A 57,671-nucleotide genomic window follows, 5' to 3' on the forward strand; every position below is an offset into this window, starting at 1 on the left:
TCTTATGAGTATGTGAGCGGCCTGCTGGGAGAGTTCACACTGAATAAAAGGAGCAGCGGTAAGACCTACGGGTCGCATGGGTCCACCAGCAGCAATGTGGATTCCCTCGGTCGGAAGCTCATGACCGAGGATGAGCTTCGGAAAATGGACAAAGAAAAATGCATTGTCCTCCTAGCAGGGGAGAACCCGGTAATGGATAAGAAATACCAGACAGGAAAATGTGAGCGTTACAAACAGGCGGTTGAGCTGGGCTGCTATGATCTCCCTGCCCGTGCCGTCAGGAACGGGATGCACTTTCAGGACCTGGAACAGGTATCCCTGGAACCCCTTGAAGAGGAGGAAATCGACTATTACCGGAAACAAAAAGAATCCGGCGCGAGTCCGCAATATATCATCCTGGATGAAGACAGTTTTCTGCAGATGCATTTCGATGAGGAGCCCATGGACGAGGAAGAGATCCGGGAGCTCATGGAGCAAAGCCAGGAACGGATCCGGGAGATCGAAGAAGAACAAGGCGGTGCCACACTTGATCTATCCGTTGGCACTGCATATGACTGGATCAACCGGTATCCCCTTGATCCGGAGCAGATGGAGGAGATCATCCAGGCCCTGGAGGATGGGATGACCGATGCGGAGATCAGGACATTTTATGACCCGGATCTGACAGCGAAGCAGATGAATCAGATGCGGAGACTGCTCATGCTCAGCAGAAAGGAGACAGCAAGGTGAATATCGAAGAGTGGAAAGAACAATATGGCGTAGTAGAGGAGCCGGGGGTGATCGATATGGATGACCTGGAGGAAATGGCGGAGATCAAGGATGAATCTGTAGATGAAGAATGGAGGAGAGCCGATGGCGACAGCATTTGAAAAGGTGATGGAAAGCCGGAAAGAGCTTGTAGAGAAAGTCATCCAGCTGATGGAGGAAGGATACCATAATAACCGCCCAGCCTGGGACCGTCTCGCATTTTACCCGCACAATCCGGAATCCGGATCCGTCTATAAAGGCGGTAACAGGCTGCGCCTGATGGTGGCCGGTATGGAAGCCGGCTATGCGGATCCCCGCTGGATGACCTTCAAGCAGATGGAGAAAGCAGGATACCACCTGAAAACAGGGCAGCACGGCGTGATGTGTGAGAAATGGATCTTTCAGGAGAAAAAGAAAGTAGAGCAGGAGGACGGGAAACAGAAAACGATAGAGGTAGAACTGAAAAAGCCAAAAGTGGCTTTTTTTTATGTTTACAATGCGGAACAGGTGCAGGATTATCCGGAACTGAAAAAGAATGATCTGGATCTGGACCTTGCAAAACTGGCAGATGACCTGATCAGGAGCAGTGAATGCCCGGTATATGAGCTTGCACAGGACAATGCGTTTTACCATAAGGGCCAGGACCACATCGTGCTGCCGTTGAGGGGCATGTTCAAGGATGCGGGATCCTTTATCGCTACCCTGATCCACGAAATGGGACACAGCACAGGCCATGCGTCACGCCTGAACCGGACCTTTGGAACGCGTTTTGGTGATCCGGACTATGCGAAGGAGGAACTGCGGGCAGAGCTGGGTGCCCTTTTTACAGAGACAGACCTGGGCGTGGACCCGTCCGCAGAAGTGCTGGAGGACCACAGTGACTATTTAAAGTCCTGGATCGGAGCGCTGCGTGATGATCCCAATGAACTGTTCCGGGCCTGTGCAGATGCGGAGAAGATATCGGAACGCATAAAGAGCTGCCTGGAAATAGTTTTGGAAAAAGAGATACAGGAAGAAAACCAGCTGGAAATGCAGGAGCAGACGGCAGAGGATCCGGAAACATTGCCGGCAGTGGATCCAGCCGGACCGGAGCAGCCGGCTAAAGACAGCCAGCCTTCAAGCGAAGACACTTATTCTATCTATCAGCTGAGAATGGATGAAAAGCTGAGTGATTACTTATTTACACCCTATTCTGAGCTGCAGCGAAATGGGAAAAATGTGGAGAGTGATAATTATGAACAGGTCTACTCTGGGGAACTAAAAGAAGGGGAGACATTAGAAGATCTGTATATCCGCTTTAACCTGGACCATCCGATGGATTTTAAGGGGCACAGCCTTTCTGTATCGGATGTAGTGGTCATACACCAGGAAGGGCAGGAGACAGCGTATTATGTGGACAGCGTGGGCTTTGCGGATATCACCCATGAATTCCTGCCCAGTCCTGAATGGGATGCCGCTTATTGCCTGGATAATGATCAATACCTTTATATCCAGGTCTGTGACACGGGATATGATTATACACTGTTTGATCATATGGGTGAGCTGATAGATGGCGGACAATTGGATGCTCCAGCACTTTCTATGGAGGAGGCCTGTAAAGAGATCTGTGAGATGCAGGACTTGTCCCCGGGGCTGATAGAAAAGGTCCCAGTGAATATGATCGAAGGATTCCAGGAAGATGCAGCTCTCCATATACCATCATCCATAGAAGCAGAGAAACTGCCGGCACAGGAAAAGGATGTGCGGAGGATTAAGATGTGATCAGGGAACTGCTGTGAAGATGAGCTTGCATTCCAACAAGCCGAGTAGTAAAATGGATTTGTACCTAGAAGTGGGTGATCGAAGGTATGACATGGTAGGCCGGTGTTATTTACATCGGCCTATTTTCGGTTTGTCTAAGATGCAGGCTGAAATGAAATGCCAATGTTTTGGCGTATTTGGGATTCAAGTAGTTCCATTAATTCATGATTTCCTTCAAAATATAGTATTGCATCTTCCCGTCCCTGGCCGATAACAGAATCTTGATAATAATACCAAGAGCCGCTCTTTCTGATTATATTTTGAGCTTCTGCAAAGTCAAGGACTTCACCAGCGTGGCAGATCCCTTTTCCATAAAATATATCCATTTCTGCAGTTGAGAATGGAGGGGCAACTTTATTCTTTACTATCTTTACTTTGACATGATTCCCAATTACACAATTATTCCGTTTGATGGTGTCAACTTTTCGTACATCCATACGGACGGAAGCGTAGAATTTTAAAGCGCGGCCTCCAGTTGTGACCTCTCCCATAGAATAACTTCCAATCTTCTCACGTAATTGGTTGATGAAGATAACAGTGCAGTGATTATTACTGATATATGCAGTGAGTTTTCTTAATGCTTGAGACATAAGCCGAGCTTGTAATCCTACATGACTATCACCCATTTCACCGTTAATTTCAGCTTTTGGAACTAATGCAGCTACAGAATCTATAACAATAAGGTCAACGGAACCAGAACGGACCATTACTTCTGTAATTTCTAAGGCCTGTTCTCCGTCGTCAGGTTGCGAAACATAAAGGTAATTAATGTCTACACCAATGTTTTGGGCATAAGCAGGATCCAATGCATGTTCTGCATCAATAAATGCAGCAACGCCTCCATGTCTCTGGATTTCAGCAATAATATGTAATGCAACAGTAGTTTTACCACTGGATTCGGGCCCGTAAATTTCGATGATACGTCCTTGGGGAATCCCTCCAACACCTAAAGCAGTATCTATACTTAATGAGCCTGTAGAAATAGTTTTAATATCCATACCATTTGATTGTCCGAGCCTTTGAATAGCGCCTTTGCCATAATTTTTTTCTATTTCTGTTATAGCGTTTTCAAGAGCAGTTTGTTTTTTATCATCCATTTCTAGTACCTCCAAATCGAATGTATGTTCTTAATATGAGTATACAAAACATATGTTCGTTTGTCAAGGTGTCATATCTTGATAATTTATTTGAGAAACATTCTGTATTTAAATTCGAGTCAAGTAAGTTTGCATGTACCCATGATATCATATTATTTATGTGTATAATAAAGGTAATTGTCAAGTTGTGAATGACTGCATAATGACTGTACAAAGAAAGAAATTAGAGAATACTATTTGGAAATAGATGAAGAAACGATAATTTATGTTTGTGTTTCTTCTTATATAAAAGGAATTAAACCTCTATAAAGTTCATGTGCTAGAATTAAAATACACTTAAATAATCTGATTTATATAAGGACCCCGGAAATGCCTTTGTTTCAGGCATTTTCGGGGTTTTTTGTCTTGAATTTATAATAATCATGGAGTTATAGGCCGTCTGCTTTACCAGAGCAGGGCGGCTTTTTTTATGCGCGTAAGTGAGAGTCGATGCAATTCAAAATCCAGGCGGGAAACCATACCCACTCTACCGGCATTCTGATATCATTTCCAGAAGAAATCAGAAAGAGATACATGCGGCAGCAAACACTGCAGACTGGGAGGTGGTTCGAGTGAAGATTTTTGTATGGAAGTATAGTTCTTTATATATATGAGATATACTTAAGCTGTTAAAATAACGTGAAGAAAAGAATTTGGGAGGCACGGCTATGAAAAAGAAAAACGGAAGATGGATGCTACTGGCAGGAGCAGCGGTAATTATGGCTGCTGCTGTCGCATTTGCAGGATGTGGGAAAAGTGATAAATCTGTAAAAATTGAGAAAAGCCAGAAAGAAACAGCGGAAGAGAAAACAGTTGTGCAGGAAAATGAGGGGGCAGAAGAAGAACGGGATACTGAGACGGAAAAAACCACTAAGAATGCTGTTCTTGAACTGCCGCAGGATGGAAAGCGTTTTCCGGTGGGAAACCGCAAAACCATGACAAGGATAGCAGTTGTGAAAAACGGGGAGAAAGTGTTTGAAATCAGTAAAGAAGCATCAGAAAATCAGGTGGATTTCAGTGAGTGGCAGGTGACTGCACCATATCACACAAAGCAGCTTGTCAATGTTTCCGACATTTATACATTTTTAGATAATTATGCAGCATGGGGTTATCTGGAAAAGGCAGAGGAAGAAAGATTCATTGATTCAGGCGATTGGGTGGAAGAAGAATTTTCGGATACAGGGAGCGTGAAGATTCAGATAGGGGAAGAGGATGAGGAAGGTAATTCTTATGTCCGTGCGGATTATTCCGGGAATGTATACAAGGTTGATAAAGAGATGCTGGAAGTGCTGACCGGTGTTGAACCATATGATTTCATTATGGGAATCGCAAATCTCGTCTATCTGACAACTATAGATACACTTGAAATAGACACGGGAGACACAAAGGCTGTCTTTGAGATAAAGACAGACAGCAGCAATGACCAGGAATTTATGAAAGAAGGAAAAAAAGCAGACAAAGATCAATTTACAAAGCTATATTCCTCATTGATCTCTGTCCTGATCACAAAAGAAGCGGACCGGGAACAGGCAGAGAAGGTCCTGAATTCAGAAAAACCTGTTTTATCACTGAAATACAAACGGAATCAGGAAGGTCTGATTGATATTGAGATTGCCTACTATCCATATGATGATGAAAATTACCTGCTCAGCAGGGACAAAAAAGCAGAATTTCTGGTTTCGAGGGAACAGGTAAATCAGATCATAAACCAGGCAGAAATAATATGCAGATAGGAGTAAGATGAAAAAAAAGAAAGGTCAGAAACGGGCATTCGGCAAATATCTGTTTCGGTGGCTGCTTGTTCTGGTTCTGGGATTTGCAGCTATCAGCGTTGCTTTTAATATCTATATTTACCAAACAGAAAAAGATCACTATACAAATTTAAACAAAAAAGAAAAAAAGGACAGGATTGAATATCTGGCAAGAAATATGAACGAGTCCTTTACAAAATTGAAGAGAATGTCGGAGATGGTAATAGGGGATGATGTGGTTCTGGAACTCTATTGCAAGTATGACATGGTGAACAGCTTTGAAAGGGGAAAACTTTGTGATGCCATAAAAGAACGGTGTATGGAACTGGATAATATGAATGAACTTACGCTGTCCAGCACACTGTATTTTCCGGATAAAAATCTGAAAATAGACCGTTTTGGTTACCATGATGATGATTCAGAAGAGTTTCGCCAGTTTATTACAGAGCGTCAGACAGGAAAGGTATTTTTAGTGACAGATGACAGAGCTTATATGGTGGAAGTTCTGAAGAAAGATTATATTGAAGATTATTGGGAACAGGGGAATGTGCTCGGAGTCTTTGTAATGGAAGTGGATACGAAACGAATCATGAAGGAACTGAATTTTGCAAAAATGTCACCCCAGGATATTCTTCTGATGACAAACATGGACTGTTCCGAACTATATTTTACAGACGGAACAGAAAAGCTGCCGCCGCTTACGGAACTTCAAGACAGCAGGAACATGGCAATAGGAGATAATCAGTACTTTGTGGATTCCTATGAGGAGGAGGGAAGCTTTTTCAGGATATATTATCTTCAGGACCAGAGTTTGCTGCAGCTTTTGCAGAAAAATATGAAGAACAGTATTCTGGTATTTATCGGAATCAGTATTCTGAATATTGTACTTGTTATGCTGCTGGGTTTTCGTTATATTCTCCACCCGCTGGAGGTACTGCTTGTGAAAGCGTTCGGGGAGATTGAAAAATCAAATCTGTCCTACCGTATTCCGCTTACCAACAAGGACGGTGTGTTTTCGGATCTTTACAGGAAGTTTAATTATATGGCGGAACGCATAGACAGTCTGGTTTCAAAAGAACTGAAACAGCAGATTCTTGTCAATAAGGCTAATTTCAAGCATCTTCAGGCACAGATTAATCCTCATTTTATGTACAACAGTTACTTTCTGCTTTATCGTATGATTAAGAGCGGTGACCGAGAGAGCAGCCTATACCTGTGTGAAAACCCCGGGCACTTTTTTAAATATATTAACAGAGATTCGGGAGATGATAAAAGACTGTCTGATGAGGTTAGTCATGCGAGAGCCTATGCAGTGATACAGGGTTATCGTTACAGGGGACTCATCAGCATTGATTTTCAGGAACTCCCTGAAAAATATAATTATATCATGGTTCCGAGACTTGTGATACAGCCTCTGTTTGAAAATGTATTTAAGTATGTGATTGACGAAATGGATGACGATGAGAAAATCATCCTGCGGGTGGGATACCATGAAGAAGGGGAACATCTGGTGATCTCTGTGGAAAATTCCGGAAATATACATGAAGAAGAGCTTTGCCGCATCAGGCAAAAGCTTCAGGAGCCGGAAAAAGAAGAAAATATTACAGCATTAGTGAATATTAATCTGCGGTTAAACGCGTACTTTAAGGAGGATCAGTCCGTCCGTGTTTTAAAATCAAATCTTGGAGGACTGAAGGTGGAAATCAGAGTCAGATTATGAGGGAAAAGATGAGGGAAAAGGAAACGCAAAACAGAAAATACAAGCTTCTGGTGGTAGATGACGAGCCATTCATATCCGACAGCATGAAAGAACTGTTTGAAACGGAGCTGGGAGATATTTTTGAAGTGTTCAACTGCTATCATCCCAAGAAGGCACTTCAGATTTTTGAGTACAGACTTCCGAATCTGGTGGTCAGTGATGTTAAAATGCCGAAAATGACAGGGATTGAGATGGCAGAAAAAATGAGAAAAATAAAGCCGGACGTGCATGTTTTGTTTTTGTCCGGATATGATGAATTTGAACTTGTATATTCGGCCATCAAACAGAATGCAGACGATTATATTCTGAAAACAGAAGGAGATGCTACTATTCTTGCGGCAGTCAGGAAAATGGCAGAACTGATTAGACATGAAAATCTGTTTATGGAGGAATACGAAAGCTCGCAGAATAAAATCACATATATGGAACCTGTGTTTAAACAGCAGGCTTTGGTTCATATACTGGATGGAAGTATTGTGTCCACAGAGGATTTTGACAAAGTGATGGCGGATTTGGAGAATCCGCTGCCTGTAAAAGGGCAGCTTCTTCTGCTCATCGGAAGCCTGAAGGAAAAGGTATCCCAGAAGCTGCAGGAAAATATTCTGGAAACAGTTGAACAAATGCTGTACAAGGCATGGGATGAGAAAAAAATCGGATATATCCATAAAGTTATGTACAGGGATTCTTTTGTCTGGATGCTGGAAACAGGGGAAGAAGAACTTTCGGGACTTCTGTTTGTGACAGTTCTTGATATACAGAAGATAATACAGCAGAAGCTCAGTCTTCAGATGCGGTTTGTAATTGCAGAAAACGGAGTTTTGTGGAAAGAATTGAATCGGAAGTATAATGATCTCTGGTATGAAATGCAGGGGCAGGTACTCAATGAAGACAATAGTGTTGTAATGGAGAACAGGAAGGAAGATGCTGCTGAAAAGTTCAATGGAGAGAGTGTGGAGGTTGAACGGATATTTTGTGCCTTGACGGAAAAAATCAGCCTGCTGGAAAAAATACTTTCTCAGGAAAACTTTGAAGATTTCTGCATAGTACAGGAGGAAATTCTTCAGGTACTGGAAAATTCCAGACGTCATTCCATGTATGCATTGGAGCTGTATTATTCTCTGGGAAATATGCTTGTATCGTATATCAACAGAAAAAATATCCGTATGGAGCTTGCATCCAGGATTCAGCTGGTGGAGCTGTTTGACCCGGGGGCATTTGAGACATGGAAAGAAGCAGCGGATTACATTAGGAAGCTTGTACAGGTAATGAAAGAGTTACATGAGATTACAGATCAGAATACCCAGATTACAATTAACGAGAAAATTAAGGCCTATATTCTTTCGCACCTTTCGGAAGAGTTATCTTTGACAGTGATCGGACAGGTAATGGGATTTAATCCGGTTTATTTGTCAAGAGTGTTTAAGCAGTATGAGCATATCAGTATTCGGGATTATATTGAAAAGCAGAGAATAGAGCTTGGAATGCGGCTGATTAAAAATTCACGGTTGAAAATCTATGAAGTGGCTGAAGTCTGCGGCTATCAGAATCCGGCGTATTTTATTAAGATTTTTAAGGAACATTATGGCATAACACCTCAGGAATGCAGGAAAAATAAAATGTAATCATACAAAAATACTAACTTTTTTGTTGTAAAAGTAAAAATTGTTTTATATACGCCTTTCCATGGAATTGATAAACTGTAACAAGAAAAGGAAGGGAGAGCTGCTATGAAAACTGTTACGAAAAAGAGAAAAAAGGGATGGTTTAAGAAGGAACTGCCGTTCCATGTAATGCTGCTGCCGGCGGTTATTATTACCATTATTTTCAAGTATGTGCCGTTTGCAGGAATCAGTATGGCATTTGAAGATTACACACCGCTGCGGGGGCTGTTCGATCAGAAGTGGGTAGGATTTGAAAATTTCAGATATTTGTTTTCACTTCCGGGATTCGGAAGCGTAATCTGGAATACTGTTTTTATTGCAGTTTTGAAAATGGTAGGTAATCTGATTTTTCCTGTCGTAATTGCACTGCTGCTTAACGAAGTGAGGGCAAAAAAATACAAGAAGACTGTACAGACGGTACTTTATCTGCCGCATTTTATCTCATGGGCAGCATTGGCGGGTATTTTTATTGATATTCTTTCACCATCGGGAGGAATGGTCAACAATCTTCTGAACAGTATGGGAGTGAAAGAGGTGTTCTTTCTGGGAAATGCAGACGTATTCCCTTATACTATGGTATTTACTGATGTATGGAAAGAGCTTGGCTGGGGAATGATTGTTTACCTGGCGGCGATCACGGGAATTGACCCGACTTATTATGAGGCTGCAAGAATGGATGGTGCAGGACGGTTTAAACAGATTCTGCATGTTACGATTCCAAGTATTCTGCCGATGATTCTTCTGATGATGGTATTGAGTGTCGGCAATGTGCTTCAGGCGGGATTTGAGCAGGTTTTTAACCTATACAGTCCGCAGGTTTATGCTACCGGAGATATTATAGATACCTACGTATATCGGATCGGTGTGATAGAAGCAAAATTTGATTTGGCAACTGCAGTCGGTTTATTCAAATCAGCAATCTCTTTTGCCCTCATCATGGTGGGATATAAGATGGCAGATAAACTGGCCGGATATAAGGTATTCTAACTAGAGGAGGCTGAAAGAAAAATGAAGATAAAAGAATCACCGTCAAGAAAAGTTTTTATGGTACTGAATTACATATTTCTCGGTATACTGGCAGTGTCCTGCCTTCTGCCGCTGATTAATCTGTTCGCTATTTCCTTCAGTGCAAGGTCTATGGTGGATGCAAATGCGGTTAGCTTCTGGCCGAAAGGTTTTAATACAGCAGCTTATGAGTACATTTTGTCGAACAAGCAGTTTTTTCAGTCCTTCGCGATCACTGTACTCAGGGTAGTCTTTGGATGGGCCATCAATCTGGCATTGATTATCCTTGTGGCTTATCCGCTGTCAAAGGATAACCCCAGAATCTTCAGAAGCAGGAAATATTATACGTGGTTTTTTCTGGTTCCTATGGTTTTTAACGGAGGATTGATTCCTACATATCTCGTAGTAAGCAAGATGCATATGGTGAACTCCTTCTGGGCACTGATTTTGCCGGAAGCACTCCCTATGTTCTGCGTACTGATTATGATGAATTTTTTCCGTGGTATTCCAAAAGCAATTGAGGAGGCTGCCCTGGTGGATGGTGCAAACTGGTTTGTGACTATGTGGAAAATCTATCTGCCGCTGTCAAAAGCTTCCCTGGCAACCGTATCACTGTTTCTGATTGTCAATCACTGGAATGCATGGTTTGATGGATTGATCTATATGAACCTTCCGGAAAAATATCCATTGATGACATATCTGCAGTCAGTTGTGCTCAAATTTGATATTACTAAGATTACATCTGAACAGCTGATGCTCAATCCGCACCTTGTAGATGTGACAGGACGAGGGATCAAGGGTGCACTGATTCTCCTGTGTACAGTGCCGATACTGATGATTTATCCGTTCCTGCAGAAATATTTCGTTGCAGGTGTAGTTATGGGAAGCGTTAAGGAATAAGAAAAAGCGATGTTAAACGGAGAATACGTTTAATATAAAAAAGAAGAGAATAAGGAGGCTTTTTATGAAAAAGAAAAAAATTTTGGCTCTGATGATGGCAGTGTCTATGGCAGGTTCACTTGCTGCTTGCGGAGGAGGAGACTCATCGAAAGGTACTTCAAAGGGAGGTGCTTCAGAAGGCAGTACAGAGGACGGGATGGTCGAGCTGACCTATATGCACAAATTGAATGGTACAGAAAAATATGTCGGAGACGATGATATCAACAACAATGTCTGGACACGCTGCTATCAGGATGATTTGGGAATTAAACTGAATTACACGATTGCCGCTGCAGGAGATGACTATACACAGAAACTTACGATGGCAATCGCATCCAATGAGCTTCCGGATTTAATGGATCTTCCGCCTGAGGAATTTTCAGAACTTGCAAATGCCGGAATGCTGGCAGATATTACAGATTCCTATGAAAAAGATGCGTCTGATCTGCTGAAACAGACGATTGAGGTGGATGGAGGAATACAGCTTGCATCTGCAAAGGTTGATGGTAAGCTGTACGGACTTCCTCAGCTTTCCGCAGCAGACGGAACTTGTGACCTTCTTTGGATCCGTACAGACTGGCTGGAAAATCTGGGGCTTAAGGCGCCGACGACAATGGACGAATTGATTGAAGTAGCGAAAGCTTTCCGCTATAATGACCCGGATGGAAACGGTCAGGATGATACCTGGGGAATCGGATTCCAGAAGGCGATTGTGTCTGAGGATGGAGCAAGTCCGGGAAGTTATGAGGGATTCTTTGCTGCATATGGTGCGTATGCAAAGGCATGGGTAAAAGGAGATGACGGAAAGATTACATATTCCGGAATCAATAATGGCATCAAGGATGCACTGACGCAGTTGAATCAGATGTACGAAGACGGTCTGATTGACCCTGAATTCGGTGTTAAAGACACAGTCAAACTCGGTGAGGATATTTCGGCCGGAAAAGTAGGTATGTTCTACGGACTGGAAGGAATGCCGTGGGGAGCATGCAAGAGCAACATCGAAAATAACCCGGAAGCAGAATGGCAGTGTTATCCGATTGTATCTGCAACAGACGAACCGGCAAAACCGATTACTTATGTAAGAATCAGCCGTTATTATGCAGCGAATGCAAAATGTGAACATCCGGAAGCACTTGTGAAAATCGCAAATGTATTCCAGGATAAGATTAATTCCCTTGATTCAACAGAGGAGACACTCAATACGTTTGGTGTAGACCCTGAAACAGGCATCAACTTTGCTGAATATGCAGCATTCGGAATGGACCCTGCAATTCAGAAATGTAACACATATTATAAAGAAATCAAGGACACACTGGAAGGAAACAGCAAAATAGAAGATATCCATCCGGAAGCAGCAAGATACTATAATGTAATCAAAACATACATAGATGGAGGAATGGATAAAGCCTCCAATTCACTTGGATGGAACTACTATAAATTTATCGGACCGGAAGGAAGCTGGAACACGATTATCAACGATTATAAAGCAAATGACAAGCTGGTTCAGTCTGCATTCTTTGGTGCACCTACACCGACCATGAGTACAAATCTGGTATCCATGGACAAGCTGCAGTCAGAAACTTTTGTAAACATCATCATGGGAACACAGAAGCCGGAAACATTTGATGATTTTGTAAAACAATGGAAAGAAATGGGCGGAGACACCATTACAGATGAAGTAAATGAATGGTACAAGAAGACTTTGGCAGATGTGGCAGAATAGAAAAGCAGAGCTGCTGAACGTTTTCTTACGGTCAGCGCAGTAAATGCGCAGACCTGCTGAACGTTTTCTTACGGTCAGCGCAGTAAATGCGCAGACCTGCTGAATAGTTACGAACAAAATTACAATTGGAGGAGACATCGTGAAAGGAAACTATAATATTTTTTATACACCGGAAAAACAGTATCCGGGAATGCCGCATGGCGAAATGTGCGGAGACTTTATGCCTTTCTTCTGGAAGGGAGTGTACCATCTGTTTTATCTCTATAAATGCTGTGTTTATAAAGTGGAAACAGAGGATTTTGTACACTACAAAGAACCGACACTGGTTCTTCAGAACGGTTCACCGGATGATCAGGACTGGCATATCGGCACAGGCAGTGTTTTTGAGTATGACGGAATATTTTATTTTCATTATACCGGTTTTTGTGAAGGAAATCATGGACTTGAGGGTAAAAATGAGCAGGTGATTTTAAGAGCACGCAGTACAGATATGGTACATTGGGAGAAAGACCGTGACTTTTTCTTCCGACCGGATACTAGGTATTATGGAAACCTTCACTGGAGAGATCCTCATGTGATTCGGAATGACGAACTGGGAAAATTTTTCATGCTGATTACAGCTACCCAAAAGGAAGGGGCATATAAACGTACGGGATGTACGGCCGTGTATGTATCAGAAGATATGAATACATGGGAGCATTTTAAAACATTATATGCACCGAGAACCTTTATTACACATGAATGTCATGACTGTTTTAAGATGGGAGATAAATGGTATCTTACATTCTCAAATTATTCCCGTTGGTGGGAAACGAGATACAGAGTGGCGGATTGTTTCCAGGGACCTTATAGAGTACCGGAGCATGACGATATGTTTGACGGCAGGGAATATTATGCAGCAAAGTCTGTGACAGACGGAAAGAAACGCTACATGGTAGGCTGGGAATCTATTCGAGAAAACTGCAGGGACAGCGGCAGACACCTCTGGGGCGGAAACATTCTGGTTCACGAACTGGTTCAGCGAGAAGACGGTACACTTGGAGTGAAGATGCCGGACACAATCGAACAGTCTTTTACGGAAGAAATTCCATTGAAACTGACATTACGCCAGGGCGAGTTTTCCGGTGAAGATGCCTGCTTTACAGGAAGTGCATCAGACGGCTTTGCCTGGGCAGAATTGTCAGAACTGCCTGAGACTGCACTGTTTGACACAGAACTTTCATGGAGTGAAGGAACAGAGGCAGTAGGAATTATGATTCACGCACAGCCGGATCTTAAAGAATGGTGTCAGTTACGTCTTGAAATAAAGAATGGCAGAATCCTTATGGATCGTTACAACAGAGTAGACGGAGATCAGTATTATCTGGATGAACGGCCGGTTCGATTTACGGAAAACTCTGCTAAGGTCAAACTGGTGGTAAGCGGAAATATCATGCTGGTTTATGTAAATGATGTGGCATTGGTTTCCAGATGCTATGAGATTGCTTCCGGTTCCGTGGGAATTTTTACAGAATACGGAGAAATCAGGGCAAAGGGAACAAGACTGTTGGTACAGAAATATTGACATTTGGCTTCAGTATGTATAATGAAAAGGGTAAAAATATGGTCCTTGGAGAACTTGAGAATATTTTCAGGCTTAGAAACGGTTCTTCCCGTGCAATTACATGGGAGAACCGGACAGGAGAAAAAGGAAAAGGCGGTATGGCGGAAAGCGAGCTGGGACCGTCAAGAAAAGGCTCTCCCTGTGTGCCTGAGATAGCAGCGGGAGAAACGGTGACACTGGCTGAGATAATAGGTCCGGGCATTATTCAGCATATCTGGATGACTGTGACGGACCGTACCAGTGAGAGAAACAGATATGTACTGCGGGACCTTGTAGTCCGTATGTATTGGGATGACGAGGAGACTCCGTCTGTGGAAAGTCCTCTGGGGGATTTGTTCTGCTGCGGATTCGGTGTATCGTATCAGGTGAATTCACAGCCCATAGCAGTAAATCCTACCCGAGGATTTAATATGTATTTTCCTATGCCTTTTAGGAAAAAGGCAAGAATAACAGTGGAAAATCAGTGTGATGAAGATATTCCTGCATTTTTTTATCAGGTGGATTACTGCCTAACAGATGAGGTTACAGATGACGCAGGATATTTCCATGCACAGTGGAAAAGACAGCACATTACGGAGAAGGGAAAAGATTATGTGATTCTGGATAATGTACAGGGGAAAGGTCAGTATGTGGGTACATATATGGCACTGACTACGCTGGAACGTTACTGGTACGGAGAAGGTGAAGTGAAATTCTACATTGACGGAGATAAGGAATATCCTACAATCTGCGGGACAGGAACAGAAGATTACTTTGGCGGAGCTTGGAGTTTTGCCGGGCAGGAAGAAGGAAAGACAGTAGAGCAGATGTTCTGTACACCTTATCTGGGCTATCCTTATTATTCCCGCCATGACACATTCATACATAATGATTACCATAATGATGACCAGATGCCGCAGAGAAGCTTCTACAGATGGCATATCGCAGATCCCATTCTTTTTAAAGAAGATCTTAAAGTTACGATACAGCAGATTGGCGTGTACTATGGTGGATTGTTTGAGCGTCAGGATGATGTGGCAACTGTAGCCTACTGGTATCAGGCAGAGCCGCATGGAAAATTCCCGAAGTTTCCGGCAAGAAAAGAACGCTGGCCAAGATAAAATACAGAGATTTCCGTCTATGCAGCGAGTGCGTGGACGGAAATGCTTATCCTTTGCCAATGGGAGCTTTGTCGTCGACAAGAAAATTCATCTGTGATATGATAGAGGCAGATATATTTGTTTCACAGGAGGAGCAGAAATCATGGAGAAACTCTTGACGGTGACTGAAGTGGCAGCGTATCTGAGGACCACTACGACTACGATATACAGATGGCTGAAGCAGGGGAGGCTGTCTGCTGTTAAGATTGGAAAAGAATGGAGAATCAGTGAGGAACAGTTAAAATCTGTCATGAGCAGCGGCAGCAAGATATCCAATTCTCTGTGGGATAAACTGAATAAAAAGGAACACCTGCTTCTTATTACAGAGAAAGATTCTGAAATTACAGAATTTGAAGTCTCATTTTTCCGCCGGGCTCTCAGTGAGGGGGCCGGTATCATGAAAGGATGTTGGTGGCAGGAGACGGATAAGGTCTGTGAGCAGTATGAGAGAAACGGGCTGGATGTGAAGACGCTGGAAAAAGAAGGTCTGCTTAATGTGATTGATTTTCAGTCTTTGTATCGCAAGGAGGGAGTAGAAGGACCACTCCGGGCCTGGAGCGCCGGCATTGAAAGTGCCGTTGCAAAGGGGCATACCCGGCTGTGGGCATCCGGTTCTCCTGCAATGGACTGCATAGGCGGTAATGCGGAAGCCCTGCTTTCTTTTGAGGCCAGGCTGAACCAGGCAATACAGGATATGCCGGTTATCGGGATATGTCCATATTCCCTTGAAAATCCTGGTAACTATAAGAATTTTAGTAAATTGATATCCCTCATGGACTGCCATAGTGGTGTGGTATTTTACGGGAAAAATCAGTGTAAATTGTTGAGACAATGAATATAATAGAAGGAGTCCTCAAATGACAGTTTTGCCATTTGGGGACTCCTTTTATTATGGGGCTGATACTTATGCGGGCGTTGGTTTTGCATATTAACAGTCGGGTTTTTTGCGGCCGGTCATGCCTTTTCTGTAGGCATTGGTAAACCTGCGGCACAGACGGTCCTTTCCCAGCAGCGCATCCATGACAAGTCTGGATGTATACAGCTCCCGGCTGCATGGGTCCAGAATTGCTGAATCCAGCCCCAGAAAAGCGGCCACTGCGTAGAAATGCTGGTTGATCACCTGCCTGAGCGGCATACCAAAGGAAAGATTGCTGATGGCTGCAGTTATCTTAAGCTTCGGAGATAGTTTTCTTATACCCCGGACGGCCTCTGTAAAAACCACCATGGACTGGTTATTCGCAGAGATTGCAGTGAGCAGAGGATCTATATGTATTTGTTCCGGTTTCACGCCGTACCTGGCTGCTTTATCAAGTATGGCATCTGCAATTTTGATCCGGTTTTCTGCATCTTCGGGAACCCCGTCATCATCCGTTGTCTGTACGATGATCTGCCACTGTGTGTCTGATATCAGGGGAAACAGCAGGTCACATTTTCCTTTTTCCAGAGCTGCTGAATTGAGCAGCCCGGGTTTCTTTGTAAGGGTAAGCATTTTTTCCAGAACCTCTGCGTCCGGACTGTCAATGCACAGAGGAGTATCCACGGCATCCTGCACTTGGGCAATCAGCCATTTCAGAGTTCCGGCTTCATGGGCAGCGGCAGTCCTTGCACAGATATCCAGATAATCCGCACCTGCTTCGGTCTGTCTGATGGCCAGTTCCCTGATGCGCCGGCTGTTTTGAGTGGTGATATATTGTTTGATGCCGGGGATGGAACCATTTATTTTTTCACCGATAATTATCATATGATTTCACTCCTGGTGCTGACCGACCCAGCCAAGACATACGTTCACAGTCTCTGCGGCGTTGGTGGACCAGGCATCAGCGCCTGAGACCTGCATGGCTTCATAGCTTGCACATGCGCCTCCGATCGTGATTTTGATATGCTCTCTCAGTCCGGCTTCTTTTACAAGGTCAACAGTTTTTTTCATAGATTCCACAGCCATGGTGAGAACACCGCTGAGACCCAGAATATCGGGCTGCACTTCTTTTATCTTGTCGAGAAAAGCTTCCGGCGATACGTTGATACCCAGGTCATATACAGTGAATCCGGCTGCTTCCGCCATGCTCTTGAAAATATTTTTGCCAATGTTATGCAGATCGCCCTGGACAGTTCCCAATACAATTTTGCCGACCTTTTGTCTTGCGGCAGAGCCGATTATTGGTTTTAAGACTTCCATTGCCTCTGTGAGGAGTTCTCCGGCAAATATCAGATCTCCTACGAAATATTCTCCTGTTTCAAAACGCTGGCCAACTTTCTCCATGCCTTTCTGACATGCAGTGATGGCCTGGGCTGCTTCCTCTGTCTCAGGAGCACCTGCAACAAATTCCTGCAGCATGGACATAACCTTTTTTTCATCAAGTTCGCCGACTGCACTTGTGAGTGATGTTAAATCGATCATAATGGACCTCCTTTCACGGTTGGGTATAACCGCCATATCTGTGTACTGCCTCTGTCATTGCCAGTACATTTTCAATTTTCGCCGGACCTATGGCATTAAACGGCAGAGTAAATATAAAGCCGGCGGCTTTTTTCATCTCGGTCAGCAGTTTCTTGACCTGCAGGTCAATTTCCTGAACGCTGCCCCCGATCAGCAGTGAGGGCGAGATTCCTCCCGCAATGCACATGTGGTCTCCTATGATGTCTCTGGCTTTGACCGGGTCTGTCCTGTCGAACCAGGCAATCGCTTTACCTGCGGGAAGCTCCAGAAGTGTTTCCAGCAGATGATCATATGTACCCTGTAAGGACAGGAGGGGTGTGTACCCGGCTTTGATCAGTTCTTCGCAGAGGTATTTGAGATAGGGCCAGTGAAATTCTCTGTATTGTTTTTCCGACAGAAAACTGTTATACCAGACAGGGAAAAATACTCTTCTGGATCCGGTGAGCTGATAAGATATTTCACCTGTGGCTTTTCCTACGGCCAGAAGAATGGGAAGCAGAGCCTCACAGGCTTTGTGGACTTTGTCCGGTACCCGGTGGATATCCAGAATGACTTTATCAAAATCTCGCAGAAATGCCCCCAGCACGTCCAGGGGATTGGGGCAGATGGCCATATACCATGGCGGACAGTCCGCTTTTTTCATTTCCTGCGTAAATACCTGCAGGTCGTCAAGCGCTGTTCCGAGTTTCATGCCAAACTTCATGAGCGCACATATAGACTGAGAGCTGCCGGGTTCTTCAAGAGCACCATATACCCTGGGAACCACTTTGCGGTTCAGAAAACCGAGGGGGTCGTCAATAAACTCATCATACTCTTCGGAGGTCATGACCGGATTTTTGATTTTAAACTGGGATTCTGTGTCTGAGGGAATTTCTCTTCCTGGATGTGATGAATAATTGTCTTTTAGAATATCGTGTGCGAATCCGCCTCCTAGAACAGAGGCTACTGCTGTGTTTACTGCGTTTTGCGGATCAGTCCCTGCCAGGGATAAACCAAGTGTGACTGTTTCAAAAGTTCTGAGCATACATGCTGCGTCCCAGTTGAAATCTTTTGCAAATCTGACAGAAGCATTTTTGTATTTTTCCTGGTCGTAATACATGTCTTCGTAGGAAATATGCGAGTATTTTGCGGGGAAATACAAGGTGGCCGCGCCGATGGGCACCCGGTCAACCTTCTTTAGACCGGCGCATCTGTCGAGCCTGTCCAGTTTGTCGTTGTAACTGCTGCCTTCCATGTTCTTCATCAGATCCCCTCCTTATCTCAGTGATCAGAAGATTACTTGACAATAGTGCACCTATTCAGTCAACTGAATACGTACACAATAGTTACATAAATACTATCTTCATCATATAACATATTTAAATATATGTCAATGTATATATATGTATAATAAAGTACAATAAAATTGTCTATTTATACCAGTGAATGGAATGGGATGCAGAAAATGTTCTTGTTAAATTAAAGACCGATGATAACAGGATAAAAGAACCTGACATCGCCGGTTTTTTGTCGGTTATGTCAAAAAAACTGTGAGAATTTAAAAAAAATTGTGTAAGTGTTGGCGCGGAAACAGGTATTGTTTTTCAAGTGTGTTATACTTTTAACTATCTAAAGGAAACGGGGGTGGCGGCATGAAAACAGAAAAACCAAAACTGGTTTTTTGGGGGACACAGGCATTTGCCATGATGCCCTTTGTGCTGTACATACTGATAGGCGGAATATTTTCGGTGGGGTTACATTATTATTCAATGAAAGGGCTGATTTTTGCTGCAGTGATTTCTCTTCTGACAGGGTTTTTCCTGTGCAGGAACAAAGGGAAATACTGGGATTCTGTTGTGCATGGATTGGCGCAGTACGGAAATTCAAGGCTTATTTTTATTTTCCTGGTCATAGGGATTTTTTCCAAGCTTATGATGACGGGAAATATAGGGGGCGGATTTATCTGGCTGAGCCTTCAGCTTGGAATTACAAAAAGCGGGTTTGTGGTCTTTGCATTCCTGGCTTCAGCAGTGATTTCTATGGGAGCAGGTGCTCCGATCGCGGCATTGTTTGCGGTGATTCCCATTTTTTATCCTCCGGGAATACTTTTGGGGGCCAGTCCCTCTATGCTGAGCGGAGCGCTGATCAGCGGAATCTTTTTCGGGGATGCGCTGTCTCCCAGTTCACAGGTGATCAACACCACAGTGATGATACAACATGAACGGGGAACGGGAAGACCGGCCAAGCTTCTGACTGTTTTGAAACAGAGAACTCCTTATATTTTGGCTGCGGGAGCGGTCACAACGGTTCTGTACTTAATATTCGGTGCCGGGGAGGGCAGTGTGGGAGACATGACACAGCTTTCCCAGTTCTCGGATGCAAGAGGACTTTGGATGCTGGTACCTGTTGTGGTCCTTCTGTGTATCTGCTTTAAGACAGGAAACTTATTTGAAGGAGTTTCTTTTGCAATTATTACGGGCTTTGTATTAGGACTGATCACCGGTCTGTTCACATTTTCCGATATTGTGAGCATTGATTATGAAACGGCAGGGCTGAACGGAATTATATTTGAAGGTATTTATGGGATTATTGACGTGACAGTGTCCACCATTCTGCTTTACGGACTGATCGCAGTGGCAGTGGACGGAGGAATGCTGGAAAGATGCTGCAGCATTATCCTGTCAGGGAAATTTACAAAGACAAAACGGGGCGCTGAGACAGTTCTGGCTTTAGGAATAGTTATAGTTAACATTCTTCTTGCCGGCTGTGTGCTGCCGTCAATCCTGCTGTTCGGTGACATAGCGGACAGAATCGGACAGGAGAGCAGTATTTCTCCGGAACGACGGAGTATCCTGCTGACAGCCAATGCGACGAACTTCAGCTCCATCATTCCCATTAACAGCGCATTCGTTATGGGAAGTGTGACGATCATTAATGAGATGGTGCAGAAACACAGTTATCTGCCCACTGTGTCACCGTTTCAGATTTTCTGTTCTTCCTTTTACTGCCTGATCCTCACAGGAGTCTGCATCTTCTGGGTGGTCACGGGCGTGGGAAGAGAGGGTTCTTTAAAAACGGTTAAAGTGAAAGAAAAATTAGAATAGGAGATGAAAATTATGGAATCTATTTATGATCTGATTATCGTGGGCGGCGGGCCTGCCGGTCTTGCGGCTGCTATTTATGCAGGCAGGTCGGAGCGGAAAACGCTTCTTCTGGAAAAGGGAAGCTATGGCGGACGTATCAACGATACCTATGAAGTCCGGAATTATCCCGGCACGATTGTGGACAGCGGCCAGCACCTGATGGAGCGGTTCCGGGAGCACGCATCCAGCCATCCCACAGTGGAGCTGAAACGGACCACAGCGACGGCGATCAGCAAAGAAGACAATCTTTTCATTGTCAGCACAAAGAGAAGAGGAGATTTCAAGGCACGCAGTGTGATCCTGGATCTGGGCACCCGTCCAAGAGAACTGGGGATTCCCGGAGAGAAAGAGTTTGTGGGCCACGGTGTTGCCTACTGCGCCACCTGTGATGCGGAATTTTTCAAAGGCAAGGAGATCTACGTGCTGGGCGCAGGAGACCAGGCTGTTGAGGAAGCGGATTATCTAACCGGGTTTGCCTCTAAAGTCACGATCATTGTGCTCCATGAGAAAGGCCATCTTGACTGTAACGAGGTGTCCGCAGAACATGCCTATAAAAATCCTAAAATTGATTTCTGCTGGAGCTCCACTGTCCAGGAGATTAAAGGGAAAGACCATGTGGAAGCTCTTGTGCTGAAAAACGTTGAGACCGGTGAGGTCAGAGAAGTTAAAGCGGACGGACTGTTTTTCTTTGTGGGTATGGTGCCTCAGACAGAGCCCGTGCGTCATATGGTCACTTGTGACAGAAGCGGGTACATCAAGGTCAATGACAAGATGGAAACCAGCATCCCGGGGCTTTATGCAGTGGGCGACTGCAGGCAGACATTTTTGCGCCAGGTTGTCACCTCCGCGGCAGACGGCGCAGTGGCTGCGGTGGCTTCTGAGCGTTACGTGAAGGAGCTTGAGCAGATTGAGGGCATTTTAAGCCCGGATTCAGGGAAAATTGCCTTTGTGTTCTACAATCCATACAGCAATGAAGAGATTCAGGCAGTATCAGACCTGGAACAGCAGCTCAGGGGAGAGTGGAAGGTTTACCGTCAGGACATTACACGCCAGAACCTTCTCTATCAGGATCTGAAGATAGAGCACACGGTATCCACTGCGTTTTATGAAAACGGAAAATTATTGGAAGTAAAGTAAGTATTATCAACAGACAGGAACCTATTTAAAAAATATAATGATTAACTTCAGGAGGTAATTGATTATGGGTCAGCCACTTGTTTTTCCACACGGAGTCACTGTTTACAATCCGGAGAAATGCTGGAGCGGATATACGATCGTTCCGCTTATCAACGACGGCGTTCTGCTGTTCGACATGAACGGAAATGAGATCAGACGCTGGAATATGCATGCCATGCCGCCGAAACTTCTTCCGGGCGGGTATGTGATGGGTCTGTCAGGATACCGTCATCCTGATTACGGTATGCAGGACGGTGTCAACCTGATCGAGATCGACTATGACGGAAATATTGTCTGGGAATTTGACCACTTTGAGAACATTGATGACCCAGGCAGGGACCATCGCTGGATGGCGCGTCAGCACCATGACTATCAGAGGGAGGGAAATCCCGTCGGATACTATGTTCCGGGTATGGATGCAAAGCCCTTGGAAGGCAACACACTGATCCTGGTACATCAGACTATCAGAAACCCGAAGATATCCGATAAAAAGCTTCTGGATGATGCCATGATTGAAGTGGACTGGGAGGGCAACATCCTCTGGAAATGGTCCATCAGTGAACACTTTGACGAACTGGGATTTGACGAGGCCGCCAAAAACGCACTGTTCAGAGATCCGAACATGCGCTCCTCAGACGGCGGTGTAGGCGACTATCTTCATGTAAACTGCATGAGCTACCTTGGCCCGAACAAATGGTACGACCAGGGTGATATGCGGTTTAAACCGGAAAATATTATTTTTGACTGCAGGGAGGCCAATATTCTGGCTATCCTTGATAAAGAGACAGGAAAGATCGTATGGCGCATCGGACCTGACTTCAATGCCACACCGGAACTGAAAAAGCTGGGCTGGATCATCGGCCAGCATCATTTCCATATGATTCCGAAAGGGCTGCCGGGTGAAGGCAATCTGATGGTGTTTGACAACGGCGGCTGGGGCGGCTACGGGGTTCCCAATCCATCTGCTCCCATTGGCGTTAAGAACGCTCTGCGCGATTACAGCCGTGTGCTGGAGTTTAACCCGGTAACCCTGGAGGTTGTCTGGAAGCTGACACCAAAGGAACTGGGCCATGCGGTTCCCACCGACGCCAGCAAATTCTACAGTCCCTATGTCAGCAGCGCACAGCGCCTGCCAAATGGAAATACCATGGTTACGGAAGGCTCAGACGGCCGTGTCATTGAAGTGACACCGGATCATGAGATTGTGTGGGAATGGATTTCACCGTATTATACACACAATGAAAAAGGCCCGAAGAACAATATGATCTACCGTGCTTACCGTTATCCGTACAGCTATGTGCCGCAGGAGCCGGTTCCCACGGAGGTTCCCATCGCACCCATTGACAATGTGACATACCGGGTACCGGGTGCCGGAGCGTTTGGAGCAAAAAAAGTCATTGATATTGAAGGAACTTTGCCGTATTATCAAGATGTGGCACTTTGTGTGGCCACAGACGACGAAGAAGATGTGACACAGAGGGAGAAAGTCTTTGAGGTGAACAAAGATTTCTTCAAACCGGTGACCATGTCGAGCTGGAATGACGATGTCCTTAAAGTAGAAGGAAAACCGGTGCTTGTGCTCTTCGGTGCAGAGCGCTGTGTACACTGCAAGGCACTTCATCCTGTTCTGGAGGAAGCCCTCACAGAAGAGTATGAGGGAATGTACGAGGTGCGCTATGTGGATGTGGATTCCAACCAGGATCTGCTGGATGCGTGCCATATCGGAGGAATTCCCGTCGTTGTGATCTACAAAAACGGGGAAGAGGTCCAGAGATTTAATGGCGAGAAGGATTATGATGATTTGTGTGATATTTTGGACAGACCATTGGAATAAGCAGAATAAGACGCAGGGAGGAGCTGTTTTGACAGCCCCTCTTTGCGTTTCTTTTTTTGCGGGGAATGTTGGGAGGGGTATAAATGCATAGATTTTTTGAAGATCCGAAGATAAGCTGTCCGGTACCCTTTGCAGATCTCTGTGTGGGAAGCTGCATTTACCGGCCGTATATGAACCGAAAGACATATCAGAGGTCAGAGATCATATATCCTCAGGGCAGTAAGATCAACTCTTTTGGGATTGTGCTGGACGGCATTCTGAAGGCAGTAAGCCATACTGTCAATGGGGATGAGCTCTGCAACGCTTACTTTGAAAAGAATGATATTTTCCCGGAGCTTCTCTACTTTTCCGGTAAAAGGTATTACACCTATACCCTGGTGGCTGCCAAAAAATCCACGGTGGCCTGGATTCCAGTGGAGATTCTGGAGGAGATGCTGGAGCGTGATAATCTGCTGATGTATTCCCTTTTACTCTATATATCACAGCGGGGGCTGAAAGACCAGCTTTATCTCAACTGTCTGAATTACCAGACGATCCGTGAGAGAATTGCCTACTGGATCGTGGGAATGAACGACATTGTAGCGGGGGCGGCGATTCCCATGCCGGTTTCCCAGTCTGTAATGGCTAATATGCTCCATGTGAGCCGGTCATCACTGAACCAGGAATTAAAACTGATGGAAAAAGAGGGATTTTTCAGCATACAGGGCCAGGAAATGCATATCAAAGATGTGGAAAGGCTGCAGGAAATGTTGTGAAATTCGACAGAATATATAAGACAATTGTTCCCAAAAAGCGGGAAAATATTTTAACAAAAAATGGTTGACAGGCTTGACAGGGTGTGTTATAGTGAGAAATGCACTATTATGGCAAGTTATGCCTGTCGTTCTATTTATGATTGAAATTAACCTTATTAAAGGAAACTTTCGGTCAGGGGGCTCAGGTATAAGCATAATAAAATTAAAACATACAAGGGGTGAAACGTCAATGGAGAAAAATAGAATCCGTCCCATTACAACCGGTAAGAGCATGAGAATGACCTACCAGCGCCAGAAAGAGGTACTGGAAATGCCGAACCTCATTGAAGTACAGAAAGACTCTTACCAGTGGTTTCTGGACGAAGGTCTAAAAGAAGTTTTTGAAGATATCTCTCCAATCGCCGACTACAGCGGTAAATTGAGCTTGGAATTTGTTGACTTTACTTTGTGTGAAGATGAGGTAAAATACTCCATCGAAGAATGCAAGGAGAGGGATGCTACTTTTGCAGCTCCTCTGAAAGTAAGGGTAAAATTATACAACAGAGAGAATGACGAAATCAGTGAACATGAAATATTCATGGGTGATCTGCCGTTAATGACTGCAACCGGTACCTTCGTAATCAACGGCGCTGAACGAGTTATTGTCAGCCAGCTTGTACGTTCTCCGGGTATTTACTACGCTATCGCTCACGACAAACTGGGCAAAACCCTTTATTCCTGTACCGTTATCCCGAACAGGGGTGCATGGCTGGAATATGAGACCGACTCCAATGACGTATTCTATGTACGTGTAGACAGAACTAGAAAAGTCCCTATTACAGTTTTGATTCGTGCTTTAGGTATCGGCACGAATGCAGAAATTATAGAGTTATTCGGTGAAGAACCGAAGATTTTAGCCAGCTTTACAAAAGACACTGCTGAGAGTTATCAGGAAGGTCTGCTGGAGTTATACAAGAAAATCCGTCCGGGTGAGCCGCTGGCTGTGGAAAGCGCAGAGAGCCTGATCACCAGCATGTTCTTTGACCCAAGACGCTACGACCTGGCAAAAGTAGGCCGTTACAAATTCAACAAAAAGTTACTGCTGAGAAACCGTATCTCAGGCCATATGCTGGCTGAGGAGGTTGTGGACACCACAACAGGTGAGATCATGGCAGAGGCCGGCACAGTTGTAACAAAAGAACTGGCTGACCAGATCCAGAACGCGGCAGTTCCTTATGTATGGATTCAGGGTGAAGAGCGCAACATCAAAGTCCTTTCAAGCATGATGGTGGATATCACCAACTATGTGGACATTGATCCTTCTTCCGTGGGAGTGACAGAACTTGTTTACTATCCAGTTCTGGCTAAGATCCTGGAAGAGAATGAGGATATTGAGGATATCAAGGACGCAATCCGCCGTGAGATCCATGAGCTGATTCCAAAGCACATTACAAAAGAAGATATCCTTGCTTCTATTAACTATAACATGCATCTGGAGTATGGTCTGGGCAATGATGACGATATCGACCATCTGGGCAACAGACGTATCCGTGCAGTGGGTGAATTGCTGCAGAACCAGTACAGGATCGGTCTTTCCAGACTGGAGCGTGTGGTTCGCGAGAGAATGACAACACAGGATATGGAAGGTATCTCTCCCCAGTCCCTGATCAATATCAAACCGGTTACAGCAGCCGTGAAGGAATTCTTCGGTTCCTCCCAGCTGTCACAGTTCATGGACCAGAACAACCCGCTGGGTGAGCTGACCCATAAGAGACGTCTTTCCGCACTGGGCCCCGGCGGTCTGTCACGAGACCGTGCAGGTTTCGAGGTTCGAGATGTACATTATTCCCACTACGGAAGAATGTGCCCCATCGAGACTCCTGAGGGTCCTAACATCGGTCTGATCAACTCCCTGGCATCCTATGCCAGGATCAACCAGTACGGTTTTGTGGAAGCGCCGTACCGTAAGATTGACAAATCAGATCCGAAGAATCCGCGGGTTACAGATGAAGTTGTCTATATGACAGCAGATGAAGAGGATAATTATCATGTGGCACAGGCCAATGAGCCGCTGGATGAAGAAGGACACTTTATCCATAAAAACGTTTCCGGACGTTATCTGGATGAAACACAGGAGTATGAACGTAATATGTTTGACTACATGGACGTGTCTCCTAAGATGGTGTTCTCTGTAGCTACGGCCCTGATTCCCTTCCTGCAGAATGACGATGCCAACCGTGCGCTGATGGGATCCAACATGCAGCGTCAGGCTGTGCCTCTTCTCACCACAGAGGCTCCTGTTGTAGGAACCGGTATGGAAGTGAAGGCAGCCGTTGACTCCGGCGTCTGCGTAGTGGCGAAAAAAGCCGGTACCATAGAGTGCGCAGCGTCAAAAGAGATTGTTATGCGCAATGATGACGGTACAAAAGATACTTACCGCCTGACCAAGTTCATGAGAAGTAACCAGAGCAACTGCTACAACCAGAGGCCTATCGTGACCAAAGGCGAGCATGTGGAAGCAGGACAGGTGATCGCTGACGGTCCGTCCACCTCAAACGGTGAGCTGGCGCTGGGCAAGAACCCGCTGATCGGCTTCATGACCTGGGAAGGTTACAATTACGAGGATGCCGTCCTGTTAAGTGAAAGACTGGTACAGGATGATGTCTATACTTCTGTCCATATTGAAGAATATGAGGCGGAAGCCAGAGATACAAAGTTAGGGCCGGAAGAGATCACACGTGATGTTCCGGGTGTTGGTGATGATGCGTTAAAAGACCTGGACGAGCGCGGTATTATCCGTATCGGTGCTGAAGTCCGCGCAGGTGATATCCTGGTCGGCAAAGTAACTCCCAAGGGAGAGACAGAGCTGACTGCAGAGGAGAGACTGCTCCGTGCTATTTTCGGTGAGAAGGCCCGTGAAGTGCGTGACACTTCCCTGAAGGTTCCTCACGGTGAGTACGGTATCGTTGTGGACGCAAAAGTATTTACGAGAGAGAACGGCGATGAGCTGTCTCCGGGCGTAAATCAGGCAGTCCGTATCTATATTGCCCAGAAGAGAAAAATCTCTGTTGGTGACAAGATGGCCGGCCGTCATGGTAACAAGGGTGTTGTTTCCCGTGTGCTTCCTGTTGAGGATATGCCGTTCCTCCCGAACGGACGTGCACTGGACATCGTACTGAACCCTCTGGGCGTGCCTTCCCGTATGAATATTGGACAGGTGCTGGAGATTCATCTGAGTCTTGCAGCAAAAGCCCTTGGATTCAACATTGCCACACCGGTATTTGACGGTGCCAACGAGAATGATATCCAGGATACTCTGGATCTTGCAAATGATTATGTGAACATGGAATGGGAAGACTTTGAGGCGAAGCATAAAGATACGCTGCGTCCGGAAGTTTTACAGTTCCTTTACGATAACAGAGCTCACAGAGAACTGTGGAAAGGCGTGCCGATCTCCCGTGACGGTAAAGTAAGGCTCCGTGACGGACGTACAGGTGAATATTTTGACAGCCCTGTAACCATCGGACACATGCACTACCTGAAGCTGCATCATCTGGTAGATGATAAGATCCACGCACGTTCCACAGGCCCATACTCCCTGGTAACACAGCAGCCTCTGGGTGGTAAAGCTCAGTTCGGCGGCCAGCGTTTCGGAGAGATGGAGGTTTGGGCACTGGAGGCATATGGTGCTTCCTACACACTGCAGGAGATCCTGACAGTGAAATCCGATGATGTGATCGGACGTGTGAAAACTTATGAAGCGATTATCAAGGGCGACAATATTCCGGAGCCTGGTATTCCGGAGTCCTTCAAGGTGCTTTTGAAGGAGCTGCAGTCCTTGGGTCTGGATGTCAGAGTCCTCAGAGAAGACATGACAGAAGTGGAAATCATGGAGAATATCGACTATGGCGAGACAGATATGCGCTCCATCATTGAAGGTGATTCCAAACACCGCGGCGAAGAAGATTACGGAGACTACGGATTCTCAAAACAGGAATTCGAGGGTGAAGAATTAGTAGACGTGGAGGATGAGCCGGAAGAGGATGAAGAAGCATTCTTGAGCTTAGATGATGATACTCTTGTCGAGGAGTAAGGAAAGGAGTCCACAATGCCAGAAACAGCAAATAAAGAGGCATATCAGCCAATGACCTTTGATGCCATCAAAATCGGATTGGCGTCCCCGGAGAAAATCCGGGACTGGTCCAGAGGCGAGGTTAAAAAACCGGAAACCATTAACTATAGAACCCTGAAACCGGAAAAAGACGGCCTGTTCTGCGAGAGGATTTTCGGACCGAGCAAGGACTGGGAATGTCACTGCGGTAAATACAAGAAGATCCGTTATAAAGGCGTTGTCTGCGACCGATGCGGCGTTGAAGTAACAAAAGCCAGTGTCCGCAGGGAGCGTATGGGCCATATTGAACTGGCAGCACCGGTCTCCCACATCTGGTACTTCAAGGGTATCCCGTCCAGAATGGGACTGATCCTGGATCTTTCCCCAAGGTCCCTGGAGAAAGTTCTGTACTTTGCCAACTATATTGTTCTGGATGCAGGCACCACGGAGCTGCAGTACAAACAGGTACTGACAGAGAAAGAGTTCCAGGATGCCAGAGAAAAATACGGCGACGGCGCGTTCCGCGTAGGAATGGGCGCGGAGTCCATTATGGAACTGCTGGAAGCCATTGACCTGGAAAGAGAATCCAAGGAGCTGAAAGCCGGCCTTAAGGATTCCACAGGACAGAAGCGTGCTCGTATTGTAAAACGTCTTGAGGTTGTGGAAGCCTTCCGTGAATCCGGAAACCGTCCGGAGTGGATGATCATGACAGTGGTACCTGTCATTCCGCCGGACCTTCGTCCTATGGTTCAGTTAGACGGCGGACGTTTCGCAACATCTGACTTAAATGATTTATATAGAAGGATCATCAACAGAAATAACCGTCTGAAGAGACTGCTTGAACTGGGCGCTCCTGATATCATTGTCCGCAATGAAAAGAGAATGCTTCAGGAAGCTGTCGATGCCCTGATCGACAACGGACGCCGCGGCCGTCCGGTCACAGGACCGGGTAACCGTGCACTGAAATCCCTTTCCGATATGCTGAAAGGTAAATCAGGACGTTTCCGTCAGAACCTTCTGGGTAAACGAGTTGACTACTCAGGCCGTTCCGTTATTGTAGTTGGACCTGAACTGAAAATCTTCCAGTGCGGTCTGCCGAAAGAGATGGCAATTGAGCTGTTCAAGCCCTTCGTTATGAAAGAGCTGGTAAGCAACGGTACTGCTCACAACATTAAGAATGCCAAGAAGATGGTGGAGAAGCTGGAACCGGAAGTATGGGATGTACTGGAAGATGTCATCAAAGAGCATCCGGTCATGTTAAACCGTGCTCCTACCCTGCATCGTCTGGGTATCCAGGCATTTGAGCCTATTCTGGTTGAGGGTAAAGCAATCAAGCTGCATCCCCTTGTATGTACCGCGTTCAACGCCGACTTCGATGGTGACCAGATGGCGGTTCATCTTCCTCTGTCCGTTGAGGCGCAGGCAGAGTGCCGTTTCCTGCTTCTGTCTCCGAACAACCTGCTGAAACCGTCTGACGGTGGTCCGGTGGCTGTTCCTTCACAGGATATGGTTCTCGGTATCTACTATCTGACACAGGAGAGACCGGGCGTTAAGGGTGAAGGCAAGTATTTCAAGAGTGTAAACGAAGCCATTCTGGCTTATGAGAACGGATATATCACACTGCAGACCAGAATCCATGTGCTCTGCAGCAAGACCCAGCCGGACGGCACAGTATTGGAAGACATTGTGGATTCCACACTGGGACGTTTCCTGTTCAATGAGATCATTCCGCAGGATTTAGGTTTTGTGGACCGTTCCGTTCCGGGCAATGAGCTGAAGCTGGAGGTTGACTTCCTGGTAGGCAAGAAACAGCTCAAACAGATTCTGGAGAAAGTAATCAATACCCATGGCGCTACCAGAACCGCAGAGGTGCTGGATAAGATCAAAGCCACAGGATACAAATACTCAACCAGAGCTGCCATGACCGTATCTATCTCCGACATGACTGTGCCGCCTCAGAAACCTGAGATGATCCAGAAGGCACAGGATACGGTTGACCTTATCACCAAGAACTTCAAACGTGGTCTTATCACGGAAGAAGAGAGATATAAAGAAGTCGTTGAGACATGGAAGAAGACTGACGATGAGCTTACCAAAGCCCTGCTGACAGGACTTGATAAGTACAACAACATCTTCATGATGGCTGACTCCGGTGCCCGTGGTTCCGATAAGCAGATCAAACAGCTTGCCGGTATGCGTGGTCTGATGGCCGATACAACAGGTCACACCATCGAGCTGCCCATCAAGTCCAATTTCCGTGAAGGTCTGGACGTACTGGAATACTTCATGTCCGCCCATGGTGCTCGTAAAGGTCTGTCCGATACAGCTCTGCGTACCGCTGACTCCGGTTACCTGACAAGACGTCTGGTTGACGTTTCCCAGGATCTGATCGTCCGTCAGGTGGACTGCTGTGAAGACAAAGGCGAGATTCCGGGTATGTGGGTGAAAGCCTTCATGGACGGAAGGGAAGAGATTGAAAGCCTTCAGGAGCGTATTACAGGACGTTTCTCCTGCGAGACCATCAAGAACGCCAAAGGCGAAGTGATCGTCAAAGCAAACCATATGATTACTCCGAAACGTGCCGCACGTGTGGTAAAAGAAGGGGTAAAAGAGAATGGGAAACCATATGATTCCGTTAAGATCCGTACGATCCTCACATGTAAATGCCACATCGGTGTCTGCGCCAAGTGTTATGGTGCCAACATGGCAACCGGTGAGCCGGTACAGGTGGGTGAGTCCGTAGGTATCATTGCAGCCCAGTCTATCGGTGAACCAGGTACACAGCTTACCATGCGTACCTTCCATACCGGTGGTGTTGCCGGCGGCGATATCACACAGGGTCTTCCCCGTGTGGAGGAGCTTTTTGAGGCAAGGAAGCCGAAAGGTCTTGCCATCATCACAGAGATTAAAGGTGTCGCCACACTGAAGGATACAAAGAAGAAACGTGAGATCATCGTCACAGACAATGAGGACGGCAACTCCAAGACTTACCTGATCCCTTACGGTTCCCGTATCAAGGTTCAGGACGGACAGTATCTGGAGGCCGGTGATGAGCTGACAGAAGGTAGTGTCAATCCCCATGACATTCTGAAGATCAAGGGCGTCCGCGCTGTTCAGGATTATATGATCCAGGAAGTACAGCGTGTATACCGTCTGCAGGGTGTTGAGATCAACGATAAGCATATTGAAGTTATTGTCCGCCAGATGCTGAAGAAGATTCGCATCGAGGACAACGGAGATACAGAATTCCTGCCGGGAACCCTGGTTGACGTTCTGGACTATGAGGAAGAGAACGAGAGACTGATCAAAGAGGGCAAAGAGCCGGCAGATGGAAAACAGGTTATGCTTGGTATCACCAAGGCATCCCTGGCGACCAACTCCTTCCTGTCCGCAGCTTCCTTCCAGGAGACCACAAAGGTTCTGACAGAAGCTGCCATCAAGGGCAAGATCGACCCGCTGATCGGTCTGAAGGAGAACGTAATCATCGGTAAACTGATTCCTGCAGGAACAGGCATGAAGTGCTACTCCAACATTAAGCTGGATACAGATCTGGCTGAGGATGAAGAGGAGTACGAGGATGAACTTGAACTTGCTGAAGCCCTGGAAGAACTTCCGGCGGAGGATGAAGAGGAAGCTGTTCAGCTGACAGATGAGGTTGATGAGGTGGAACTTTCCGAGGAGGAAGAGGAAGCCGAACTGACAGAAGAATAATGCTATAACATACAAAAGACCGCTTTTCCGGAAAATGACCGGAGGAGCGGTTTTGTATATTCAGGTTATGCAGTCTTTTAAAGGAGGACAAGTATGAACAAAAAAAGAAAGTCACCTTTATGGATGCTGGTTCCCATGGGAGTCATCATCGTCGTTTTATCCATTGTCTTGATCGTCATTACCTTAAAGTCAGGAAACCAGAGAACAGAGACAGCATCTGCCTCCCATACCCAAAGCGGGGAAAAGGAGGAAGAGTCTGTAAACGCGGCAGATACGATACAGGAGAACCCCAAAGAGACGGATACAGGGCCGGCCCAGGTCTATGTATCACCTGATATCTCCCGTGAGGTTAAGGATAAAGTGAAGAGCATGAGCCTTGAGGAGAAGGCAGCGCAGCTTTTCTTTGTCACACCTGAGGACATCACCCAGGTGGATGCGGCTACCGTTGCCGGTGAGGATACAAAGAAAGCCTATGAGCAGTACCCTGTGGGCGGGATCGTATATTTTTCCCGTAATATCCAGGGACCGGATCAGTTGAAGGAAATGCTGTCAAAGACCCAGAGCTACGCGGAGGAGATTGCGGGGGTTCCGGTATTTCTGGGGGTGGATGAGGAGGGCGGAGAAGTGTCCCGGGTAGCGGGAAACAAAAATTTCTCTGTCACCAGATATGAGAGTATGCGGGCCATAGGGGACAGTAAGGATACTTCCCGGGCCTACGATGTGGGAAAAAACTTAGCATCCTATTTGAAAGAATTAGGATTTAATATAGATTTTGCTCCTGATGCGGATGTAATTACCAATTCTGGCAATACTGTTATAGGGAACCGTTCCTTTGGGGAAGACCCCCGTCTGGTTGGTGCTATGGCGTCACAGGTGGTTAAGGGGCTGCAGGACAATGGAGTCTCCGCCTGCCTGAAGCATTTTCCGGGGCATGGGGGCACTGTGGAGGACAGCCATGAAGGGCGGGCTTACACGGACAAGACCCTGGAGGAGATGGAGGCAGAAGAACTGGTTCCTTTTCAGGAAGGAATCAAGGCAGAGCCTGATTTCATCATGGCAGGGCATATCTCCATACCGAAATCCCTGGGGGATGATACGCCCGCGTCACTCTCAGAGCAGGTTCTGACAGGACTTCTCAGGGACAAGTACGGATATGACGGCCTTATTATCACGGATGCCCTGAATATGAAGGCAGTATCCGGGGTGTACAGTCCGGCTGAAGCTTCTGTGAAAGCGCTTCTGGCCGGTGCGGACATGCTTCTGATGCCGGATGATTTCAGGGCCGCCTACCATGGTGTGCTGGATGCCGTGGAGGAGGGAGATTTGAGCGAAGCGAGAATCGACGCCTCTGTGGAGCGCATTCTGCGTTTGAAAATGAAGAAATACCCGTAAAATTGTATTTTTTTGAAAAATTTCCTTGACAGCACGATTTTCCATGGATATAATGAGAGAGCGTGCATGGAGACGCAGTTTTTTTGCGCGTAAAATCATTTATTCATGATAATGAATAACTGGCAGCCACTCATTTCTTCTATAATAATATAGAAGAGAAATAATACAGGAGGTGAAATGGAATGCCAACATTCAATCAGTTAGTAAGAAAAGGACGTCAGACTTCCGTAAAGAAGTCCACAGCTCCGGCGCTTCAGAAGAGTTTTAACTCTTTACAGAAGAAGACCACAGATATGTCTTCTCCGCAGAAGAGGGGTGTGTGTACAGCGGTTAAAACTGCTACACCGAAAAAGCCTAACTCTGCTCTTAGAAAAATCGCCAGAGTTCGTCTTTCCAACGGAATCGAGGTAACAAGCTACATTCCAGGTGAAGGACATAACCTTCAGGAACATAGTGTTGTTCTTATCCGTGGCGGCAGGGTAAAAGACTTACCAGGTACAAGATACCACATCATCCGTGGTACACTTGATACCGCAGGCGTTGCTAACAGACGTCAGGCCCGTTCTAAATACGGCGCTAAGAGACCGAAAAAATAATTAATTAGAATCATTTGAAGTCACAGATATAACTATTAAGACTGATTTTGTACCGGGATTCCATAGACCCAGGTTGTGGCTGCGGGTTTCTATATAGGATTTACCGAGTACGGACATACAAAATAGTTGTGTGAGTACCGATGATCTAATCGTTAAGGGCAATGACCGTTGTCCGAATTTTGATAATGATTAAGGAGGGAAGTAACGTGCCACGTAAAGGACATACTCAAAAAAGAGACGTTTTAGCAGATCCGTTATACGGAAATAAAGTGGTTACCAAACTTGTCAATAACATTATGTTAGATGGTAAGAAGGGTGTAGCTCAGAAGATCGTATACGGTGCGTTCGCTAAAATGGAGGAAAAGGCCGGCAAACCGGCAATCGAAGTTTTTGAAGAAGCAATGAACAACATCATGCCGGTTCTGGAAGTAAAAGCCAGACGTATCGGTGGTGCTACCTATCAGGTGCCGATCGAGGTTAGACCGGAAAGACGTCAGGCATTAGCTCTTCGTTGGTTAACTCTGTATTCTCGTAAAAGAGGAGAGAAGACAATGGAGGACAGACTGGCTAATGAGTTATTAGATGCTATGAATAACACAGGTGCATCTGTTAAGAAGAAAGAAGACATGCATAAGATGGCTGAGGCAAATAAAGCATTTGCTCACTATCGATTCTAGAGGAGGAAAATCCATTGGCTGGAAGAGAATATCCGTTAGATAGAACCAGAAACATTGGTATTATGGCTCACATCGATGCCGGTAAGACCACTCTTACAGAGCGTATCTTATACTATACTGGTGTTAATTATAAAATTGGTGATACTCACGAAGGAACTGCTACCATGGACTGGATGGAGCAGGAACAGGAGAGAGGTATCACAATTACTTCCGCCGCTACCACCTGTCACTGGACTTTACAGGAAAACTGTAAAAGCAAACCAGGCGCACTGGAACATCGTATCAATATCATCGATACCCCAGGTCACGTTGACTTTACCGTAGAGGTAGAGCGTTCCTTACGTGTACTTGACGGTGCTGTTGGTGTATTCTGTGCAAAAGGCGGCGTTGAGCCTCAGTCTGAAAATGTATGGCGTCAGGCAGATACCTACAATGTACCACGTATGGCATTCATCAATAAGATGGATATCCTGGGTGCAGATTTCTATGGTGCCGTAGAACAGATTAAGACTCGTTTAGGTAAAAATGCAATTTGTCTTCAGCTCCCAATCGGTAAAGAGGATGAATTCAAAGGAATCATCGACCTGTTTGAAATGAAAGCCTACATCTACAATGATGAAAAAGGCGAGGACATTTCCATCACAGATATCCCGGAGGATATGGCTGATGACGCAGAACTGTATCACACAGAGTTAGTTGAGAAGATCTGCGAGTTAGATGATGACTTAATGATGGAATATCTGGAAGGTGAAGAACCTTCTGTTGAAGCTCTGAAAGCAGCCCTGAGAAAAGGAACCTGCGAATGTGCAGCCATTCCTGTATGCTGTGGTACTGCTTACAGAAACAAAGGTGTTCAGAAATTACTGGATGCCATTCTGGAATATATGCCTGCTCCTACAGATATCCCGGCTATCAAAGGTCAGGATATGGACGGAAACGAAGTTGAGAAGCATTCTTCTGACGACGAACCGTTCGCAGCACTGGCATTCAAGATCATGACTGACCCGTTCGTTGGTAAGCTGGCATTCTTCAGAGTTTACTCCGGTACCATGAACTCCGGTTCTTATGTGCTGAATGCAACAAAAGGCAAAAAAGAGCGTGTTGGACGTATCCTGCAGATGCATGCTAACAAGAGACAGGAACTGGATAAGGTTTACGCCGGCGATATCGCTGCTGCCATCGGATTCAAATTCACCACAACAGGTGATACAATCTGTGATGACCAGCATCCGGTAATCCTGGAATCCATGGAGTTCCCGGAACCTGTTATCGAGCTGGCTATTGAGCCTAAGACAAAAGCAGGACAGGGCAAACTGGGTGAGGCTCTGGCAAAACTTGCCGAAGAAGACCCGACCTTCCGTGCGCATACAGATAAAGAAACAGGTCAGACAATCATCGCCGGTATGGGTGAGCTGCATCTGGAGATCATCGTTGACCGTCTGCTTCGTGAATTCAAGGTAGAAGCTAACGTTGGTGCTCCTCAGGTTGCTTATAAAGAGACCTTTACCAAGAACGCTGATGTTGACAGCAAGTACGCAAAACAGTCCGGTGGTCGTGGACAGTACGGTCACTGTAAAGTTAAATTCGAGCCTATGGATGCCAATGGTGAAGAACTGTTCAAGTTTGAATCCACAGTTGTTGGTGGTGCTATTCCTAAGGAATACATCCCGGCTGTCGGCGAAGGTATCGAGGAAGCTATGAAGGCTGGTATCCTGGGAGGATTCCCGGTTGTTGGTATCCACGCAAACGTATATGATGGTTCTTACCATGAGGTCGACTCCTCCGAGATGGCATTCCACATTGCAGGTTCTCTTGCATTCAAGGAAGCTATGGCGAAGGCAGCACCGGTTCTCCTGGAGCCTATCATGCGTGTAGAGGTTACTACTCCGGAAGACTACATGGGTGATGTTATCGGTGATATCAACTCCCGTCGTGGACGTATCGAGGGTATGGATGATATCGGCGGAGGCAAGATGATCCGCGGATTCGTTCCTCTGGCTGAGATGTTCGGTTACGCAACAGACCTGCGTTCCAGAACACAGGGCCGTGGTAACTACTCCATGTTCTTCGAGAAATACGAGCCGGTTCCGAAATCCGTACAGGAAAAAGTACTTTCAGTAAAAACAGGAAAATAATAATTAAAAACTTGCAAATATCCTTGATTTGCAATATAATCAAGGATAGCAGGTTGAATATATTGATATTCCAACCGCCTCGTTATGAGGCAACAAAAAAATAATAAAATTGCCCAGACGGGGCGCATGTGAATAAGGAGGAAATTCAAAATGGCAAAAGCTAAATTTGAAAGAAGCAAACCGCATTGTAACATTGGTACCATCGGACACGTTGACCATGGTAAAACAACTCTGACAGCTGCTATCACAAAAACTCTTTCTGAGAGAGTTGCAGGTAACGCAGCAGTAGATTTCGCTAATATCGATAAAGCTCCGGAGGAGAGAGAACGTGGTATCACAATCTCTACTGCTCACGTTGAATATGAAACAGAAAACAGACATTACGCACACGTTGACTGCCCAGGCCATGCTGACTACGTTAAAAACATGATCACTGGTGCTGCTCAGATGGATGGCGCTATCCTGGTTGTTGCTGCAACTGATGGTGTTATGGCTCAGACAAAAGAGCATATCCTTCTGTCCCGTCAGGTAGGCGTTCCTTACATCGTTGTATTCATGAACAAATGTGATATGGTTGACGATGAAGAGCTGCTTGAGCTGGTTGACATGGAGATCCGTGAGCTGTTAAGCGAGTATGACTTCCCGGGCGATGACACACCGATCATCCAGGGTTCTGCTCTGAAAGCTCTGGAAGATCCCAGCAGCGAGTGGGGCGACAAGATCATGGAACTGATGGCTGCAGTTGACAGCTGGATTCCGGATCCTCAGCGTGACACAGACAAACCGTTCATCATGCCTGTAGAGGACGTATTCTCTATCACAGGTCGTGGTACAGTTGCTACCGGTAGAGTAGAGGCTGGTGTTCTTCACGTATCTGAAGAAGTTGAGATCGTTGGTCTGAAAGAAGAGACACGTAAAGTAGTTGTAACAGGTATCGAGATGTTCCGTAAACTGTTAGACGAGGCTCAGGCTGGTGATAACATCGGTGCACTGCTTCGTGGTGTTCAGAGAAACGAGATTGAAAGAGGACAGGTTCTGGCTAAACCAGGTTCCATCACCTGCCATACAAAATTCACAGCTCAGGTTTACGTTCTGACAAAAGACGAGGGTGGCCGTCATACACCGTTCTTCAACAACTATCGTCCGCAGTTCTACTTCAGAACAACAGACGTTACAGGTGTCTGCAACTTACCGGAAGGCACAGAGATGTGCATGCCTGGTGATAACGTAGAGATGACAATCGAGCTGATCCACCCGATCGCTATGAGCCAGGGTCTTACTTTCGCTATCCGTGAAGGTGGACGTACTGTTGGTTCAGGCCGTGTTGCTACAATCATCGAGTAATTAAATCTAAATATAGATTCGTACCGTATGGTACATTGTGTCCAAGCATAAGATGCCCCGGAACCGTAAGGTTTCCGGGGTTTTTCTGTTGTGTAAAAGAATAAAAGATACGGCAGTCAGTGTTTGCAGCAGAGCAGTGCGTGGGCGACAGAACGTAAGGCGTGGTTCTGTTTTGGTTCTATTTTTGATAGCTGATGTGGATTCAGCATGTTTTTATGGCAAATTGTTATTGTTGGACAAGCGGCATTAGTAAGATGATCATATATTCTTGTATACAAAGGAAATTGGATGGGATATAATAAAAATGAAAGGAGGATGTGATATGCCAGATGATGTAAGGAATGTAGTATATAAGTTTTCTTTGCAGTTGAGAAAGCTGTTGGGCAGCAGCTTATCGAAGGTGATTCTTTATGGTTCCTATGCTCGGGGGGATAATCATGATTTTTCCGATGTGGATTTAATGATATTGGTTAAAATGAGTGATTCGGAAATTAAGCGGATTGAAAATGATGTGTATGATATAGCCTTTGAAATAGAAATCGAGACGGGCATAGATATTTCTCCGATAATAAAGAATGAAGCACAGTATGAATATTGGGTGGACACTTTGCCTTTCTACAGAAATGTAAGAGATGAAGGGGTAGTGATAAATGGATAGCAAAGCGGAAGATTTATGCATATACAGGTATCGGACCGCGTTGGAGACTTTAGAAACAGCAAAATTGTGTATGGAAAACCGACATTATAAGGATGCTATTAATCGGGGCTATTATGCTGCATTTTATGCAATAAAGGCAGTATTAGCTTTGGGGGAGGTTGATTTTAAAAGACACAAAGATGCGGTTGCATATTTTAATCAGTATTTTGTGGCTACAGATATTTTTCCTAGAGAGATTGGGAGAAAGCTGGGGCGCCTAAAACGGAAAAGAGAAGCCAGCGATTATGATGATTTCTACATTGCTTCATTAGATGAGACTGCGGAGCAATTACATTCTGCTGAGGACATTGTGGTTAGTGTAAGGATCTATCTGGAGCAGAACAGAGGTATAGTGATATAAGCCGTGGTTCAAATATGGTTCTAAAAAAATTGCGGTGGCACATTATAATTCGTAAAAATAGCGGTAATAGCAGCGATTAGGATAAAAACTGTCCTTAAAGGTCCGCGTTTTGGGTCAGATTAAAATGTGAAGGTGGACGTACTGTTGGTTCAGGCCGTGTTGCTGCAATCATCGAGTAATATAATCTAAATATAGATTCGTATCTATGGTACATTGTGTCCAAGCATAAGATGCCCCGGAACCGTAAGGTTTCCGGGGTTTTTCTGTTGTGTAAAAATATAATATAAGGTTGTAACAAAATAGGAGAATTTGGTACTAACGAGTAGAAGGAGGGGAGGGTAAACGTGCAGTCGATAGAAGAAATATACGAGATGTATTCAAAAAAAGTATTTTTGTTTTTATTGAGTAAGACAAATAATGAACATCTTGCAGAAGAGCTTACGCAGGAGACTTTTTTTCAAGCTGTTCAATGTATTGACCGGTTTAAGGGGAATAGCTCCATATTGACATGGTTGTGTGGAATCGCTAAAAATGTTTGGCTGAAATATGTAAGAAAACATCAGGAGATTTTATCCATAGAGGATGATATCCTGGAAATAGAAGATAAAAAAGATATAAATGTTCAATGGGAACAAAAAGAGATTTTACAGTTGATACATGATTTGAATGAGCCGGTGCGTGAAGTCATGTATCTGAGGTTGATCAGCAATTTATCTTTTGCTGAAATCGGAGAGATTATAGGCAAAACAGAAAACTGGACAAGGGTCACTTTCTTTAGGGGAAAACAAAAAATTGTAAAGGAGATTTTGAAAGATGAATAAAGAGCTTCCATGTTATATTATTTCGGATCTATTACCGCTGTATCAGGATGATATATTATCGGAACAAACGAAAAAGGATATTGATAGACATTTAAGCCAATGCAAAGATTGTAAAAAAAAGATGGATGCTATGAAAATGCAGATAGATGTTCAAACTTCTGATGTTGAATTAAAAAATAATCCTTTAAAAAAAGTTAGATTTTATCAAAAAGCGCTGACGGCTTTGGGGGCAGTTATAGCTTTTATTTTGGGTGCATGTTTCCCAATTGCTGTATTAGGGCTTACGGTTCTCGAACGGGGAGAGATAGCCAATTATCAAATTCAAAGAGTAAAAAGTCTTTGGTATGTATTGGCGTCATGGAGTTGTGTTGCGGGGATTATAGTATGTGCAGTTTATTTTTTGCTCATACTGCTTATCAGAAAGGTGATCAGAAAGAATACCGCAAAAAAATGTTTTAAAAGAATTTACTGACATTTTATCACATAGAGTACCATATGGTATATTGTATCCGAGCATAAGATGCCCGTAGAACTTAGGTTCTGCGGGCTTTTTGTTGTGTAAAAATTTCCTTCCCCCTGTTCCGTACCTATTCAGAGTACAGTGCATAAACATGCACCGGGTAAAGTGGTCAAATAAAAACAGAACCTCAAAATAAATTATATATAATAAATATAAAAGAAATGAAAACACAGGCAATGAGGCCGGGAGGTTGCAATATGAGAAGAAAAATAGAATCCGCAGTAAGAAATCCAGCATTTAGCAGAATAATGCTGTCCCTGTTAGGCGCAGAAACGGTAACGGTTTTTTTTGTGAAAGCAAGAGGAGGAAGCCTGGAGCATTATCTGGCGTTGTTTCTGCCTATGCTGGCAGTGACAGCTCTTGCCCTTATATTTTCATTTTATCATAAAACAAGTTTCAAATTTCCTGTTTTCTGCATTTTACTGTTGTATATGGGAATTGCCATGCAGTGTATCATCCAGAATGAATCTTCATCTTATGCGGTAAAAGAACAGATTATATTTCTTGCATCAGTGGCGGCAGCAGGAATTATGATATTTACCCATTACAAATGGCTCAGTATCTGGAAACCTGAAAAAATACTTGTGTCTGCTGTGCTTGCCACAGTGATGATTTATCTTGTACTGCTGATTTTGGGAACAGATGCCCAGGGAACGCGGGCATGGATTACATTTGGAGCGTTTTCCATCCAGCCAACAGAATTTATAAAAATACTGTTTGTGTATGTGAATACAATGATTTTCTGTTGTATGGAGTTGAAAGACTGGATGAAACTGCTGGTCTCGGGAGGATATCTGGGCATCAATTTATTATTTTCCGTAGGTATCAGCGAGATGGGATCTTTTCTGCTCATGCTTCTGGTTTATGGTGTTTATTGCATTTTGTTTTTAAAATCGTGGCGTTTTTTATTGGGTCTTTTGGTTTCTTTTGCAGGTGTGGGAATTACAGGAGCAGGTATTGGTGCAGGGATTCTCTGGTATGCCAATGGCAGGGCAGATATCTCTGCGTTTTTACAAAAGTGCTGTAGCATGGTCATAAAAATCCAGTCCAGAATTACTATATGGCTGCATCCGGAGAATGATCCTCTGGGGACCGGATACCAGGGAATGAAAGCCAGAGAAGCCATGGCTCTGGGCGGTTGGTTTGGCAGTGACTATCCGGTTAAGATACCTGTGGAGGATTCTGATTACATTTTTACATCCATATTGCTGCATATGGGACTGGCAGTTGGAATTCTTATGGTTTTGTTGTTTTTGGCATTGTTGGTGGAAGGTATTAAACTTTATCTTGGGGCAGAATCAGGGAAAAATACCGGTATTGTGGTTGGATGTGTCTATTATTTGTTTGCAGAATCTATGCTCATGATTCTGGGCTCCACAGGTTTCTTCCTGATGACAGGAGTTCCGATTGCATTTGTCAGTAATGGGGGAACAGCACTTATGGCCGCATTTATGATGGCAGCGCTGATTTTGTACCTGGGGTGTGGCAGTACAGACCACAGAAACTTTGGAAGAAAAGCAAATGGAAAAGAGGAGAGGGAAAGATATGGAGAAGAAAAAGTTATTAGAGAGAACTAAAGTATTGCTGGCAGTTATCCTGGCCTTGGTGGTGGTATTCTGCTATTTTCTTATGGGAAGAACCTCTGCAGTTAAAGGGCTCAACACCGGCACAGATGAACTAAAGAAGAGTACATTAAAAAATATGTATCGTCAGGAGACCATAGAAGGTGCGATTTGGGATAGCAGCAAAACTATTCTTTCCCAGGGAACAGAGCCGGGGAAAAGCGGTACTTTGTTTTATCCGGAATCTTACTCCTGGCTTCTTGGGTATAATGACCCGGTTTATGGCAAATATGGGCTGCGGGGAAGATATGAGAGCTATCTTTATATGCAGGGAGAAAATAAAAAGGGAGCAGATATAACACTTACCTTAAACCATCAGATTCAGGAAAAGGCATACAGCCTCATTGAAGGGATGGAAGGTTCTATGATAGTTCTGGATATCCGTACCGGCAGAATACTTGCTTTAGCTTCCTCAAAAACAGTAGAATTTAATGCGAATCAGATTGCTGACCACATGGAGGAGTGGAATCAGACGGAGGGGTTTTTCCTCCCAAATGGGTTTAAGGATGCAGCAGAACCGGGGAGTACGTTTAAAATGGTTACCGCTGCTGCCCTTTTAGAGCAAGGGCTTGAAAAAGATATCATAGAAGATAAGGGAAATACGGTCCTTGGAGGTCATGTGGTGAAAAACAGTGGAAATGCGGCTTTTGGTACCATTGCATTGCAGGAAGCTTTAGGTAATTCCTCAAATGTATATTTCGGCACTATGGCTCTCAGGATTGGGGGAAGCACTTTGGAGAGGAAAGCGTCTCAGTATCTGATCGGGCAGGATATAGAACTGGATTTTACTACACTGGAATCACATCTGGATATGGGGGATTACAGTGAGGCCCTGATCGCAGATACCGGTTACGGTCAGGGAAAAACTCTGGTGACGCCTCTTCATCTGGCAATGATAGCCCAGAGTATTGGAAACGGAGGCGTCATGCTGCGCCCCTACCTGGTTGACGAGATTACTCTGGACGGAAAGACACTGTATAAGGGAAAGGAAGAAGAACTGGCGATTCCCCTTCGTAAAGAAAACGCTGAAACATTAAAAAATCTTATGCAGGTAACAGCAGGTCAGTATTACGGAATGACAGAATACGGAATTTGTGCAAAGAGCGGGACGGCAGAAGTGGCCGGTGATAAAAACAAGTGCTATCTGGTCACATTCAATGAGGATTATGTGGTGGCTGCCTGTAAACTGGAGGAGAGCGGATACGGAATCCAATTAAAAGGAGCGGTCATGAATATGTATGATAAATTGTATAGCAGATAATAGAAATATATGGAACAGGCGTGAAAAATATAGTATGATTAAAAAAAGTTTTATGATGTACCATAGAACATTGCATGTTGAGACAGTGTGAGGGGGAAAAAGTGTTGGATGAAGCTATACTGGGAAGATTGCCATTGGGAACCGTTGTGAATGAAAAATATGAGATTCAGAAAGTGATCGGTTCCGGTGGTTTTGGGACTACATATCTGGCGCAGGATTTGGTTCTGAAGATGCCGGTAGCAGTCAAAGAATATAAAAAGCAGAGTTATGTTTCGGAAAAAGAGAAACAGAGATTTTTGGAGGAAGCCAGAACCATGGCCAGGCTTGCCGGTAATCCGGGTATTGTAAATGTAAGAGATTATTTTGAAGCCAATCAGACAGTCTATATTGTCATGGAGTATCTGGATGGTATTACCTTAGAAAAATATATAGAAAAGTACGGAAGGCTGCCCGTTTTTCTGGCTCTTGATTACATGAAACCGGTAATGCGGGTTTTGGAGAAGATTCACAAAAAAGGGTTGATACACAGGGATATCAGTCCGGACAATATTATGGTGCTGGAAGGAAATGAGATAAAACTGCTGGACTTTGGGGCGGCCAGGGATGTGGAAAATGCAGAGGGGACGCTCAGTATCATTTATAAACCGGGTTATGCTCCGGAAGAGCAGTGCAGAGGTGGTCATGATCAGGGACCATGGACCGATGTATATGCAATGTGTGCCACAATCTATAAATGCATAACCGGGGTTACCCCCCAATACAGCCTGCAGCGCTTGCACGAGGACCGGATTTCCAGGCCTTCTGACCTTGGCGTGGAGATTGCTCCCGCACTGGAAGAGGTGCTGATGAAAGGAATGGCAGTACGCAGGGAGGACCGTATACAGTCCATGGAGGAACTGCTTGACAAAATACAAATTGCTTTGGGGGAACAGGAAAGAACTGCCGGGGAAAGAGGAGCGGAGAACTTTTCAGAAGATCTGGTTACAGTAGGGGGAGAGGGATGGGAGAATGAGAAAGAAAAGAGTGCAGAAGCAGAGGCCATAGAAGCAAAAAACGAAGAGAGCTCAGAAGCGGATACAAAAATATACGAACTAAAAAGAAAAAGAGAGAGAATATTCGGAAATAAAAGATTTTTTCTAATGGGAACAGCAGGGCTTATACTATTTATAATACTGATCAGTATTATCACTGCGTGGAGAGCCAATCCTTATAAGTATACAGATATGTCATCTCTCATACGGGATATGACAGTAACACCGGAGATACTGAAACAAGTGGGAAAAGACAAGAAAAGGACATCTCTGTATCTTGAATCCTGCAGGCTGGATGATCAGGCAATCCAAGGGATGGCTGCTATGGAGAATCTGGAGCAGATCCGGATCAGAGACTGTATCGGATTTACTTCGCTGAAACCCCTGGAGAAGCTGGAGAATCTGAAATATCTGGAGATAATCGGAGACCGGGAAAATTTTCAGAGTCTTAACGGGCAGATATTTGCGGACGGCAGTTATCCTCAGATTGAAAAATTAAGGATAAATTATGCTGATTTATCGGAGGTTGGTGCTTCTCTTGCGGGATTTACCGGCCTGGATACATTGGTTTTGTCCGATACAAAGGGGATTCGTACCCTGGAATTTTTGAAAGGGATGGGAAATCTTCGCACTCTGGAGCTGGACAATACATTTATACAGGGGTGTGACTGGTCCTTCATAGGATATTGTACGAATCTTACCAGGTTTAGCGGAGAAAACTCAGGCATAGATGATCTGTCAGCATTGGAGGCATGTGGAAAATTAAAAGAATTAAATGTAAGCCGGACAGAAGAAACAGGCCAGGCCGGAATTACAGACATTACCCCTTTGACGTTCTGTCAGGACCTCAGCTCAGTGCGGCTGAGAGGCAATCAGGTCTCGGATATGTCACCATTGAACGGATGCAGGGAATTGCGGCTGCTGGATTTAGGGGAAAACCAGATTCAGGATGTTTCCGTCCTTTCGGAAATGACAAGACTTGTGAACCTGGAACTTGACAGGAACCGGATTACGGATATCAGCCCAATCAGAAGCTGCAGTAAGTTAGAATATTTGAATCTGGAAAAAAACCGGATTGCGGATATCTCCGCCTTAGATAATTCCTTTACTGAGCTTATGACCCTGAGAATTTCGGATAATCAGATTACGACTTTGGAACCTTTGGCAGAATGTCAGAAGCTGTCCGAAATAAGGGCAGATAACAATCAGCTTTCGTCCCTTGCAGGACTTGAGAAGAAATGGAATCTGAAGATACTGTCTGTCCGGGGAAATCAGATAGAAGATATCACAGCGGTGAAGGACAGCAAGGAACTGTCTTATATGGATTTGGGAGGAAATCGGATACAGGATATTACGGTTTTGAGCGCACTTGGAACAGACGTGGAGGGGCTTCTGCTGGATCAGAACCGGATAACGGATATTTCCGGACTTCCCGCAGGCATCGAGTATAAAGTGCTTGCCCTTCAAGGCAATCCAATAGCTGACTATACTCCCCTCACCAGTCTTCAAAAGGTGAATAGCAGTCAGGACAGAGTAATTATCAGTTATACAGAGGATCTGGATTACTCAGCAATCATGGAATCCTCTTATACAAAGGGGCTTTGGTTTGTGGGAGTGCCTGTGGAGCAGCAGGCAAATTACTCCAAAGCATTTGAAGAGAAACACAAAGAGGCTTCTTATATGCAGCTTCCCTTTTGGAGCGAAGAGGAAATGAAGGAAAAGATGGAGGAAATCAGGGAGTTAAATAAAAAAAATTAAGGAACAATTACGGAAAAGAGGCTGCCGGGGGGCGCCTCTTTTTTTAGGTGGTTATTTATAAATAAAGTCCTGTAATCAAAAGAGATATAATGAGGATAGTTAAAAAATAATCCACACAGGAGGTAAGGAGCATGTCAAGTTTATTAGGTCAGATAACCGTTATTTTAATATTGGGAGTGATTATTTTTGTGATCACCCGGGTATGCGGTGGGCTGGGAAAAATTCCGCCGGAGATGGGAGAGCTCGGGGAGGAGTTTCAGGAAGTAAAAGACAGAATGATGGAGACACACATTATGGGGTTCTGGAAAATAGAAGTATTGGATTCGAAGGGAAATGTGGTAAAGCGAAAGGAAATCGGTGATGTGGGAACGAAAGGGTTCTATATAGGAAGGGGGAGGATGTGTGACCTGAGAATCAGGAGTTCCTATGTGTCAGAAAAGCATGCGGTTATTGCCAGTGATGAAAAAGGTTTTTTTCTAAAAGACTGCGGTTCCAGGAATGGTGTATATTATAAGAATAAGAAAGTATATCAGATAGATTTGGAAGACAGGATGACACTTTATCTTGGAAATGTAGCCTGCAGGATATCCAGGGCAAATATCATGGATGATTTTTCCCAAAACGATGAAGGCCACACACGAGTATGGGGAAGTGGTACGCAGGTAAAAGGCGGTAAGTCTGAAATAAAAAGAGATTGAATCAGAAGAATCCATAGAAACAGTCAGTGATAAGAAAGGACAGGCAGGAATTATGAAGATGAAAAAACAATGCGGAGTATTGGCGGCTGTAAGAACAGATATAGGAAAAGTAAGAACAGAAAACCAGGACAGGATTCTTTGTTCCCGGGCGGCAGAATTTTTTGCGGTGGCGGATGGAATGGGAGGCGTTTTGTATGGGACGCTTACAGCAGAATTAGCGGTTAAGACAATGCTTGTGGTGGCAAAAGAGGTACGGAAAAACTATATAGAACATCAGGATGTGAACCGGGCAGCAGAAGAACTCAGACAGGGATTGGAGGAGGTCAGCAATAAAATTTATGAAAAGGGGAATTGCCATGGAGCTATCCAGTACGGTGCCACTTTTACAGGTGTCATGCTTCTAGGCGGGAAGGCCATCTGGATTCACATGGGTGACAGCAGGGGATATAGAATTGTCCGCTATGATACGAAAATGCGTCAGGTTACAGTAGACCATAATTTTGCACAGGCTGCCCGGGAGCATGGAGATATGTCTGAAACAGAGATAAAAAGAGAGCATTTCTCTTCCATGCTTACACGATATGTGGGGATGCAGAGTCCGGCCACAGCAGACGTAACTGTTACGGATACCAAACCGGGAGAGACCATTCTACTCTGCAGTGACGGCCTTCATGGGCTTGTGAAGGACTCCCGGATGCTTAAAATAATCAGAAACAGAAAGAAGCCGGAAAAAATATGTACAGGTTTGATTCAGGCAGCAAATTCTGCCGGAGGAAGAGATAATATTTCCGTGATCTGCCTGAAAGTAATGATATGAGTAAATTTGTATATGGTACAATAATAGTTACTATTCAGCAGCGGTAAAAATTCCATCGCCAAAGGCGGGAGTACGGAACAGTTACCAATAAGATAACAAACAGATATGGAGGAGGAAGAATCATGAGTGATATGGTAACCATCAAATGTATAGAAGGAAGTCTGAAGAGACAGACATGGACATTTCATTGCGTAGATACAGCAATCATCGGAAGAACGGCAAAAGAAGACAGAACCATTGTAAATAAAATAAATGTAACAGGTAACGACAGGATTTCCAGGTTTAATACATTTTTTAAAATTGACCCTCCATATGTCATTGTCAGAGATATGGGAAGCCTTAACGGAACCTATGTAAACGGCAGGATCATCGGAAAAAGAGAGGACGGCATGTCAGCGGAGGAGGGAAGAAGAGGCTCCTACCGTGAGGTCAGGCTTAAGGACAGTGACGTGATAGGTATGGGAACTGCAGGTTACAGGGAACAGTTCATCGTGAATATCGAAGAAGAGAAGCCGGACGGAAAAATGCAGATTTCCGATATAGTCAATGAAGCCATTAAAAAACAGGAAGAAGCAGAACGGGAGTATGCCAATGCAGTTGTGGGTCTCAGAATATTGAAAACGCTGGGGCATGGAGGGTTTGCCAGTGTACAGTTAGTGGAGGATGTAAAAACCCATAAACAGATGGCATTAAAGCTCATGCATCCCGCTGCGCAGACGAATCCCCAGAAACGCTTCTGGTTCATGCGGGAAGCATCTGTTATGATGCAGCTGAAGCATCCAAACATTGTAACAACCCATCAGCTGCTTTTCAGCGGCAGGGATTTTCACATTCTTATGGAATACTGCAAAGGGGGCAGCCTGGAGGATCTGTGTGCAAACAATGGAGGCAAATTGGGGCTGCGTCTTGCAACGGAAATCATATGCCAGATATTAGATGCCCTGGATTATGCTCATAATGCGCAGATTATCATGGAATCAAAGGGAGGTAAAAGGCAGGTAAGAGGTGTGGTGCACAGAGACATTAAACCTCAGAATATACTGCTGGCAGAGGACGGCACGGTTAAACTTTCTGACTTTGGTCTTGCCAAAGCCTTTGAACTTGCAGGACAGACTGCAGGGGGATTACCTACATTGTCAGGACAGTACTGCGGCTCCGCCTTATTCTGCTCCAGAAAGCAGCTTAATCACTATCGGGACGCAAAGCCTGAGGTGGATGTATGGTCAGCAGCAGCTACATATTATTATCTTCTTACAGGAAGGTATGTGCGCGACCAAAACGGCTGTAAAGATATTTATGAATATATCTATAAAAATGATGTTCAGCCTATCCTGACCAGAAACCCCGGAATCCCGGTCAGACTGGCAAAGGTAATTGATAAAGTGCTCAAAGAGGAAGAGAAAGAGAGCAGTACCTATACAACAGCCAGAGAATTTAAAAATCAGATTCTGGAGGCTTTGAAATAAAATTAAGGGAGAATATTATGAAATATTCAAAAGTTTTTCTTTATGCCATCAAAATGGCGGAAAATCATAAAAGAGAAAATGCCGGGTTCAGTGGAGAGGACCGGATCCTTCTGGAAATTATTAAAGCTGCAGGAATGCCTGTAGAGCTTATGGCCGGATATCTGCATTTGGCACCGGATGATGCGATGCTGCAGGAAGTTTTTGATTTGAACAGTGTATTGAAGGAAGTACCGGCTGAGGATATTATTCGCTATATCAGGCATCACGGAAACCAGGAGACAGCAGATGACAAAAGGGCAGAGGAGAGCTGCAAGCTTTTTCTGGCCCTGTGTATTGCAGGTGCGGAACGGTGTGGGGAGAGAGTGCTGACTTCGGTGAGAGTGCTGAAAACATATATAAACCATACAACCCCCCTGAGTGAGGTGGAAATACACAGGAAAGAGCAGATACAACACCTTGTGGATAAAGTAGGCAGACTCAGGGAAACACTTCTTGCACGGGTACATGGGCAGGAACATGCGGTAAATGCTTTTGCAGACGGAATCTGGAACGCCGGCATAACAGAGGCTGTCAACCCGGAGCGGAGAAAACCCAGCGGTATTTTCCTATTCGCAGGTCCTCCGGGGGTCGGTAAGACATTCCTTGCAGAGGAAGCGGCAAAAGAAATGGAACTGCCATTTTTACGTCTGGATATGAGTGGTTATTCACACAAGGATTCCGAATGCGATTTGGCAGGATTTGCAAAAACGTACAACAATGCGAAAAAAGGTATTCTGACCGAATTCGTAGAAAAAAATCCCAGGTGTGTTTTGCTCTTTGATGAAGTGGAAAAGGCTTCCAGGGGAGTTATTCATCTTTTTCTTCAAATTCTGGATGCAGGAAGTCTGACAGATTTATATGAAGGAAATAAGATCTCCTTCAAAGACACTATCATTATCTTTACCACGAATGCGGGCAGGACCATATATGAGGCGGAGGATGCTCCGGATGCGGCAGATTTATCACCAAAGAAAATACTGGATGCTTTGGGCGCAGATGTGGATCCGGCAACCGGTATTCCCTACTTTCCTCAGGCAGTCTGTTCCAGAATGAGTACAGGGTATGTACTGATGTTCCGTCATTTGCAGGCAAAAGACCTGGAAAATATATGCGAACAATCCTTTGTCAAAGCTGCCAAGCAGTTTGAAGATACATATCAGATAAAAGTTGTGGGAGAAAAGAGCATTTTTACAAGTCTTCTTTTTGCCCAGGGAGGTCAGCCGGATGCCAGGAACCTGTCCGCAAAAGCAGGAAACTTTCTGCGGGATGAGCTGCGCAAAGTGTTTGAATTGTTTACAAAAGAAAATATAGAGAAGTCCCTTTCCGCGCTTCAGACCGTGAAATTTGTCACCGAGATTCCGGAAGATAAGAAAGAGATTCGGCGGCTTTACAAGAATCCCGGACAGACGGACATGCTGCTTCTGGGCACAGGGGAAAAGGATCTGGAAAAGGAACTGAAAGAGCTGCGTATCCATACAGCGAAAGATGAAGAGGAAGCTGCGGGTATCGTAGAGGCGCAGAATATACAGTTTGCTGTGCTGCAGATGAAGCCTCTTTGCAGAAGCGGCCGGGATGCAGATATGTCCAAAACAATATGCTGTTTTGACCATGTACCATTGGGTGCTTCCGATTTGGCAGAAATAAGGGGATGGATCCGGATGCTCCACAGACAGATACCGGAACTTCCCATTTATTTGATGGAAGGAGAAGTGGAAGGAGCCGGGCAGAAAGCTGTCATAGATAAAGAGCTGGAGCGCAGGCTTGCAGCAGAAGGCGTGTGCGGGGTGATACGCGGAGGACAGAAAAGCGGGGATGGTGCAGCAGAACAGATACGCAGAATAGCGAAAGCCACATATATGCAGAGAATGGCCAGGCAGCTGAAGGAACAGGCTAAAATTCTTACTTTTGACACGGCGCCGATTATTGAGGAAGGCGGAAAAACCATAAAAATCCGGCTTCGGGATTTTGCCCTGGAGCAGGTACTGTCAGCCGGAGATGAGAAACATGTGATGACTGATGCGGAAAGACCCAAAGTCCGTTTTGAGGATGTGATTGGGGCAGATCCGGCGAAAGAAGAGCTGAAGTTTTTTGTACAGTATCTGAAGGAACCCGGAAGATTCCTGGCAGAAGGGCTGACTGCCCCAAAAGGTGTATTGCTGTACGGTCCTCCGGGTACAGGAAAGACACTTTTGGCAAAAGCTATGGCGGGAGAATCAGGAGTGACTTTTCTGGCAGCGGAGGCCAGCAGTTTTGTTAAACAGTATACGGGTACCGGTCCGGCAGCCATACGGGAACTGTTTGGAAAAGCCAGAAAATATGCGCCTTCTGTAGTTTTTATTGATGAAATAGACACGATTGGACGGCAGCGCACCGGTGGAGAGTCCGGAAGAGCAGAGGAGGCAACACTGAATGCCCTGCTTACAGAAATGGATGGCATAAAGACAGATCCCCGGCGCCCCATATTCGTACTGGCAGCCACAAATTATGAGGTAGACCGTTCGGCAGAGGGAATCGGTGTGATTGACCAGGCCCTGTCCCGCAGATTTGACAGGAAGATACGCGTAGGACTGCCGGACGAGGCTGCCAGATACCGGTATCTGAAACTGCAGACAGGGAAATGTCAGGCGGCGATATCAGAAGATATTTTAAAACAGATTGCGGAACGTTCTGTGGGAATGAGTCTGGCGAATCTGGAATCTGTGGTGGAGCTGGCAAAAAGAAATGCTCATAAAATGCGAACGGCTGTCACAGACAGGATTCTGGATGAAGCTTTTGAACTCACGATGCACGGAGAAAAGAAAGACTGGGGAAGGGAATATCTGGAACGTGTAGCCAGGCACGAAGCCGGCCATGCACTTCTGAGCTGGAAGAACGGGGAACTGCCCTGTTATCTGACTATTGCAGCCAGAGGCGGACATGGGGGTTATATGCAGAAGTCTTCCGGTGAAAGGCCTATCCGTACCTATGAGGAGATGCTGGGCATGATTCGCACGGCACTGGGAGGAAAAGCGGCAGAAATCGTTTATTACGGGAAAAAAGACGGTAATTCCACCGGAGCATCAGGTGATCTGCGCCAGGCTACCGGCATTGCCAGGAGTATTATCTGCAGTTACGGAATGGATGAGGAATTCGGATTGGCCGTGTATTCAGAGAAAGAAATGCAGCATGGAACACTGGGTGATGAAGTAAGGCAGAAAGTTAATGAGATGCTGAAACAGGAGCTTACAAAGGCCATCGAGATTGTCAAAGAGTCCCGGAATACCATCGACCTTCTTGTCAGGCAGCTCCTGGCTAAGAATCAGTTGGGGAAAGAAGAGCTAAAAGCTATTTTGGAACAATAAGAAGCAATGACAAGTGTGATAAAGAATGGGGAGACTATGAAGACTATTAACAGTGTTAAAATATCAGCCAGTTCCAGAGTGGGAGGCAGGTCGGAAAATCAGGATGATTTTCTGATTGATACAGAGAAAATAAGCGATCAGAGCAGAGAATTCTGCTATAAAGGGACATCAGAATTAACAAAACAGCAGATCTACATAGTCTGTGACGGGATGGGGGGAGAACAGTATGGGCAGGATGCGTCCCGTAAGGCAGTAGAATATTTTGAAGGACTTTTACGGGAGGCAAAGAGGCCCTTTACGCCAATGGATATTGCCGGAGAGATACGCAGGCTAAACCAGGAAATCGTGGATTATTACAGGTGCAGACAGGCCAGAGGCGGAACGACCATTGCTCTGGTGATGCTGAACCTGGACGGAACTATAGAGGCATTTAATATAGGGGACAGCCCCATATTTCTGGTGAGAAACGGTGAAATTACCATGCTGAGTGAGGAGCAGTCCATGGCGGGAATAAAACTAAAAAAAGGGACAATATCCCGGGAAGAATACAGAGAAAGCCGCGAGAGGAACCTTCTTCTCGGTTACCTGGGAGATGATTCCGGAGTGTCTGTGGACCATTTGTTTTACAGCAGAAATAAATATCAGGCAGGTGATAAACTCTTATTGTCATCAGATGGTCTTTTGGATAAGATAGAGCCGGAGGAGATTTTAGGGCTTCTGCAGCAGGATTGTGGGGCGGATGTGCTGACGGAAGAGGCAGTCAAGAAAGGGGCCGGGGATAATGTCACGGCAGTGCTGCTGGAAATTCAATAGAAATGGAATTTCTAGTATAATACAAGGAGGATTTTATGGAAGAACTTAGGACTATGGCATTCAGAGATATTCTGGAACGCTGCGAAGATAACGAGAACTTTTTGAAATTGATGGAGGAACATCAGGATGCGATGACCGTGTGGGCAGATGTATTTGCTTATTGGATGGAAGAAAAAAACGGTACGATCGCTGCACTTGCGGCTTACTGCAAAGTTACCCGCAATACTGCCAGACAGTGGAAACAGAAAATTCCCACAAAACGGGAACAGGTTGTGGGAATTGGCATGTATTGGGGATTTCAGCTGGAGCAGATTAACCGGCTGCTTACCAGAAATGCAAAATATCCCGCACTATATGTTAAGAATCCTGAAGATGCCATCTTTATTTACCTGATTCACAATAAAAAGGATTATTCCATGTATGAATTTTATATGGAGGAATACAGGAAAATGCAGGAGGAAAAGGAGCCGGAGCAGAAGCATTTGGATGGGACGGAAGAGAAAACCTTTGAGCTCAATGCAGCGCTTCTTGAAGTAATGGGAGATCAGGAGTTTAAGAAGTTTTTGGAAGAACATATGGAAGTATTTGAAGGGAGAAACCGTAAGCTTTATAAGTTCCTGGAAGAGTACTTTAAACTGGAGGAGCGCAATATAAACAGTCTGGTGGACGATGAAAAACTGAAAAATGCATATAACAATGCTTTTTCACACTTAAAGCGAAAAGGTATTGTCCCCAGAAGAAATCTTCTGATTGCCATGGGCATTCATCTGACTATGCCGGTGGAGGATATTAACCGCATGTTAGAGCTTGCCGGGATGGAAGCCCTGTGTCCAAAGGACAGGATAGAATCAGCGGTGATTTTTGTCCTGGAAGATTTGTATCTGAATGATTCTGTTCTGTTCAGTGATGCCGGAAGAAAGCTTACTGCCGGCCTGGAAGAGCTGATCGATCGGTGCTGTCCGGATATTGTATGGAATGAAGAAGCGTGCAGTTTCCAGAATATTGAAGATGTGCTGGTGCAGAAAAAGAAATCCGGTGCCCCTGATATAGAAAAGTTTTATGAAGAGGGGGAGTTAGAATCCGTAGCGGATTATGTAAAGAGAAGAATCCGTGAGTTGGAACTGAGGGAACCGGAGGAAGATTTGGAACTGTTTCTGCAGCTGCTGTAGATGCAGCGGTTATGGTGGAAATGATTAAGGAGAATTTATGGATATTGCAATGAGAGATATGAGGGCCATGCTTTATCAGGAAGGTGTGCTGAAAGAAAATGAGAAAATGATCAGACAGATTGGATGCGGACAGTCTGCCGAGGTTTATCTTGTGCTTTCAGAAGACGGGGACATCTATGCTCTGAAAATCATGAAATTAGAAGAACATCAGATATACCAAAAGCATCTGCGGGAGGAAGCTGAGTACATGAAACTTCTGGCAGAAAATTCTCATGTGGTCAAAATATATGATTACCGGGAATTTGCCGGAAAGGAAAGCGCTTATCTGGCACTGAAAATGGAATATCTTAAAACGTTTCCCTGCTGGCTGAAGGAGGAAATCATAGGTAAAGGATACATATCCTTGAGAGATTTATGGAAGCTGGCTTCTGATATGTGTGCTGTTCTGGACGCTATGGAAAAACTCCATGTAATCCACCGGGATATTAAGCCGGAAAATATCTTTGTGACCGGATGGGAAGAACCCGAATTCAAGTTGGGAGACTTTGGAATCGCAAGGGAGCTGACCCATGCGACGGTAGTAACACAGCTTGGGAGCCTTGGCACCTGTGCCCCGGAAGTGGCTTTGGGAGGAGAATCGGATTTTACCTGTGATATATATTCTGTGGGCGCGGTGCTATACTATGTCCTGAATGGGATGCGGTATCCCTATTCCGGTCTGAAGGCTCTGATGGAGAAAAAACAGCCGGCGCCTCCTGTTTTGGGGACTGCCGGGTGGAAAGAAATGGTGCTTAAGATGATATCCGCAGATCCAAAGAAAAGATTTCAAAATGCGGAAGAATATAGAGAAGCACTGCAGGAAGTAAAGAGAACCCAGGAACAGGCTGTAAAGAAGGAGGAGTATGGGTTTTCCTGTTATCAAAAGGCAAAAGGTTTCTTTTTTCAGGAAAACTATGAAAAAGCGGAGGAGACAGCCATGGAGGGATATGCATGCGGCAGTATTCCCTGTGCAAGACTCGCAGGCTGTATCTGCAGTATAAAAAACAGAACCGAGGAGGCATATGATTATCTGGAGGAGGCGGCTCAGAAGGGGGATCCGGTATCAGCCTGTTACCTGTCACGACTTTTGTTCAGAGATGCCGGAAACCGGATGGATCTGAAGGAGGCAGCGGGTTATTTGGAGCAGGCGCAGAAAGCGGGGCTTTATATGGCTGATTACGATTATGGATTGTATTGTTACTATGGAAAATATCAATTTGAGCAGGACAGGGAAAAAGGACTTTTGCTGATTGAGAAGAGCGCAGAGGAAAATTACAGAGATGCCATAGAATTTTTAATTGAGCATTCGCAGGACAGGGAAAGCTGGAAATTTCGTAAAAGGGAACACATTTTGATACGTGATATTATATAAGAGATATCAGTGAAAATTTGCAGGGCATGATCGCCTGTTTCAAAAATCAGATACCCGGGTGGACAAAATCCCCGCCTCGCCCATCTAATAAGTGTACAAAGCGAACAGGAGCTCCGGACTCCACAAAGGGGGATGAGTATGAACATATTACTGATCAAAAGGGCCAAGAAGCACGACAAAGCCGCGTTCCAGAAACTTATGGAGCAGCAGGGGCCTGCTTTATATAAGGCGGCCAAAGCCATTTTGAAAAATGACGAGGATGTGGCAGATGCCATGCAGGAGACAGCCCTTACATGCTGGGAGAAGATAGATACTCTGAAAAAGGATGAGTATTTTGCAACCTGGCTGACACGAATTCTGATCAATCACTGCAATTCCATTTACCGGCAGAGGAAGAGACTGGTCTCAGAGGAATCCCTGCCGGAGGCGTGGGCGCAGGATGAAAGCTATGCAAATGTGGAGTGGAGGGATTTCCTGAACAGTCTTGATGAGAAATACCGGATCGTAGTCATTTTATACTATGTGCAGGGATTCAAGACGAGGGAGATCGCGGAAATCCTCCAGATAAACCAGAGCACAGTGAGAGGCAGACTGGCGAAAGCCAGGGAAAAGCTGGAACAGCAGTACAACATGAGCGGGGAGCCACCCCGTAGTATGCCGGATGTTCAGAAAAAAGCAGTACACTGCGGATTGGAAAGGGGTATCTGATATGAAAAATTTTGATAATATGATCGAAGGTCTCAGGGAAGACACAAAGGTTCCGGAAGAGGTATGGAAGAGATATACAGCGACACTTGCAAACCTTCCCGAGAAAGAGGGAAAACGGGAACCCGGCAAAAGAAATTGGATAAAATATACAGCGGCAGCAGCAGCGGCGGCCGTTACCGTGACAACAGTCTGCTTTGCAAACCCTGCATTTGCGGCCAGAATACCGATCCTCGGTGAAATTTTTAAACAGGTTCAGCAGCAGTCCACGTTTTCGGGAGATTACAGTGATAAGGCGGAAGTCCTGTCCAGGGAGGAGGCTGACGGCACAATTCCCGCTGATTCCGGTTATACGGTTCAGGATGCAGGTGTGACAATCACCGCATCGGAGATTTACTGTGACGGGCTTTCCGTATTTGTGACGGCAGAGGTGGATGTGGAGCAGGGAGGACTGAACAACATCCCCGGAAATATCCTGTATCTGGAGGGAGACTGGAAGCTCTCTGACAGTGCGGAAGAAATCAGGCTGATGAACAATAACCTGGAAGGAAATATTGTGGATGACAATACCTTCGTGGGCATGCTGAAGCTGGATCTGGAGGAACA

General features: G+C 45.2%; 43 protein-coding genes (1 of these 43 running past the window's edge). 39 read left to right on the plus strand and 4 right to left on the minus strand.

The genetic code is table 11. From position 1 onward, the window contains the following. The 3 genes from WMO65_RS15510 to WMO65_RS15520 all read left to right on the plus strand — a co-directional run. On the plus strand, positions 1-729 hold a 729-nt coding region (locus WMO65_RS15510; RefSeq protein ID WP_349064440.1), incomplete at its 5' end, for a type IV secretory system conjugative DNA transfer family protein. Then, positions 726-869, plus strand: a complete 144-nt coding sequence (locus WMO65_RS15515; protein ID WP_155857316.1) for a hypothetical protein — start codon at positions 726-728, stop codon at positions 867-869. The genes WMO65_RS15510 and WMO65_RS15515, both read left to right, overlap by 4 nt. Then, positions 853-2,508 (plus strand): zincin-like metallopeptidase domain-containing protein, encoded by a 1,656-nt coding sequence (locus tag WMO65_RS15520; protein ID WP_349064441.1) that lies wholly within the window; start codon positions 853-855, stop codon positions 2,506-2,508. Before WMO65_RS15515 ends, WMO65_RS15520 begins: the two co-directional genes overlap by 17 nt. 134 nt (positions 2,509-2,642) lie before the next feature. Here the strand turns inward: WMO65_RS15520 and recA are convergent, their stop codons facing one another. Then, positions 2,643-3,644, minus strand: coding sequence for a recombinase RecA (gene recA, locus WMO65_RS15525; protein WP_349064443.1), 1,002 nt, complete (start codon positions 3,642-3,644; stop codon positions 2,643-2,645). A 707-nt stretch (positions 3,645-4,351) separates the two neighbouring features. Here recA and WMO65_RS15530 point away from each other — a divergent pair. The 9 genes from WMO65_RS15530 (at position 4,352) to WMO65_RS15570 (ending at position 16,101) form a co-directional block, all read left to right on the plus strand. Then, positions 4,352-5,416, plus strand: coding sequence for a hypothetical protein (locus tag WMO65_RS15530; protein WP_148391853.1), 1,065 nt, complete (start codon positions 4,352-4,354; stop codon positions 5,414-5,416). Between the two features lie 7 nt (positions 5,417-5,423). Further along, on the plus strand, positions 5,424-7,154 hold the full coding sequence (locus tag WMO65_RS15535) for a sensor histidine kinase (protein ID WP_349064445.1): 1,731 nt from the start codon (positions 5,424-5,426) through the stop codon (positions 7,152-7,154). A gap of 8 nt (positions 7,155-7,162) precedes the next feature. Continuing rightward, positions 7,163-8,815: a response regulator transcription factor gene (locus tag WMO65_RS15540; RefSeq protein ID WP_187370541.1), complete on the plus strand. Its 1,653-nt coding sequence runs from the start codon at positions 7,163-7,165 to the stop codon at positions 8,813-8,815. 105 nt (positions 8,816-8,920) lie between these two features. Next, a complete protein-coding gene (locus WMO65_RS15545; protein WP_052099062.1) occupies positions 8,921-9,841 on the plus strand; it encodes an ABC transporter permease in 921 nt (306 codons plus the stop codon). A 21-nt stretch (positions 9,842-9,862) separates the two neighbouring features. Continuing rightward, on the plus strand, positions 9,863-10,759 hold the full coding sequence (locus WMO65_RS15550) for a carbohydrate ABC transporter permease (protein ID WP_033139960.1): 897 nt from the start codon (positions 9,863-9,865) through the stop codon (positions 10,757-10,759). A 64-nt stretch (positions 10,760-10,823) separates the two neighbouring features. Further along, the gene (locus WMO65_RS15555; RefSeq protein ID WP_148391856.1) at positions 10,824-12,524 is read left to right on the plus strand and encodes an extracellular solute-binding protein; all 1,701 of its coding nucleotides are present in this window, start codon (positions 10,824-10,826) and stop codon (positions 12,522-12,524) included. 139 nt (positions 12,525-12,663) lie between these two features. Continuing rightward, the gene (locus WMO65_RS15560) at positions 12,664-14,088 is read left to right on the plus strand and encodes a glycoside hydrolase family protein (RefSeq protein WP_148391857.1); all 1,425 of its coding nucleotides are present in this window, start codon (positions 12,664-12,666) and stop codon (positions 14,086-14,088) included. A gap of 38 nt (positions 14,089-14,126) precedes the next feature. Next, positions 14,127-15,227: a glycoside hydrolase family 172 protein gene (locus WMO65_RS15565; protein ID WP_243126002.1), complete on the plus strand. Its 1,101-nt coding sequence runs from the start codon at positions 14,127-14,129 to the stop codon at positions 15,225-15,227. 142 nt (positions 15,228-15,369) lie between these two features. After that, the gene (locus tag WMO65_RS15570) at positions 15,370-16,101 is read left to right on the plus strand and encodes an MEDS domain-containing protein (protein WP_033139958.1); all 732 of its coding nucleotides are present in this window, start codon (positions 15,370-15,372) and stop codon (positions 16,099-16,101) included. A gap of 93 nt (positions 16,102-16,194) precedes the next feature. On the opposite strand, the gene WMO65_RS15575 is transcribed toward WMO65_RS15570, so the two are convergent. From WMO65_RS15575 to WMO65_RS15585, 3 genes are read right to left on the minus strand one after another with little or no spacing between them, the layout of a single operon-like run. Then, complete coding sequence (locus tag WMO65_RS15575) at positions 16,195-17,007, minus strand: dihydropteroate synthase (RefSeq protein ID WP_148391858.1); 813 nt, start codon at positions 17,005-17,007, stop codon at positions 16,195-16,197. Between the two features lie 6 nt (positions 17,008-17,013). After that, on the minus strand, positions 17,014-17,664 hold the full coding sequence (locus tag WMO65_RS15580) for a cobalamin B12-binding domain-containing protein (protein ID WP_054351372.1): 651 nt from the start codon (positions 17,662-17,664) through the stop codon (positions 17,014-17,016). Positions 17,665-17,677: 13 nt separating this feature from the next. Continuing rightward, complete coding sequence (locus tag WMO65_RS15585; RefSeq protein ID WP_148391859.1) at positions 17,678-18,946, minus strand: uroporphyrinogen decarboxylase family protein; 1,269 nt, start codon at positions 18,944-18,946, stop codon at positions 17,678-17,680. Between the two features lie 388 nt (positions 18,947-19,334). Between WMO65_RS15585 and WMO65_RS15590 the strand changes: the two genes are divergently transcribed. The 27 genes from WMO65_RS15590 to WMO65_RS15720 all read left to right on the plus strand — a co-directional run. After that, a complete protein-coding gene (locus tag WMO65_RS15590; RefSeq protein WP_148391860.1) occupies positions 19,335-20,786 on the plus strand; it encodes a Na+/H+ antiporter NhaC family protein in 1,452 nt (483 codons plus the stop codon). Positions 20,787-20,798: 12 nt separating this feature from the next. Further along, complete coding sequence (locus WMO65_RS15595; protein WP_148391861.1) at positions 20,799-21,962, plus strand: NAD(P)/FAD-dependent oxidoreductase; 1,164 nt, start codon at positions 20,799-20,801, stop codon at positions 21,960-21,962. A gap of 64 nt (positions 21,963-22,026) precedes the next feature. Then, complete coding sequence (locus WMO65_RS15600; protein ID WP_033139952.1) at positions 22,027-23,835, plus strand: aryl-sulfate sulfotransferase; 1,809 nt, start codon at positions 22,027-22,029, stop codon at positions 23,833-23,835. Positions 23,836-23,918: 83 nt separating this feature from the next. Further along, positions 23,919-24,590 carry a Crp/Fnr family transcriptional regulator gene (locus WMO65_RS15605; RefSeq protein ID WP_033139951.1) on the plus strand — a complete coding sequence of 224 codons (672 nt, stop codon included), beginning with the start codon at positions 23,919-23,921 and terminating at the stop codon, positions 24,588-24,590. A 229-nt stretch (positions 24,591-24,819) separates the two neighbouring features. Beyond that, a complete protein-coding gene (rpoB, locus tag WMO65_RS15610; RefSeq protein ID WP_033139950.1) occupies positions 24,820-28,662 on the plus strand; it encodes a DNA-directed RNA polymerase subunit beta in 3,843 nt (1,280 codons plus the stop codon). Positions 28,663-28,677: 15 nt separating this feature from the next. After that, positions 28,678-32,391 (plus strand): DNA-directed RNA polymerase subunit beta', encoded by a 3,714-nt coding sequence (gene rpoC / locus WMO65_RS15615; protein WP_033139949.1) that lies wholly within the window; start codon positions 28,678-28,680, stop codon positions 32,389-32,391. 93 nt (positions 32,392-32,484) lie between these two features. Then, positions 32,485-33,783 carry a glycoside hydrolase family 3 protein gene (locus WMO65_RS15620; protein ID WP_103731423.1) on the plus strand — a complete coding sequence of 433 codons (1,299 nt, stop codon included), beginning with the start codon at positions 32,485-32,487 and terminating at the stop codon, positions 33,781-33,783. 182 nt (positions 33,784-33,965) lie between these two features. Continuing rightward, positions 33,966-34,379: a 30S ribosomal protein S12 gene (rpsL, locus tag WMO65_RS15625; RefSeq protein WP_018596937.1), complete on the plus strand. Its 414-nt coding sequence runs from the start codon at positions 33,966-33,968 to the stop codon at positions 34,377-34,379. A 206-nt stretch (positions 34,380-34,585) separates the two neighbouring features. Further along, positions 34,586-35,056, plus strand: coding sequence for a 30S ribosomal protein S7 (gene rpsG / locus WMO65_RS15630; RefSeq protein ID WP_206539809.1), 471 nt, complete (start codon positions 34,586-34,588; stop codon positions 35,054-35,056). Between the two features lie 14 nt (positions 35,057-35,070). Beyond that, on the plus strand, positions 35,071-37,191 hold the full coding sequence (fusA, locus tag WMO65_RS15635) for an elongation factor G (protein ID WP_033139947.1): 2,121 nt from the start codon (positions 35,071-35,073) through the stop codon (positions 37,189-37,191). A 150-nt stretch (positions 37,192-37,341) separates the two neighbouring features. Next, the gene (gene tuf, locus WMO65_RS15640) at positions 37,342-38,535 is read left to right on the plus strand and encodes an elongation factor Tu (RefSeq protein WP_033139946.1); all 1,194 of its coding nucleotides are present in this window, start codon (positions 37,342-37,344) and stop codon (positions 38,533-38,535) included. Positions 38,536-38,857: 322 nt separating this feature from the next. Continuing rightward, positions 38,858-39,193 carry a nucleotidyltransferase domain-containing protein gene (locus WMO65_RS15645; RefSeq protein WP_033139945.1) on the plus strand — a complete coding sequence of 112 codons (336 nt, stop codon included), beginning with the start codon at positions 38,858-38,860 and terminating at the stop codon, positions 39,191-39,193. After that, entirely contained in the window at positions 39,186-39,593 is a 408-nt protein-coding gene (locus WMO65_RS15650) for a HEPN domain-containing protein (RefSeq protein ID WP_033139944.1), read from the plus strand. Before WMO65_RS15645 ends, WMO65_RS15650 begins: the two co-directional genes overlap by 8 nt. Positions 39,594-39,964: 371 nt before the next feature. Next, the gene (locus tag WMO65_RS15655) at positions 39,965-40,414 is read left to right on the plus strand and encodes an RNA polymerase sigma factor (protein ID WP_207727897.1); all 450 of its coding nucleotides are present in this window, start codon (positions 39,965-39,967) and stop codon (positions 40,412-40,414) included. Beyond that, positions 40,407-40,886, plus strand: a complete 480-nt coding sequence (locus tag WMO65_RS15660) for a zf-HC2 domain-containing protein (protein WP_148391863.1) — start codon at positions 40,407-40,409, stop codon at positions 40,884-40,886. Before WMO65_RS15655 ends, WMO65_RS15660 begins: the two co-directional genes overlap by 8 nt. 245 nt (positions 40,887-41,131) lie before the next feature. Further along, on the plus strand, positions 41,132-42,511 hold the full coding sequence (locus tag WMO65_RS15665) for an FtsW/RodA/SpoVE family cell cycle protein (RefSeq protein ID WP_187370542.1): 1,380 nt from the start codon (positions 41,132-41,134) through the stop codon (positions 42,509-42,511). After that, the gene (locus WMO65_RS15670; RefSeq protein ID WP_033139940.1) at positions 42,480-43,817 is read left to right on the plus strand and encodes a penicillin-binding transpeptidase domain-containing protein; all 1,338 of its coding nucleotides are present in this window, start codon (positions 42,480-42,482) and stop codon (positions 43,815-43,817) included. Before WMO65_RS15665 ends, WMO65_RS15670 begins: the two co-directional genes overlap by 32 nt. 104 nt (positions 43,818-43,921) lie before the next feature. Then, the gene (locus WMO65_RS15675; protein WP_187370543.1) at positions 43,922-46,606 is read left to right on the plus strand and encodes a leucine-rich repeat domain-containing protein; all 2,685 of its coding nucleotides are present in this window, start codon (positions 43,922-43,924) and stop codon (positions 46,604-46,606) included. 131 nt (positions 46,607-46,737) lie between these two features. Continuing rightward, entirely contained in the window at positions 46,738-47,304 is a 567-nt protein-coding gene (locus WMO65_RS15680; protein ID WP_148391866.1) for an FHA domain-containing protein, read from the plus strand. 52 nt (positions 47,305-47,356) lie between these two features. Continuing rightward, the gene (locus tag WMO65_RS15685; protein WP_148391867.1) at positions 47,357-48,121 is read left to right on the plus strand and encodes a PP2C family protein-serine/threonine phosphatase; all 765 of its coding nucleotides are present in this window, start codon (positions 47,357-47,359) and stop codon (positions 48,119-48,121) included. 122 nt (positions 48,122-48,243) lie between these two features. Beyond that, a complete protein-coding gene (locus tag WMO65_RS15690; protein ID WP_148391868.1) occupies positions 48,244-49,587 on the plus strand; it encodes a protein kinase domain-containing protein in 1,344 nt (447 codons plus the stop codon). 17 nt (positions 49,588-49,604) lie between these two features. Continuing rightward, entirely contained in the window at positions 49,605-52,967 is a 3,363-nt protein-coding gene (locus WMO65_RS15695; RefSeq protein ID WP_148391869.1) for an AAA family ATPase, read from the plus strand. Between the two features lie 36 nt (positions 52,968-53,003). Then, positions 53,004-53,780: a PP2C family protein-serine/threonine phosphatase gene (locus WMO65_RS15700; RefSeq protein ID WP_187370544.1), complete on the plus strand. Its 777-nt coding sequence runs from the start codon at positions 53,004-53,006 to the stop codon at positions 53,778-53,780. A 35-nt stretch (positions 53,781-53,815) separates the two neighbouring features. Beyond that, positions 53,816-54,949 carry a hypothetical protein gene (locus WMO65_RS15705; protein WP_033139936.1) on the plus strand — a complete coding sequence of 378 codons (1,134 nt, stop codon included), beginning with the start codon at positions 53,816-53,818 and terminating at the stop codon, positions 54,947-54,949. A 37-nt stretch (positions 54,950-54,986) separates the two neighbouring features. Continuing rightward, positions 54,987-56,360 carry a protein kinase domain-containing protein gene (locus WMO65_RS15710; protein ID WP_148391871.1) on the plus strand — a complete coding sequence of 458 codons (1,374 nt, stop codon included), beginning with the start codon at positions 54,987-54,989 and terminating at the stop codon, positions 56,358-56,360. Between the two features lie 138 nt (positions 56,361-56,498). Continuing rightward, entirely contained in the window at positions 56,499-57,068 is a 570-nt protein-coding gene (locus WMO65_RS15715; protein WP_033139934.1) for an RNA polymerase sigma factor, read from the plus strand. Between the two features lies 1 nt (position 57,069). Further along, on the plus strand, positions 57,070-57,671 hold the 5' portion of the coding sequence (locus tag WMO65_RS15720; RefSeq protein WP_187370545.1) for a DUF4179 domain-containing protein. It continues 595 nt past the right edge of the window; only the first 602 of its 1,197 coding nucleotides appear in the window; it begins with the start codon at positions 57,070-57,072; its stop codon lies beyond the right edge, outside the window.

The organism is Blautia caccae (assembly GCF_040095955.1).
Taxonomy (GTDB): Bacteria; Bacillota; Clostridia; order Lachnospirales; family Lachnospiraceae; genus Blautia; species Blautia celeris.

Coding starts and splice junctions, on each gene's coding strand:
- WMO65_RS15520 (WP_349064441.1), top strand. CDS start 853: ATGGCGACAGCATTTGAAAAGGTGATGGAAAGCCGGAAAGAGCTTGTA.
- recA (WP_349064443.1), bottom strand. CDS start 3,644: ATGGATGATAAAAAACAAACTGCTCTTGAAAACGCTATAACAGAAATA.
- WMO65_RS15530 (WP_148391853.1), top strand. CDS start 4,352: ATGAAAAAGAAAAACGGAAGATGGATGCTACTGGCAGGAGCAGCGGTA.
- WMO65_RS15535 (WP_349064445.1), top strand. CDS start 5,424: ATGAAAAAAAAGAAAGGTCAGAAACGGGCATTCGGCAAATATCTGTTT.
- WMO65_RS15540 (WP_187370541.1), top strand. CDS start 7,163: ATGAGGGAAAAGGAAACGCAAAACAGAAAATACAAGCTTCTGGTGGTA.
- WMO65_RS15545 (WP_052099062.1), top strand. CDS start 8,921: ATGAAAACTGTTACGAAAAAGAGAAAAAAGGGATGGTTTAAGAAGGAA.
- WMO65_RS15550 (WP_033139960.1), top strand. CDS start 9,863: ATGAAGATAAAAGAATCACCGTCAAGAAAAGTTTTTATGGTACTGAAT.
- WMO65_RS15555 (WP_148391856.1), top strand. CDS start 10,824: ATGAAAAAGAAAAAAATTTTGGCTCTGATGATGGCAGTGTCTATGGCA.
- WMO65_RS15565 (WP_243126002.1), top strand. CDS start 14,127: ATGGTCCTTGGAGAACTTGAGAATATTTTCAGGCTTAGAAACGGTTCT.
- WMO65_RS15570 (WP_033139958.1), top strand. CDS start 15,370: ATGGAGAAACTCTTGACGGTGACTGAAGTGGCAGCGTATCTGAGGACC.
- WMO65_RS15575 (WP_148391858.1), bottom strand. CDS start 17,007: ATGATAATTATCGGTGAAAAAATAAATGGTTCCATCCCCGGCATCAAA.
- WMO65_RS15580 (WP_054351372.1), bottom strand. CDS start 17,664: ATGATCGATTTAACATCACTCACAAGTGCAGTCGGCGAACTTGATGAA.
- WMO65_RS15585 (WP_148391859.1), bottom strand. CDS start 18,946: ATGAAGAACATGGAAGGCAGCAGTTACAACGACAAACTGGACAGGCTC.
- WMO65_RS15590 (WP_148391860.1), top strand. CDS start 19,335: ATGAAAACAGAAAAACCAAAACTGGTTTTTTGGGGGACACAGGCATTT.
- WMO65_RS15595 (WP_148391861.1), top strand. CDS start 20,799: ATGGAATCTATTTATGATCTGATTATCGTGGGCGGCGGGCCTGCCGGT.
- WMO65_RS15600 (WP_033139952.1), top strand. CDS start 22,027: ATGGGTCAGCCACTTGTTTTTCCACACGGAGTCACTGTTTACAATCCG.
- WMO65_RS15605 (WP_033139951.1), top strand. CDS start 23,919: ATGCATAGATTTTTTGAAGATCCGAAGATAAGCTGTCCGGTACCCTTT.
- rpoB (WP_033139950.1), top strand. CDS start 24,820: ATGGAGAAAAATAGAATCCGTCCCATTACAACCGGTAAGAGCATGAGA.
- rpoC (WP_033139949.1), top strand. CDS start 28,678: ATGCCAGAAACAGCAAATAAAGAGGCATATCAGCCAATGACCTTTGAT.
- WMO65_RS15620 (WP_103731423.1), top strand. CDS start 32,485: ATGAACAAAAAAAGAAAGTCACCTTTATGGATGCTGGTTCCCATGGGA.
- rpsL (WP_018596937.1), top strand. CDS start 33,966: ATGCCAACATTCAATCAGTTAGTAAGAAAAGGACGTCAGACTTCCGTA.
- tuf (WP_033139946.1), top strand. CDS start 37,342: ATGGCAAAAGCTAAATTTGAAAGAAGCAAACCGCATTGTAACATTGGT.
- WMO65_RS15645 (WP_033139945.1), top strand. CDS start 38,858: ATGCCAGATGATGTAAGGAATGTAGTATATAAGTTTTCTTTGCAGTTG.
- WMO65_RS15650 (WP_033139944.1), top strand. CDS start 39,186: ATGGATAGCAAAGCGGAAGATTTATGCATATACAGGTATCGGACCGCG.
- WMO65_RS15655 (WP_207727897.1), top strand. CDS start 39,965: ATGTATTCAAAAAAAGTATTTTTGTTTTTATTGAGTAAGACAAATAAT.
- WMO65_RS15660 (WP_148391863.1), top strand. CDS start 40,407: ATGAATAAAGAGCTTCCATGTTATATTATTTCGGATCTATTACCGCTG.
- WMO65_RS15665 (WP_187370542.1), top strand. CDS start 41,132: ATGAGAAGAAAAATAGAATCCGCAGTAAGAAATCCAGCATTTAGCAGA.
- WMO65_RS15670 (WP_033139940.1), top strand. CDS start 42,480: ATGGAGAAGAAAAAGTTATTAGAGAGAACTAAAGTATTGCTGGCAGTT.
- WMO65_RS15680 (WP_148391866.1), top strand. CDS start 46,738: ATGTCAAGTTTATTAGGTCAGATAACCGTTATTTTAATATTGGGAGTG.
- WMO65_RS15685 (WP_148391867.1), top strand. CDS start 47,357: ATGAAGATGAAAAAACAATGCGGAGTATTGGCGGCTGTAAGAACAGAT.
- WMO65_RS15690 (WP_148391868.1), top strand. CDS start 48,244: ATGAGTGATATGGTAACCATCAAATGTATAGAAGGAAGTCTGAAGAGA.
- WMO65_RS15695 (WP_148391869.1), top strand. CDS start 49,605: ATGAAATATTCAAAAGTTTTTCTTTATGCCATCAAAATGGCGGAAAAT.
- WMO65_RS15700 (WP_187370544.1), top strand. CDS start 53,004: ATGAAGACTATTAACAGTGTTAAAATATCAGCCAGTTCCAGAGTGGGA.
- WMO65_RS15705 (WP_033139936.1), top strand. CDS start 53,816: ATGGAAGAACTTAGGACTATGGCATTCAGAGATATTCTGGAACGCTGC.
- WMO65_RS15710 (WP_148391871.1), top strand. CDS start 54,987: ATGGATATTGCAATGAGAGATATGAGGGCCATGCTTTATCAGGAAGGT.
- WMO65_RS15715 (WP_033139934.1), top strand. CDS start 56,499: ATGAACATATTACTGATCAAAAGGGCCAAGAAGCACGACAAAGCCGCG.